This window comes from Photorhabdus noenieputensis (assembly GCF_018448935.1).
In the GTDB taxonomy this organism is placed as follows: Bacteria; Pseudomonadota; Gammaproteobacteria; order Enterobacterales; family Enterobacteriaceae; genus Photorhabdus; species Photorhabdus noenieputensis.
The window spans coordinates 1-57671 of the sequence record NZ_RCWC01000015.1 but is presented as its reverse complement, the minus strand read 5'-3'; the positions used below and the strand labels follow the sequence as shown (position 1 = coordinate 57671).

The window sequence follows — 57671 nt, the reverse complement described above, 5'->3', positions numbered from 1 at the left end:
CGCTTTTTATCACTTCGGAGGCTAGTGGATCATTTTGATTGGCGGCTTGGCAGATAGCTCTGATATTGCAATTATTCAATGTTAGCTGGCTTGGAAAACCTTGCTTTAATTGATGCTGAACTCGCGCTTCTATCGCTGAGTTAGCGGCGATAGTTTCCAGGCAGCCAAAATTGCCGCAGTGACAACGTTCACCGAGTGGATCAATTTGAATGTGACCAATTTCGCCTAAGTTTCCTCTATTATTGAGAAGTATCTGGTTGTTGATAATTACCCCGGCACCGGTACCTCGATGGATACGTACCAATATTGAGTCTTCACAATCACGGGTAGCGCCGAAATAGTGTTCAGCCAATGCCAAACTGCGAATATCATGACCAACAAAACAGGTAATGTTGAAATGCTTTTTCAAATTATCGACCAGAGTCCAGTGAGTCACTTTAATATGAGGCATATATCGGACGATGCCGGTATCTGGGTCAACTAATCCAGGCAGGATAACTGAAATGGCGATGAGTTCGCGTATCCTGCGTTGATTTTGTTGAATAAAGTTTTCTATTGCGTTGATGAGCCGGTTTTCAACTTTTTGTTGAGTCGCTTCAGGCAGTGGATAATGTTCTTCAACTAAGGCCCTGCCGCTCATATCATAAAGAGCGAGAGTAGCATCATGGCGGCCAAGGCGGACACCGATAGTGTGGAAGTGACGATTTTCTGTAACGATGGAAATGGCGCGGCGGCCTCCGGTAGAGGCTTGTTGATCGACTTCTTTAATCAAGCCCCGTTCGAGTAACTGACGAGTAATTTTAGTCACACTGGCTGGCGCAAGCTGACTTTGTTCAGCAATTTGAATGCGAGAGATTGGCCCTTGTTGATCAATCAGCCGATATACCACGGCTCCGTTAAGTTGCTTTACAAGGTCAATATTACCAATTTGTTTTTGTGTGTTGTTATAACTCATCAGCTATTTAGTCCGTCAAAGTTCAGTTTCTTTTCCGTTAACAATGGTCTTGCGGATTTTAAAGTCGTGACTGAAAACACTGAGGTTAGCGATTTTCCCGGTTTCAACGGTACCAAGATATTTATCAACGCCAATTGCGCGAGCAGGGTAGAGAGTTGCCATCCTCAGTGCTTCATCCAGTGCAATACCAACATGTTCAACACTATTTTTAACGGCATCTATCATAGTGAGAGAGGAGCCACTTAGAACGCCGTTTTGATCAACACATAATCCGTTGCGATAGTATATGGTCTTACCTGCGAAGGTGAAATGCTCCATTTCACAAGTGGCGGGATCAAGCCCAGCTGGAGCCGTCGCATCCGTTACCAAAATTAATTTATCATTTTTCAAACGTTTAGTATTACGAATATTTGGCCATGAAACGTGTAAGCCATCAGCGATGATTCCAGCATAGATTTCAGGTGTATCAAAGATAGCGCCAATCAAGCCAGGTTGACGGCCTGAAATAGCTGGCATGGCATTATAAAGATGGGTTGAGATAGTAATTCCGTTTTGGAATCCTTGCCGAGCTTCTTCATAACTAGCATTTGAATGACCGGCAGAAACAACAATACCGGCCTCTACCAACTGCTGAATATATTTTTGTTCAACCATTTCTGGTGCCAGGGTTAACTTAGTAATGACATCAGCGTTATCGCACAGGAAATTTATCATTTCAGATGTAGGCTTACGGATAAGCTCTGGATTATGAGTACCTTTCTTTACCGGATTGAGATAAGGCCCTTCCAGATGCAGTCCTAAAGCCTGATGCTGATTATGCTTAAGATAAGTGCGCATTACTTCAACAGAGGCCATCATCAATTCGTCTGTGCTGGTAATCAGAGTGGGTAAGTAACTGGTGCAGCCAGAGCGTTCATTGGTTCTTTGCATGATAGCCAGCGTTTTTTCTGAAATATTTTCCAACTGATCGCTGAACTGAACACCGCCACAGCCATTCACTTGTAGATCAATAAAGCCGGGGGAAAGAATTGCATCATTTAGATCACGTTTTTCAATCTGTTCGGGTAACTCTTGTGTTGGGCAAATTCGTTTAATTAAGCCGTCTGCAATGATAACGGCATGCTCATCTAGTCTGTTGTGACCGGTATATATAATGCAGTTGGTTAAAGCATACATCTTAGCCTCCTATGGGATCGGGAGATGATGATTGAAGATAATGACGGTAATCAGCCTGCGAGAGAGGCATCAGGCTGTGTAGATTCTTAATGTTTGCTGGCGAATTCGCCGATAATCTCTGCTTCCAGTTGGTAGAAGTATTTGACTGTTTTTACCTTCAATTCCATTGTTGCCGGTTCGTCACAAACAATGATGGATTTAGGATGCATTTGCAGACAGCTTATTGTCCACATATGGTTGACATTGCCTTCAATTGCCGCCTGAATGGCTTGGGCCTTATTTAGACCGGTTGCAAGGATCATAATTTCTTCTGCATCCATTAATGTGCCTACACCTACAGTTAGGGCGTATTTAGGCACCTGATTAATATCATTATCGAAGAAGCGGGAGTTAGCTGTGCGGGTTTCTACGGTCAGTGTTTTAATGCGTGTACGGGAAGTCAGAGATGATGCCGGTTCATTGAAAGCAATATGACCGTCGTTACCGACACCGCCCATAAATAGATGTATTTGACCGTAAGATTTAATTTTGTCTTCATAACGTTGACATTCCGCTTCGACATCAGAGGCATTACCATTGAGCAGATTGATGTTTTCTTTCGGAATATCAATATGATCAAAGAAATTTTGGTACATAAACCTATGGTAGCTTTGTGGATGATTTTCGGCGATACCGACATATTCGTCCATATTGAATGTCACGACATATTTAAAACTGACTTTCCCTGCTTTATGCAGAGCTATTAGTTCTTTATAAGTTGCCAGTGGTGTGCTGCCGGTTGGTAACCCCAAAATAAAAGGGTGCTCGGCGGTGGGGTTAAATGCATTGATTTTGCTAACGATATAGTGTGCGGACCATTTACCAACGTCACTTGCATTCGTTAGGGGGATCAGCCTCATAATTGCCTCTTAAAACAAGAAATTATAGCGGTTGGATAAATTAGCTGATTAACTAATCTTCTTATCGTGCGAATACTAAATCATTTGTATGGACAGAGATATGCTGTACCTCAAAGATATTTTTTATCTTAAAATAAGATGCAAAAAATAGCCAGAAAATTAATGGAAAAGTAATGTATTTTATGGTTTTTGTCACGTATTAAGTCATCTTATTTTTGCAAGAAAAATAAAAGGGAACGAGAGATGAGTTCCCTTTTAAGTTCAAAATGTTTTTAGCTATGAGCTTTTGTTTGGCTTGCTTGAAAGTAGTTGGGTGCGAATTTGCCCGGCAATGCTTTCTGCCTGGGGTCCCAATACAACTTGAACACTCTGTTTACCTATTTTCAGGACACCTTTTGCACCTAATTGTTTTAACCTGTGTTCATCCAATTGTGTATTGTCTTCAACGGTTAAGCGAAGACGGGTAATGCAGGCGTCTACTGTACGAATATTTTGTGCGCCACCAAGAGCGGTAATGTAATGTTGGATTGCTTCATTATCTTGGGTGGCGGAAGTCGCTTGAATTGTTTCTCCAATTTCGCGGCCTGGCGTACGTAAGTTAAAAATACGAATCATGAGGGTGAAACAGACAAAATACAGCACAAAGAACAAGGCGATTAATGGGATTAACAGCCACGGTTTGGTTGCCAGACCCCAGCTCAATACAAGGTCAATTAATCCGGCAGAGAATCCAAAGCCATGCAGAATACCCAATGAATTGACGATAACCATGCTAACTCCAGCCAATATTGCATGCAGAACATATAAAGCTGGTGCCAGGAATAAGAATGAGAATTCTATTGGTTCAGTTATACCGGTTAAGAATGTTGTCAAAGCGACGGAGAATAGCATCCCGCCAATCTGAGGACGACGTTCCTTTGGTGCAGCGAAATACATTGCCAGCGCTGCGCCGGGCAAACCGCCCATAAAGATGGGATAAGCCCAGGCCATGTAAACTCCGGCATGTGGATCACCGGCAAAGAAACGGTTCAAATCGCCGCGGCTCATCTCGGTGGCTATTTGGGTAATGGTTGAGCCATCAATACCTGGAACCGTTGCGCCAATGGTCAGAGAACGGACAACATCCGGTGCCAGGCAGATATTATGTACAGAACTGGCTAAATCATAAGTAATTTTCAGACAGTCACCCAGACTAAACCAGAAAACAGAGTGCAGAATATAGTGCAAACCAAATGGAATGAGAGAGCGGTTAAGTACACCATAAGTAAACCATCCGACCATGCCGCTCTTTGATACTAAAAGGCTAAAAGAATCAATACCGTGTTGGACATATGGCCAGACATAGCCGCATATCCATGCAATGAACAGACAAATAATGCCTGTCATGATGGGGACTAATCGCTTGCCTGCGAAGAAAGCAAGAAACTCTGGCAAGCGTGTATCTGAAAAACGGTTATAACAATGACCGGCAACAATACCGGCGATAATACCGGCGAAGAAAGACATATTGATAGTCGAGTCTATGACTGACGTGGCTTTAGTGAGTACTAAAAAGCCAACTACGCCTGCCAGTGCAGCAGCGCCAGCATTATCTTTTGCTAAGCCCACTGCGATACCTAATGCAAATAGCAGTGGCAGGTTTTCGAAAATACCACCGCCAGCACTGGCGATGAAAGGAATATTAAATACGTCGGGTTGGCCGAAACGTAGCAAAAGCGCCGCCACGGGAAGCGTGGCAATGGGAAGCATTAATGCTTTTCCCAATCGCTGCAAATAGTTGAATATACCCATAATGCTTACCTTAGTTGTAGGATGTTTTATTGAAAAAATAGCTCGCTATGAACAACAGCAATACAACTTATTTTTAGTTGAAAAATAATAAAAAGCTACACATAAATGAGTAATTGTGATCACTGTAGCGATATTGTTTAAAATTGCATAAATTAAGTCGTGTGTAGTAAACGGAGGCAAATTTTCAATTGAATTAACATAGTGATTTATTTGATTTTATGGCTTTTGGCTATCGAAATAGATTGAATGACATAAAACTTGATTATGAAGAACAGATAAATTAATAAGGGTTTTATGAATGGGCACCTGTATGTGCCCATTGATTTAGTGAATAGCTTAAGTGTTATGATAGATACTCAGAGATGGAATTCTGGTTTGCCAGATAACTTATTGAGATTTCTTCCCATGCCTTCCCCAAACTGTCTTCGAAGCATGTCTTTGAAATTAAAGAGCTTATGTGTTGTAACTGCTGACTAGTGGTAAATAGATTTTTTTCGTATATTGATATTATTTTCTCAGTAAGAGAACCTATATTATAGGTAAATTTATACTCTGAAGAAAAATAAGAAGCTGCTTCAATTAAATTTAAATTGGGTAAGATTGTACATACGCCATTTAATGCAGCTTCTAATGGTGTAATACCAAGGGTTTCATAGCGTGATGTACATACAAAAATAGATTTATTTTTTATTTTATTGAAAACGCTGAATAATTCCGTTTGGGATAACTTAGGTGATATAAGAAACTGTGACTGATATCTGGGAGGAACCATAGATATCAGTTTATTCCTTCTGGTATTTTTGTTCTCTTCATCACCTGCAACGAAAATTTTAATGGGAATACCTTTATCCAGTAAAGCAATTGCGGAATTGATTAATAATTCTATGTTTTTAAAATAATCTAATCTGGCTACCGCAGTAAACAATAATAATTCATCTTTATTAGTTTTGATAAAATTATTAATATATTTATTTTCTATGTTCAATTCAGTATTTTCTTCAAGGAAAATAGGTGGGCTAATATTTTTGATATTGTCTGGTTTTATGCCTTTTTTGAGTAGGAAATTACCTTGTAATTTTGAATGTTGGAAAACAAAATATTTTTTATCAATTAATATTTCAATCCCTTTAATTTGTTGAATATTAAGGTGTTGAGCCTTGTTTTTATTTTCAAAAGCATCATATGTCTTTTCCAGAGAATAGTGTTGCTGAAAGTCTTCTACGAAAGGGCCATGATGTGTTATACAACAAGGTATATGGGGAGGGTGATAGGATAATAGTGTATCTGTTTGATAATAAACTATTGCAGGAACTGTCTGATCATTTTTTATTGATAATATTGAAATACATTTTTCTAGCATATTTCTTATATCTGCAACTTTCATAGAGAAATTAAAAAAGATATTTATACATTTTATACCTTTAATTATACCTTCGTTTATTTTAGGTGAAATTAATGATTCATCTCTTTTGTAGAGTATAAAGCCAGAAAGTAAATTTCTTTTTATAAAATAATCAGCGACTTTTAGTGCGAATGATGTCGCTCCAACTTTAAAACCAGAACGATAATCATTTGATATGTAATTGCTATTAATGACTATTACTGCTGGCGCTATTTTTTTGTTTGATACTATATTTTTCATTTTTATTTCCCTTGGGATTTCTTCTTAAATAAGCGAAATTGTTGAGTATTATTTTCATATGTTGATTTTTAGTTTAATATTTATAATGATTAGAGTTGATTAAGTGTATCATGTTATACTTGGATAATTTTATTACAGATAAGATACCTGATAATACTATTACCTTAATAATAAATTGCAAAGTATTTTATTGTTTATTTACGACGATTTAAACATTAAAATGCGTGTGCGCAACGTAACCCTTTATTATGCTTTGGTTTATTTTGTTGGCCTGATGACAAATTTATTTTAAATAAATGCCCATTAGAATAGTGGTGTTATTTAGATGAAGTTATGGTGGTGAAATACCTGAATTATCATAATTGATTATGAGATTAACTCATTGTTATTTTAGAATTTTCATAGATAAAAATTTAACTTGTAATATCATTAATAGTATTTCAATCATAAATTTTATATGTGTAATTGTTTTTTATATTTACAGAGTAAAAATATCAATTAATAGGTGATTTAGGAATTTAAATTGTAGATTTGTTTTCGTTTTATCAAATAGTTATTAATGATGAATATAGTGTCAATTATTTATTCTTTAAAATTGGATGGTTGTTATTCAGAAATATTTGTTATGGTTAAATTAAATATTGAAAATGGTCTCACTGGTTATTTCATACCGTAAATTACTCAACTCTTTTTCGTTTTCACGGATAATTATAAATAAAGCGTACTGTATTGTTGATATGTAATACTGTTGAGTGTTTTTTAGACATTAATAAAGTTCTATTCGTAACTATTTGTTATATATAAGATAGTAGGAGCATGGATAAATGAGTTTGGATTGCTAAGTATCATGCTTATTTTTTAGTAAAAAATTATAAAAGCCATTCCTTTTCGACAGAGAGTCGTTTTTTCGTTCCGACTTTGCACTGAATCGCCATCTTTACCTCCAAAGGGTACTCCCGCCGACATCAGGCGGGAGGGGAATTGGGACGGGCTTGAAAAGCCCGTAGAATCATCAGCCACGCTGATGTTGAATGTCTTGTTTCACCACTTCCAGCGGTGCTCCACCGCATGAACCGGCAAAGTCGGAGCGAGCCCAGAGAACGGCCTTTCCGTATGCTCCGTGTCAGTCCAGAAACTCATGACGTAAGCGACGGGGCGCATGTTGCGGTCATACAGCCAAAGAGAACCGCCTGTTGCAGAGTCAATTTGTGTGCCAGGTGTGTGGATATACCGCGAACACAGATGTAAACGGCGCGCGTAACATTTTAGCGGCAGGGCATGCCGTGCTTGCCTGTGGAGGGACGGAGCAGTCAGGCCGCCCGTTGAAGCAGGAACCCGCCGCAGAGCGATCAGCCATCGCCCACTAACGGGAATCCCCCTCTTGAGTCACGAGGTGCTAAAGTGGGGGAGGATGTCAATTTACATGAACAAACGGTTGTTTCTCAGCACTTCTTATTGGATTATAGGCGGTTATATGACGTGTTTTTGCATTATTGAGGTATAAAAAATGAGTGAGGCAGACGCCCGCCCGACAAACTTTATTCGTCAGATAATTGACGAAGATTTGGCAACTGGTAAACATACATCGGTACATACTCGCTTTCCGCCTGAGCCCAATGGTTATCTACATATTGGTCATGCGAAATCTATCTGCCTGAATTTTGGTGTTGCGAAAGATTATCAGGGCCAGTGTAACCTGCGTTTTGATGATACCAACCCAGTTAAGGAAGATGTTGAATACGTCGATTCTATTAAAAATGACGTTCAGTGGTTAGGTTTTGAGTGGAGTGGCGATATTCGCTACTCTTCTAATTATTTCGATACGCTGTATCAATATGCTATTGAATTGATCAACAAAGGTCTGGCTTATGTTGATGAATTGAGTCCAGAAGAGATCCGTGAATATCGTGGCACGTTGAAAGAGCCGGGTAAAAACAGCCCATACCGTGGCCGTAGTATTGAAGAAAACTTGATGTTGTTCGAAAAAATGCGTGCCGGTGAATTTGACGAAGGTAAAGCTTGTCTGCGCGCCAAAATTGATATGGCATCACCTTTCATTGTGATGCGTGATCCAGTTTTGTACCGTATTAAATTTGCAGAACATCATCAGTGCGGTGACAAATGGTGCATCTACCCAATGTACGATTTTACTCACTGTATCTCTGATGCGCTTGAAGGTATTACCCATTCGCTGTGTACGCTGGAATTCCAGGATAACCGCCGTCTGTACGACTGGGTGCTGGAAAACATCACTATTGATTGTCATCCGCGTCAGTATGAATTCTCGCGCTTGAATCTTGAATACACGGTTATGTCTAAGCGTAAGCTGAATCTGCTGGTGGCGGATAAGATTGTTGAAGGTTGGGATGATCCTCGGATGCCAACGATCTCAGGCTTGCGTCGTCGTGGTTATACTGCCGCGTCTATTCGTGAATTCTGTCGTCGTATTGGTGTTACCAAGCAGGATAACAATGTGGAAATGGCGGCATTGGAATCTTGTATCCGTGATGATCTGAACGAAAATGCTCCTCGCGCAATGGCGGTTCTTGATCCGGTCAGATTGGTGATTGAAAACATGCCAGAAGGGGAACAGATTTTGAGTATGCCTAATCATCCGAACAAACCGGAGATGGGCAGTCGTGACGTACCATTTAGCCGGGAGATTTATATTGACCGGGCAGATTTCCGTGAAGAAGCAAACCGCCAATATAAGCGTCTGGTATTGGGTAAAGAAGTCCGTCTGCGTAACGCTTATATCATTAAAGCGGAGCGCGTTGAGAAAGATGCTGACGATAATATCACGACAATCTATTGCAGTTACGATGATCAAACGTTGAATAAAGATCCAGCGGATGGCCGGAAAGTGAAAGGTGTTATTCATTGGGTTAGCGCGGCTCATGCGGTTCCTGCGGAATTCCGTCTGTATGATCGTCTGTTCAGCGTACCAAACCCAGGTGCAGAAGATGATTTTCTGGCGACAATTAACCCAGAGTCGCTAGTGAGCCGTCAGGGCTTTGTTGAGCCAAGTTTAGCTGATGCTAAGTTAGAACAAACTTATCAGTTTGAACGTGAAGGTTATTTCTGCGCTGATAGTTGTCATTCTAGTGCAGAAAATTTGGTATTTAACCGTACCGTTGGTCTGCGTGATACCTGGGCAAAAATTTCTCAGGATTAATTAAGATCGTGAACTGTACCTCACAAGTTGGACACTTAAATCCAGCCGTTGAGGTACAGTTTTTTTGAGCCTAAATTTGTCATTGCTAAAGAAAGTTAAGTTATGGGTAAACCAGTTATCGGGATTACAGAATAAAATCAAAAATATCAATTCATTATGTAGTTATTATATATACCTTATAGATTTCAAGATGCTTCGCGACGGCAAGGGAGCGAATCCCCGGGAGCATAGCTAACTATGTGACCGGGTGAGCGAGTGCAGCCAACAAAGAGGCAACTTGAAAGATGACGGGTATAATCATTCTCATACATAAACACCTCTATAACTTGTTGATAAATATTTTATTTCTCTTTTGGGAATAAATTATCGGCCATGAAATCGACAAAAGCTCTGACTTTAGGTAATACCCAACGGTTAGATGGCCAGAGAACACGGAAGGTGCTTGAAGTACCCGCCCACTTGTCCAGGATGGTTAACAATGCACCGTTAGCCAAAGCTTGTTTAACGGTAAAATCAGGCAAGCAGGCGATGCCGTGACCTTGGATCGCCATGTGTAGCAGTGTTTCGACATGATTGCTGGTAATCTTTGCCTGAAGATGTATATCTATTTCAGATTTCCCCAAGCACAGTGGCCATTTCTCTAAAAGGCCGGTAGTTGGAAAACGATGCATCAAGCAGGCGTGGTGTAGTAACTCTCCGGGGTGTGATGGTTTACCGTGTTGTGCAAAGTAACTTGGAGCGCCAACATAGATAAAACGGCTAGACCCTATACGTTTATTCATGAGTCGTGAATCGTTGAGTTCTCCAGTGCGAACCACTGCGTCGAACCCTTCATCGATAACATCAACTAATCGATCACTAAAATCCAGTTCTAGCTCTATCTGTGGGTAACAAGTAGCAAAAGCGGATAAGACGGGTAGCATCAGATTACTGAGCGATGGCAAACTTACTCGCAGGCGGCCTTGAGGTGCAGAGATGGAGCTTAATAGTTCATTTTCCGCAGTGGAAATTTCGTCCAGGATACGTTTACAGCGTTCAAGGAACAGTGTGCCTTCAGCGGTTAAACTGACGCTACGGGTGCTACGTTGGAGCAGGCGGACACCTAATTTCTCTTCTAATCGGGATATGCTTTTGCTAACGGACGAAGGAGAGAGTCCAAGCAGCCGGGCTGCGGTTGCAAAACTACGAGCTTCTGCTACATGGATGAAGATCATGAATCCACTCAAATTATTCATTTAGGTCTCCTGGGCTTTTTTTAGGTCACTATTAGTGACAAGAAAGTCACTTCAGAAGTGATTTTAGGTCTATTTATCCACTATTAGCGAATCTGTAGTATGAAATAAAATTCATTTTGCTTTAGCTGTCATATAGCGATGAACCGCACATATTTAAGATTGAAAATCGAAATGGTCATGAAAACCAAAATGGATATGGGGTCGTGTGTAAATAAAGTTTCACTCGTCTTGTCTTATGGCTGCGGTCATCCCTTTGAATGATGGTGCGTGATGGAAGCACTGTAGAGCGGAGTTAGGCCATTAACATCTATACCCGTTATCTTTCAAGTTGCCTCTTTGTTGGCTGCACTCGCTCACCCGGTCACATAGTTAGCTATGCTCCCGGGGATTCTCTCCCTTGCCGTCGCGATGCATCTTGAAATCCATAGGGTATATATTCTTACCTACAGCATTACAACAATCTGTGCTAACAGGTTGATAGGATTGTATAAACATAGAACGACTATTTTTGGCTTGAGAAGAGTCTGTATATCATCTATTTCATCGGTTGAATGTTACTAAAAGGGTTTATTATGGAACTCGCTATCAACACACAAAACGAATTTAAAAAAGAAACTGGTTATTTTCTATCTCCACTATGGGAAGACGTTTTCTCTAAAGAGCTATTGGAAGAGCTTAATTCGAATATATTTCTGGTTGCTTGCCGCTCTGGAGAGGTGGACCAGAGTTTATTAAGAAAGTTTATGATCCAGCACCATTATTATTCACAATATTTTACCCGCTATCTCTGTTCATTGATGGGAGGCTTAGCAGACCAAAAAGATTTTGTGTTGCTTTCTCACAATTTATTGGAAGAGCTAACAGGAACCGATGCTGCAAAGATATCTCACGCAGAGTTATATAAAAAGGCGATGGCAGCTATTGATGCTGTTCCTAAAAGTGATCCGATTCTTAACAGCACTCAGCAACTGATTAATGCCATGTTTCGCCACTGCCGCAGTGATGATTCTCTAAGAGGGCTTGCGGCACTGTGTTTAGGTGCTGAGGCAATTGTACCCTTGATTTATGGCCCAATTTTGGATGCCTTACAATTCATGAAGGTACCTGATGATGCATTACATTTTTTTAGAATCCATGTTGAAGAAGATGAAGATCATGCCATTGCGATGAGAAAAATTATTGATCGAATGGTTGAAGAGAAACCTTACCGTAGAGTGGATGTTATTGCAGTTGGTGAAGAAATGGTGCGTTTTCGCATTGATATGCTTAATGAACTATATCAAAGCAATATCAGGGTAAATACAGATGTAACAACACTTTTATCCGAGTGTGATTGAGATACTTTGCACCATAATGACATTTACGGCAGAAGCACTTGATATTATTGCTAGTGATGACATATCAGCATAAGGTATTGATGGGTATATTTATGGAGAAAGAGGTGATATAAACATTCGTGATCATATATAACGTAATAATTATTGGGTTGAATTCATATGATATCAAAAATAAAAAAATGAAATTAGTAATTATCTATTCTATTGAATGGAAAGTTAACTTTAAATGTAAATGTTGTTGGACAACGAATTATTAAGCTAATATTGGAAAAGGATGAGAAGAAATACTATATTAAAGAATGTGTAGTTGTTGTGAATAGCTTTAACAAATTCCTATGAAGACGATAGGTAAAGTTCTGAAACGTAAGTTAAGGGGTGTTTCTGCTAAAGTTCTTGATAAATATGAAAGAAATAAAAAATTTATATAAGATTTTAAAAATCGTTAATTACATATCCAGTAATTAAAATTGATTATAAACAAGGTAACATACTGTTAATGGCGTTTCTCATGAAAATGCTGTTATCGAAGTTATAAAACAAAATTTGATTCTTGTTGAATCTCCCGATGTCTCTGAGTTTGAATGTATAAAGCGGTTCTTTAATATTTACAACATTTTCAGTCCACCGGTATTTTTACTAAGAATTTAAGATACCTCTTTTTGGGAATTAGGCTACAGCATAAGAGTTATTGTTGCCATGATAACATTAGAGGGATACTGTCCATTTGTTGCTGCCGATATTGAGGAAACGATGAATAATACCTTGGTTAGTATAATACGACATAGGATAAATAAATTCGTTTCTGTGGGAAATAGCAATATATTTGAAATATTAGGAAATGGTGGAGATTTTGATGATATTTTTTAAATTCTAATCTTCTATTTATTCTTGAAAGTGACTCTTTTCAAGAGGAAATTTATCATACGCTTAGTAATCCAGAATATATAACACATAAATGTTTCCTTAAGAAAGTAACAAAGTAAGTATCTCCATTCCTAAGGAAAGAGACTTGTGGGGGTAGCCGTTAGGGAAATGAAATAGTGTTTAATCAATGATTCATAGAGCATGATTATATACCCTACGGATTTCAAGATGCATCGCGACGGCAAGGGAGAGAATCCCCGGGAGCATAGATAACTATGTGGCCGGGGTGAACGAGTGCAGCCAACAAAGAGGCAACTTGAAAGATAACGGGTATAACTATTTTTTATATGAAGAGAGAAGATAAGGCGATAATTCACAGATATACAAAAATTTTTAACTGATATCTTTGGTCTGAAATGTTTATTGCCATAAATCATTATTAAGGAGAATATATTTTGACTTCGGAAAATATTTCTATATCACCCGTTGCTATTGTTGGTGGTGGACCTGTTGGTCTAATGTTAGCTTTATTCCTGGATTTATATGGTGTTCGCTCCGTTATCTTTAATTTGGAGGAGGATACCCGATGGCAGCCTAAAGGTAATACCCATAGTGCCCGTATTATGGAACATTATCGTCGTGTAGGTATATCTCAGCCTATTCGGTCATTAGGATTACCAAAAGAGTTCCCTTTGGATGTGTCATATTTTACCAAGCTTAATGGATGGGAGCTTGCACGAATCAAGTTTCCGTCGGAAATGCATAAAATGTCTATGTGCGAAAATACGGCTTCGACAGATCCTGTGCCAGAGCCAATCATTCGTATAAATCAGATGTATGTTGAAAGGTTTTTGCTACAACATGCAAGGAGTCGTCCAAATATCACAATGAGATATGGCTGGTGTGTTAAAGATTTTGTCCAGTATCAAGACAAAGTAAAACTTTATGCGGAGCATGTTGATGGAAAATATGCCGATGAAGTCTGGCAGGCGGCATATATGGTTGGGTGCGATGGCGGGCAGAGCTTTGTTCGATCTAAACTTGGTATAGCATACGAAGGAACCGTTGAAGCTAAGGCAGGTTTTCTAACGGGTGGAATGGTTTCCAGTTATATCCGTGTTCCTGGAATTCATCGAGGATTATTACGAGATAAAAAATCCTTTATGTACGGTATTGTCTCACCTAGGGAGCATATGTTATTTATCTGCCTGGACGGTGAAGATGATTTTTTATTTGTGACCCAAAGTAAAGATGGGAAAGTTATCGATGATTCGGAAGTCATTCGCATAGCGCAGGCAGGAATAGGTTCAGATGTTGAGGTATTAGTCCTTGGCAATACGATATGGAAAGGTGGTGTTGCTCTTGTTGCTGATAAATATTCTGAGGGTAGGGTATATTTAGCAGGAGATTCTATTCACTTATTTTCTCCTACCGGTGGTTTTGGCATGCATACGGGGATCGACGATGCTAGCAATTTAGCTTGGAAAATTGTTGCATCTATAAATGGTTGGGCAGGTAATACGCTAATGGATTCTTATGAAAGTGAGCGTCGTCCAATTGCATTGAGAAATACTGCCGCTGCACGCTCTTATACCCGGCAGACAGCCTCACTATATGTGCCTAAAAATCTGGAAGATGCAGATTCCGCGGGTAATTTGGCGCGTGAAAAGATTGGTATTGAGCTGAGTAATTTTCGCTGTCAATTTACTTCTATCGGTGTTGAACTTGGTGCCCGATATGATAACTCTCCTCATATTATTAATAGCGATCCGGTACCGGATGATGATTGGCTTAATTATAAACCGAGTAGTGTACCCGGAGGGAGATTGCCACACTTATGGCTTACCCCTATTCCTGGTACCAGGGTATCCCTGTTCGATATTTTAGGCACTGGATTTAGTTTGCTGCGGATAGGATCTCATTTTCCAGATATATCTGAATTATTAGCTCAGGCATATCAACGTAAAATTCCGGTCAAGATTGTTGATCTTCCCGGTCATGATGCTTGGCAATTATATCAAACCAGGCTCCTTTTAGTGCGCCCTGACCAATATATTGCTTGGAGAGGTGATAAGGTTCCTGACAACATAGGTTCAATATTGGATAAAATTGTCGGCAGGTAAATAAGAGATGATTTTTGGGGATGCTGGTGTTAGCGCATTAAGGGGGACGTCTGTGGAAAGGGTGGGGTATATATACCCTATGGATTTCAAGATGGATCGCGACGGCAAGGAAGTGAATCCCCGGGGTGAGCGAGTGCAGCCAACAAAGAGGCAACTTGAAAGATGACGGCTATAGACAGAAATGATGACTAAGGTATTTGTAAAATAAAGTATTTCGAGTGCTATTTCAGAATGAAAATTTTACAATAAATTACAATATTGGAGGTAATTATAGTGAAAAAAACATTTTTCTCATCTGGAGACTTTGGCAAAGTTCCCGGCGAATTAATTGAAGATAAGCCTGCTAAATTGATTCATGAAGATGTATTGAATTCTGAATTGAGTCAAGATTTGGATTTCTCAAATGAAAGACGTCATAAAGTGGCGATGGTTAATTTACCCAGTAAAGTTCTCAGTATGACTCTGGGAGGATTACAACCTGGACAATCAACCCGTAAACACAGACACAGTTATGAAACTATAATATATATCGTTAATGGCGAGGGGTATTCACTCATTGGTGAGCAACATGTTTCGTGGAAAGCCGGTGATGCGATATATGTACCTGTGTGGGCATGGCATCAACATGTTAATAATAGTGCTATTGATGAAGTATTCTATATTGCATGTGAGAATGCGCCAATGTTGCAAAACTTAGGTCTTGCTGTTCGTGAAGAGCTTTAAATTCAAGTAAATTTAGGTTGTGTAGATTGTATGTAAAAACAGAGAATGATTTAACCGGGGTAAAAGCTTATATAGCAATATCCCGGTATTTTATATATATGAATTATCTTAACCGAATCTTTAACGCTATTCCTAATGTTTTATGAAATATTTGTTGTCATGTGCTGAATGAGGATGATGGTAATTCATTTTGATTTAATTTCGGGAAAAATATACATTTCACCTCAAGTGCCACACTTTTAATTAAGTTAAGTTCTGATTATTTAATTATTTTCTATAATAAAGAATAAATTACTGTTGGTAGTTTATTTTTTTAAATATTATCATTGGTAAATAATTTTATATCTATTTTAGTTGGAAAATATTTGTATTAATTAATCTGTTTTTTAGTGCGTTTTTTATATTGTTAATCTTTCATTTTTTTATTATTTTTATTTTTATTTTTATATCAATGAAGTATATAACTGTTATTGTGTTTTTTGTAATGTGTTCTCTGTCATGTTTTACAAAAAATCCCTTTTTTCCCATTGATAATTCATGATGCGAAAAATAATCTTTATAGATGCTGATTAAGTGACTTTAATTTTCTTTCTTAATGTAAGGTTTTTTATTTTATAAATCGATTTACATTTTCGGCAATAATTTTATGGTTACATATGGCACAAGATTGGCATTTATTTTTCCAAAGTGAGAAAGAGATTAAATTCAACGTCATCATGTCAATTATGTCTTCTCATGGCTCGTTGTTACTCTTGGTGTTTCTGGGCAGCGGCTTACCTTACATAACTTTTGTGTTTGAAAGAGGTAATAATGAAGAAATTTAAATTGCATACATTAGCAGCACTGACTGCAACAGTTGGACTTATGGGCTCTGCCTATGCCTACCAAACAGCACAGCAAGTAGTTGATGCACTGAGTCAATTAAAAGTTAATTATAAAGTTATTGATAATCAGGCGGGAGATCATGGCGTTAACTGTGCGGTATTGGGGGCGGATTGGGCTAAATGTAATCGAGTGGATATTACTTTAACCAATGGTAATCAGGTGATTGACTCTTCTGACTGGGCGATTTATTTCCACAGTATTCGCCAAGTCCTGAGCGTGGATAATGAACAGTTCAAAATCACGCGTATCACGGGCGATTTACATAGACTGGAGCCAACCGAAAAATTCACCGGTATTAAAGCTAATGAGCAGATAAAATTGCCGTTTATTGGAGAATACTGGCAGATTTACAGCACTGATTTTCTACCCCGCTGGTATGCAACATCGGGTAATGCGAAACCTAAAGTGCTTGTTAGTACGGATACCGAAGATCTAAATCAATTTTTATCTGCTTTCACCGGTGATCAGTGGAAACGCACACAGACAGATAACAATATTCTGATGACGCCTGAAAATCGTTATATGAAGAATTTGCGGATCAAAAAGGTTGGATCAGAAAAGTTGCGTGGGCAAATTATCCCGACACCAAAAGAGGTTCAGATTTTTACCGAGGATGTTGATTTATCTGGCGGAGTAAGACTGGAATTAGGTGGTTTAAATGACGAGGCAGTTATTCTTGTCAGAAAACGTTTTACTGATCAAGGAATTAAATTAGAGAATAGTGGCTATCCCGTTGCGACCCAGATTGTCTCTTCTGATTTTACCGGTGATTGGAAGGTTAAAGGGGCTTACCGTCTGAATGTTACCCAGAATGGGGCACAAATTGTTGCTTTTGACCAATCCGGGGTGTTTTATGGTCTTCAATCTTTGTTGTCATTAATTCCTGTTGATGGCGATAGGAAGATTGCTACTTTGACAGCAAAAGATGCGCCCCGCTTTGAATATCGTGGGGTTCTCCTTGATATAGGGCGTAATTTCCACAGTAAACAGGCTGTTCTACGTTTGCTTGACCAAATGGCAAATTACAAGCTGAATAAATTCCATATTCATCTGACTGATGATGAAGGTTGGCGTTTGGAAATTCCTGGATTACCTGAGTTGACGGAAGTTGGCAGCCAGCGGTGTCATGATTTAAGTGAAACTCAATGTTTGTTGCCACAACTGGGTTCAGGCCCTGATAACAACAATATGGGCAGCGGGTATTTTAGCCGTCAAGACTATATTGATATTCTGAAATATGCCAAAGCGCGTTATATCGACGTTATTCCTGAAATTGATATGCCAGCCCATGCTCGTGCCGCCGTTGTTTCTATGGAAGCCCGCTATAATAAATTGATTGCTCAGGGGAATGTGAAAGGAGCGGATGAATATCGTTTGCTGGACCCAACGGATACCACCAGAGCGACATCTGTTCAGCTCTATGATCGTCGCAGTTATTTGAACCCATGTATGGACTCTTCAAAACGGTTTGTCGAGAAAGTCATAGGTGAAATTGCCGCTATGCATAAAGCCGCGGGCTCACCATTGGAGACTTGGCATTTCGGGGGAGATGAAGCGAAGAATATTCGTCTAGGAGACGGATTCCAGGATAAAAATGGTCCTATCGTACCGGGTAAAGGCATCATTGATAAAAGTGCGGAAGATAAGCCGTGGTCTAAATCTCAGGTTTGTCAGAAGTTGATAGAACAGGGTGTTGTGAAAAATATTGATCATATTGCCAGTTATTTCGCAATTGAAGTGAGCAAAATTGTGAATGCTAATGGTATTGAGAGGATGCAGGCATGGCAGGATGGTTTAAAACATGTTGGCAGTGCTAAAGATTTTGCCACCAAACGTGTTGGGGTGAATTTCTGGGACACTCTCTACGATGGCGGTTTTGATTCAGTCAATGATTGGGCGAATAAGGGCTATGAAGTGGTGATATCTAGCCCGGATTATATTTATCTGGATATGCCATATGAAGTTCATCCACAAGAGCGTGGCTATTATTGGGCGGCTCGTTTTAACGATGAAGCTAAGATCTTTAGTTTTGCGCCCAATAACATACCGCAAAATGCTGAAACTTCCGTTGACCGTGATGGTAATGCATTCCATGCGAAAAGTGATAAACCGTGGCCGGGCGCTTATGGGCTTTCAGGCCAAGGATGGAGTGAAACGGTTCGTACTGATGAGCAGATGGAATATATGATTTATCCGCGCTTGTTGCCGCTGGCAGAACGGGCATGGCACCGGGCTGGTTGGGAGCTGGATTATATTCCGGGCCAGGTATATAAGCGTGGAGAAACGTATAAAGTCGATATAGATGCGCTTAATCGTGACTGGACTCGATTCGCTAACCTGATAGGGCAACGTGAACTTAGTAAACTGGATAAAGCAGGCATTGCTTACCGTCTGCCGGTTCCGGGGGCTAAAGTAAAACGTGGCATTTTGCGGGCTAATGTTGCTTTGCCTGGGTTGGTAATTCAGTATTCGACTGACGGCGGTCGTAACTGGGAAGTTTATAACAACCATAAACGCCCAAGAGTGAGAGGTGATGTGTTGATCCGTTCTGTCAGCCCGGATGGTAAACGTTACAGCCGAATTGATAACGTAAAGGCATGATAATGTTGTAGCAAATGGGGAACCCTGATGGGTTCCTCAATGAGACTAATTTCTGAAAAACCTCGCCACTTCAAACATTACGTTGAGGTGATTGGTGGCAAGTTGCGTCTCGATATCGAGTTGCCCGACAGGCTCGTACTACAGATTCAGTCATATCTATGACGTTAGTTATGTAAAAATTTTTCAATAGATGAAACTCAATTACCTCTTCATGTATTGAGCGAAAGTTGATTATAGACATTCATTGAATTACAGTTGCATTACAATGTAATTCAATGAGAGATCTTATATGGCTACAAACCAATTAATACAAACCCGTATTGATGGAGAGATTAAGACAGAGGCGGCTGCCGTTCTGGCTGCTATGGGTTTGACTGTATCAGATGCCGTTCGCATGATGTTAACTCGGGTAGCAAGAGAAAAAGCGTTACCTTTTGAACCGTTGGTACCAAATGAGATAACAATAGCTGCAATGAGAGAAGCTCGCAAAGGTTGCGGTAAATCATTCTCCACTGTAAAAGATTTAATGGCCAATCTTAATGCGGACGATTGACTACGCAAGCCAATTCAAACGAGATTACAAAGAGAAAAGAGAGGTCGGCATCGTGAAGTTCTTGATGACGTACTGATGCTGGTGATTGAATTATTGGCTTCTGATAGCTTGCTAGAGCCGAAATATTGCGATCATGCTCTTTCTGGTGATTGGAAGGATTTTCGAGATTGTCATATCAAGCCTGACTTGATACTGATTTATCAGAAACCCGATGCGGACACATTGTGCCTTGTCCGTCTTGGCTCTCACTCAGAGCTTGGCTTATAGCTCATCTTTGACGGGCCTGAATCAACTTGAAATATAGTCCTTTTGGGGAACCCTGATGGGTTCCCCTCTCTAGGTAGATAAAAAATTAGAGGTTCAGGCGTGAATTACTTCTCGTCATGTGCACTACTGTCTTCGCGGCAATTACCGGCGGAGCAGTGACCATATAAATAAAGACTGTGGTTTGAAAGCTTAATCCCATAACGCTCAGCAATATTCTTCTGGCGTCTTTCAATATATTTGTCACTAAATTCAATGACTTTACCACAGTCCAGACAGATTAAATGGTCGTGGTGGTGTTGTTGAGTGAGTTCAAAAACCGATTTGCCACCCTCAAAGTTATGACGGGTGACAATACCGGCATCATCAAACTGATTCAACACGCGGTAGACAGTAGCAAGTCCAATCTCTTCACCGTTATCAATCAGTTTTTTGTAGAGATCTTCCGCACTGACATGGTGATATTCAGGCTCCTGTAACACTTCCAATATTTTCAAACGAGGAAGTGTAACTTTAAGTCCAGCATCTTTTAATGCCTTGTTGTTGTCGGTCATGCGGATTCAGTCCTGTTACTCAGTAAAGTGAGCTTAGCGATACTTCAAAAAGTACCAGTTAGTTATCAGATTATGATTATAGGCATGGCTAGTGAAAATGAAAACCACGTTAACCCGAACTTTCATTACACATTTTGCCAGAATAATCATTTATAAAACGCAGGAATAACCTTACTATTTATCGTGTTTAGGCTATCTTTTGCCATTCTTCGTAATAAAAAGCGGATTTAAGCAATGTTTTGATAAAAGCAATAGCCTTTGAACGCGATCCCACAGGGCGAATGAAGCGAGTCACTTCTCACCTACCGTGGGTTCACTATTGATAAGAAATGGCCTGCACCAATTACGCTTACTGGGATAGTCCGCTATCCTGCAAGAATTTCTGACAGACTCAGCTCTTCGTAAATCTGCTTGGTCCAGGCATTAACACGCTCTTCGGTTAATTCTGGTTGGCGGTCTTCGTCAATAGCAAGCCCGATAAAATGGCTATCATCAGCCAGACCTTTTGATTCTTCGAAATGATAGCCCTCAGTTGGCCAATGACCAACAATAATGGCACCGCGGGGTTCAATGATGTCACGGATAGTTCCCATCGCATCACAGAAATATTCCGCGTAATCTTCCTGATCGCCACAACCAAAAAGAGCGACCAACTTCCCTTCAAAATCGATCTCTTCCAAAGTAGGGAAGAAATCATCCCAGTCGCATTGTGCTTCGCCGTAGTACCAGGTAGGAATGCCGAGTAGCAGAATATCGAACTGTTCGATATCTTCTTTGCTGCTCTTGGCGATATCATGGACTTCTGCAATGTCGGAGCCCAGAATTTTTTGGATCTTTTTGGCAATATTTTCTGTGTTGCCGGTATCGCTGCCGAAAAATATACCTATAATTGCCATAGGATAATATAACCTCTTGTTTTATTTGTGTATTTCTGTATGAGATATACGTATAAAATGTTAAAAATCAGTGAAAAAGGTACTGATTGTATTAATAAAAAAACAAAATCCTATTTTGACTAAACAGTCAGGACAATTCTGTCAAGTTTGTGTGATTTCGTGCCTTCAATGCTATCAAGTCGTAACGTTACTTTCTGCTAACTGGGCCAGCAAAATTTGCTCGATGAGTTCACTGCGGCTGATGTTGCGTTGCTGTGCAAGAAAGTTAAGCGCATCTACTGCATCAGCATTTATTTTCAATTCCACACGACGCAGACCGCGCACCTTATCACGGCGAAGTTGGTTACGCTTGTTGACTCTGAGTTGTTCATCCCTGGAAAGTGGGTTGGTTTTTGGGCGCCCCGGTCTGCGTTCATTTGCGAACAAATCCAGAGTGGTGCGATCCATTTGTTCTTTTGCCATAAATTCAATTAGTAAAGGGCGTATACCATAAAATATAGCACGCCATGATACCCCAGCTTCTAGTGTATCGCTACTGCCTGACAAAGATAAAAGCAGCGTCACTGCTTATCCGTAAAGGATTGTGATTGAGTTTCCGTTTTAGCGGTGCTGGTATTTTCTGCGGTACTCTATTGGTGTTAACCCATTAAGTTTCTTGAATAACTCTCTGAAATAACGAGTATCTTCATAGCCAACTTCATGGCTGATTTCTTCTATGGTCTTATTCGATTTTTCTAACCGGCATTTCGCCAGAGATAATCGAATCTGTTGGATATATTGAATCGGTGTCTGGCCGGTTGCAGTTTTAAAGCGCCGTTTCATTTGTCTTTCACACAGATGAATTTTATCGGCCAAATTGCCAACCGATAATCGGTCTGATGGGGCAGAGTGCATCCAATCTTGTAGTTTGTGGATTAATGTATCTGAATGTTGGCGATAGGGGACAAAACTTGCCAGAGTATGCGAAGGAAGTCCTTCCATATCGCCAAATATAAGCTGACTACAGGTTTCCCTGGTATTTTGGCCATATATCTGTTCAACAATATGCATCATGACATCGTTATATTCATAGGTGCCAGAAGTACAAAAGATATTATTATCTCTGGTGACTTTTATTTCCGAGTGTAACTGTACTTGTGGAAACATATCCTTAAATAGGTTGGTAAACAGCCAGTGGGTGGTGGCTTTACGGTTATTGAGTAAATTAGCTTTAGCCAGGATGAATGAACCAGAGCAAATAGAGACGATAGGGATATTTTTTTGTTCCATCATTTGCAGCCAATCTAAGGTTTCTTGCGTGCAAGAATCGAGATCGTTGTAGGGGAGTCCGATTGCCCCCACCAAGACAATATCTGTTTGTTTAATCTCTCCTATGAGTTTATTGGGTTTTAGCCGAACACCGCCTAGCCCGATAACATCTTGATTATCTTGGGTAATGATATTGATTTCTGGTTCCGGCGCGCCGGCTAAGTGGGCGGCGGTGGTTAAAATTTCTATCGGGCCGGTAATAGAAGTTAGAGATCCTCCTGAAAATGCCAAAGCGCTTAACGAAACTGGATTCCTATCCATAAGAACTCTCCAACTTAAAAGTTAAGATGTATAAAGATATTTGATTTATATAACATATTAATAACTGAACGTTACAATTTAAATAATTTATTTACATTTTGTTAATTTATTAATCAAATAAATAAAAATAGATACAATTTGAGTCAAAATTTATGCTTCCTCTTCTTAAGAAATTAAGCTGAATGTCAATTCAGCTTTCACCAATTTGTTGATGCCATAAATGAGCGTATAAGCCGCCTTGTTGAAGTAGTTGATCATGTGAGTCAAATTCGACGATTTGTCCTTGATCTAATACGCAAATTTTGTCGGCATGACGAATCGTGTTGAGCCGGTGAGCAATGCTAATAACCGTTCTGTTACGGCATACTTCATCCATATTTGCCATGATTGCGGCTTCAGATTCATAATCTAATGCTGAGGTGGCTTCATCGAGGATCAGAATAGTCGGATTGACCAAGAGTGCTCTTGCTAATGCGATGCGCTGCCTTTGACCACCAGAGAGATTTGCCCCTTTCTCCCCGACCGGATGAGCAAAACCGTGAGGAAGCGATTGGATAAATTCAATGGCACCAGATAACTCAGCGGCGCGATAGACTTCTGCATCAGTGGCGTTGGGTTTACATAGTCGGATGTTATCAATGATGCTGCCGGAAAAGAGGATACTTTCCTGGAGCACAACACTCATATTGCGGCGTAAAGAGACGGGATCGGCAATAGCCAGATCCATACCATCAATTAGAACTTGCCCATGTTGAGGTACATATAGCCTTTGTAGTAAACGGGTGAGAGTACTTTTGCCGGAACCCGATGGTCCGGTTATCCCAATAAATTGACCAGATTTTATTGATAACGATAAATTTGCCAGAACTTCCGGTGTATCGTCATGATAGCGAAAACGAATGCTCCTGAATTCAATCTGACCTTCCAGCTCAGGTACAGAAGCCAATCCCTGTTTACTGTTCTCCATTGGCTCATCAAGAATATCTCCGACACGTTTCAGAGCGATTAACGTATGTTGAAAATCTTGCCAAACCTGTGCCAGCCGTAGGATAGGTTGGGTGACATGTCCGGCGAGCATATTAAAAGCGATAAGTTGTCCCGGCGTCAGTTCACCACGTAAAACCTCGGTCACTCCCCACCATAAAAGGATGGCGGCGGTAAATTTTTGGACAAAATCGATTCCTTGCCCGGCAATTAAACCGCTTTTCTGGGCCGCAAAACTTTTCGTCAATTGTTGGCTGAGAATGCGTTGCCACTGATGTAAAAAACGCTTTTCAGTCGCGGTGGTTTTGATGGTTTCAATGCCTGTTACGGTTTCGGTCAGAAAGCTCGTTGCATTCGCATCGGTTTCATATTCTGCTTCCACTTTGCGGCGAATAATTGGCCCGGCGATCAGCCAGAATACGAAATAAACAAAGAGTGAGCCAATAACGATCCAGGTCAATATCTTGGCATAGTAAAACATAACGCCAATGAACATGATGACGAAAATCAGATCTAACAGCAGCATCAAGGTAGAACCGGTCAAAAACTGACGGATTTGAGACATTTCTCTGACTCTGGCAATAATCTGCCCGGTTTGCCGTTGCTTAAAATATTGTAGCGGCAAGTTTGTTAGGTGGCGATACAGTCGCCCGGAAAGTTCAGAATTTATCTGGCTTGCCATGTGTCCAAACACGGTGTTGCGCATAAAGCTATACAAAGGTTCGGCAAGGGCGATAGCGAGCATAGCCATACCTAATACATGCAGGCTGGATAAACTCCGTCCTACCAATACTTTATCGATGATATTTTCAAACAGGATCGGGCTGACCAGCGCAAATAATTGCAGAACAATGGCAAATAAAAATAGATCTCTTATCTGACTTTTCTGGCGGAAAATAGAGGGGTAAAACCAGCCCAGACCGAATTTGACATGTTTTTTAGTTAATTCCTGATCGGCGATCAACAGGATCTTATAGGCATGCTCTTTATTATCAGCAAATAAAGAGAGTGACCGAGTTTGTTTAGTCGCAGGATCGAGAATAATAATATGGGTGTTACTGACCTCAATCAGTACCCACCATTGCTGTTCTAGTTCAATCAATGCCGGTAAGGGTAACATTGGCCTTGTATTGACAGTTAATTGCTCGATCTTACTGTGTAGCCCAATAGCGTCAGCGGCTTCGCGTAGTTGTAAATCATTCAGATGTAAAGAATCAAAACCCAGGCGGTGTTGAAGTTGATCAATAGTGGCCGACTTATGAAATTGTTTTCCCACATAGACAATGCAATCCAGTGCTTGATTATGAGGGTTGTTACCGGAATCGGCAGCAGAAGAAGGTAATATGTTCACGATTATTTCTCCCTCAAGGCTTCAGATTGATACTCTCTGATAGGGCTAAGGAGATAATCGATAACGCGGCGTTGATCAGTTTTGATTTCAGCGACAATTGACATACCTGGGGTAATGTCAACACGTGTGTTGTCTATGACGATATTATTACTCTTAAGGTTTATCTGAGCAGGGAAGACCAACCCTAACCGCTCATCGGTGGTTGAGTCTCTGGATATATTCAGCAGTTCGCCATCAATCGTGCCATAACGGGTATAGGGGAAAGCGTCTACCTTAACGGTGACTTGTTGCCCGGGATGAATAAATCCGGCATCTTTATTGAGAATTTGCACTTCTGCCACTTGCACATTGTCATCAGGGACGATCACCATTAAGTTTTGTGCTGGTTGCAAAACTGCGCCTAATGTATGCACACTGAGTTGTTGAACGGTCCCTGTAACAGGAGAGCGAATAATTTCAAGCTGTTCTCGCACTTGAGCTTTTGCCAGCTCTTGCTCTAAAACAACCAATTGAACTTCGGCCTGTTTTCTTTTATCAAACCATTCGCGCTCTTTTTGTGTTTTCAGGCTATTTAAGCGCTCTTCCAAGCTGATATATTGCGATTGCAGCACATTAAGTTCTGCATTTTGTTGAATAATCAGACGTTCTGTTTCCAGAAACTCTTTTTCCTGTTCAAGGTATTCAACTTTACTGATAACTTGTTTTTGACTTAAAGTCTGGCGTGCTTTTAAACGCTGGCTAATATTTTGCCGGAGCTTAGTGAGCGCATTGATATCGCTTTTCCGTGATTGTTGAGAAGAGAGGTTGACGTTCATCTCTGCTTTCAGATTTGTTACGCTCGCTTCATACTCTCTTTTCTCACGGGAATAGTTTTCAACAACTTGTGCTTGTTGAGATACCGGCAATGCTTGAAATAGTTCTTGTTCTTCTGGTGCCTGTTCCTCGGTTAAAGCCTGATAACGAATTTTTTCATGGGCTTGATATTCGATCTGCTTGAGTAACCGAGCGATATCTTGATTAACACCGAGTGTGTCCAATGTCAGAAGTGGGGTATCTTTCGTTACTCGCTGTCCGTTCTGAACATGGATAGCTGTCACCCGGCTCTGTTCATAAGCTTGAATTATCTGAGAGCGACCTGAGACGAGCAGACGTCCGGTGGCCGTAGCCTGAACATCCAACTTGCCCAAATAGGCCCAGAGCAAGGCTATGATGACACCGACACTGAGCGTTATCGCCGTGTAACGGGCGAACGGTGACGGTGGACGTTGTGATAACGTTAAATGTGTCGGTAAAAAATCATAATGTTGCGGACACGAGCGTAATCGTATTTTAATCTTATCCTTTAAAGTGTTAATCATGACAAGGCACCTCTTGTTTTAATTCTTGTTGTAACTGCCAGAGCTTTCGGTATTGCTTGCCGTAGTGAAGCAATTGAGCGTGAGAGCCTTGTTCGATAATTTCTCCCTGCTTAAGAACAATGATGCGATCACAATGACGTACAGTTGAAAGGCGGTGTGCGATGGTAATAACCGTCCTACCTTGGGCAATTTCCGCCATATTGGATTGAATAAGTGATTGAGATTCATCATCAAGAGCGCTGGTGGCTTCATCAAGAATAAGAATTTTGGGGTTAGCCAGGATGGTCCGGGCAATGGCAAGTCGCTGACGCTGACCACCGGATAAAGATTGCCCGCCTTCTGCGATAGTTGTGTCATATCCCATCGGGAGCTTGAGAATAAATTCATGGGCACCCGCCAGTTTAGCCGCTTTAATTACGGCTTCCAGATTGGCATCAGGTTTTGATTGGGCGATATTCTCATATACTGTTTTGTTAAATAAGAAATTTTCTTGCAGAACCACGCCGATTTGCTGCCTGAGTGTTTCAATATTTATATTTTGCAATGGAATCCCATCTAAGGTGATTGCGCCTGTTTCTGGGGTATAAAGGCGGAGTAATAAACGCGCTAACGTACTTTTCCCGGAACCAGAAGCACCCACAATACCGATGGTTTCTCCGGCTCTTATATGGAGAGTCAATCCCTTAATCGTCGGTGGAATATCAGGTTGATAGCGAAAGACAACATGGTTAAACGAGATCGCTCCTTGCAGCGTGATTTGTTGTTGACCGGATTGCTGTTCGGTTGGCAGGTTTAACATATCTCCTAATTTATCGACGGCTACCCGCGTTCTGATAAATTGTCCCCATAGCTCCACTAGTCGGGCTAAGGGTTGGGAGGTGTGATTTACCATCATGTTGAAGGCGATCAACTGACCAATGGTCATTTGCAGTGATAAAACTTCTGACGCGCCTAACCAGAGAATCGCTGCATTGGTGACTTTTTGCAGTAGCATCACAATATGATTTGAACGATTACTCAATTGTTGTACCGCATAACTGGTATCCACCATCTTTTCAGTCTGGCTATCCCAACGGCGAACGAATCTTGGCTCTACCGCCAGACTTTTTAAAGTTTCAGAACCGGAAACCGTTTCAGTCAGAAAAGAGGTGTTGATTGCCGCATGGGTGAACTGTTGTTCAACTGCTTTCTCCATGCGAGAAGTCAGCCACCATGCCAAAATGGCATAAAGAGGGAGAGTAGCGAGAAAAACCCAAGTCAGTGTGCTGGATAACAGCGTCATCACATAGATGAAAATAAACATAAACAGCAGATCGACAGATAAGGTAAACATTGAACCAGTCAGAAATTCTCTGACAGTATTCAGTTCACGCACCCGTGTGACAATTGCCCCTACCTGACGGGATTTAAAAAAGAGTAAAGGCAACCCGAACAGATGCTGGACCAGTTTTAATCCCAATTTGATATCAATGCGATTGGCGGTGTGAGCGTATTGGTATTCGCGCAATCCACGTAAAATCACCTCAATGATACCGGCAATAATTAAGCCAAAGACTAATACATCAAGTGTCGATAACGCTTGATGGATTAAGACCTTATCCATAACTACCTGAATAACTAGAGGTGAAATTAACGCAAGAATCTGTAACACAAAGGAAAATAGCAGTATTTCACCCAGATTTTTCTTTTGTGCCAGGAATTCTGGAATAAACCAACTGATGTTAAATTTGGCTTGTTTCTGTTTAATTTTAATCCATTTTCCATTCCACTCTTTTATTAGCCTCTCTTCTGACCATATTTCGGGATTTTCTTTATCGATCCTCTGAATTAATGAACTTTCTTTATTCGATTTGGCTAAAACAAAAGGTAGGCCATTATTATCAAACAAGATTGCGGGTAAGGGTATGTTATGGTGCTTTTTGCTTACGGAATTTTTATTTGAAAGAGATAAGTTAAATTTTTTCTCTATATCCTTTATATAGGAGTGGTAACAATCAGAGCTTTTTAAGTTATCAATATCATCAATATTTTCTTTTCCATTACATATCATCAATATTAATCTTAATGATGCTATGGTCAATTTCTCAATTTCATTCATGAAAAAACATCTTTAAAATTCACAAAAATATTAATTAAAACAAAATATTATGTTGATTTGTGTGGTATTTGAGTATTGCATTATTATCTTATATTTATTGCCAGTACCAGTGTGGGTAAATGGGACTATATATGGGGGGTAAAAGGACTTTTTGTATATAAATATTGATTTTGAGTTTTGTCTCTATATTATTCATTGATTCATTTACTCTTAATGTATTTATAGATATACAAACTCGGGATATCTCTGAATTGAATGCTCTCCTTGTTGTAAACATTGTATCGTCTCATTAAAAAATTGTTTATTTTTGGTAAATAAAAATATGTCTGAAAAATTCGTACAAACTATCTCTAGCGTTAATTATAACAAAGGTGTTTTTTCTCTTTATTTCGTTGGTCAAGAACCCAATCGTATGGCGAATGGGATAATGGCAGAAAATGATAATGTACTTGAATTAAAGCAAGTTATCCATATGCCAGCATCGGGATTTATGTATATGGTTTCGATGGTTAAAAATATGTTGGAAGATCCACGAATGGCGGCTGAATTTGACAAATTGGTTGCAGCAGGATTTTTACCTGCTCCACAAGTAGCCGAAGAACAAGAAGAACAAATTGCATCAGAATCTATAGCAGAAGAATCTGCTAATGTTAAAAAACGCCTGTCTAAAAATGCAAAATAAAATCTTATGGTTGATTAGCGCATGGCGATTATATATCAACCAGTAAAACTGAATAACGCAGAAATTCAAGCGATGATTGGCGGAGTCATGTTGCTGAGTCAGCATTCTCCTCTGCATCGGAGATACCTGGTGTCTGAGTGGCAACAGCGTATCTTGCCTGCATTTGAGCTGAATCAGTTTTGCTATTACGAAGATGAACACGGGTGCCCAATCGCCTTTTGTAATTGGGCTTTTTTATCTGAGCAGAATCGAGAGGAGCTTCTTTCGGGAGAAAGAGAGCTTACCCACACAGACTGGCGTTCAGGTCCACATATCTTTTTTCCCGAAATGATTGCGCCTTTTGGTCATGGGCGTGAAGTTGCCAGGGATTTGCGTCGCCGTGTCTTTTTGCCGTGGAAAGGTCAGAAAGCTTGTACCGTTCGCGGGAAACTTGATGTTCAAAACAACCGTTGTATTCGTCAGGTACAGTGGTTTTTTGTTTGATTTTTGTATGAGTTAAAGGGATTTTTGATGGGGAAATCATCAAATAGAAGTACAGAGTACTTCTTTACTGGAAAATACTACGACGATAATGATGGTAATAGTATTACTGCTATTGGTGTTGGTGGTGAAGTTTATGCTTATGGCGGCAATGATGATGTTACTGTTGGTTCACTTAAAGTCGATGTATACCATACAGATGGTGACCTTGCGGTAAAGGGAGCTTCAGGTTACGCCGGTATTAGTAAAACGGGAAATGGTAGTCTGTCATTTGCGGGTGCGGCCGGTGCGGCTTTTATTAATCACACAGGTAAAACGGGAAATTTAAATTATTCGGGTGCTGCCGGCTACAACAAACTGGTTCGTAAAGGTTTGTCTGGTGATACAAATTTTAAAGGAGCTGGTGGATACAATAAGTTATGGCATGAAACTAACCGGGGAAATTTAGATTTTGCCGGTGCAGGGGCATACAATGACATTGACCATACTTGGTTTAATCGTTATCAAGATTCACAGGGAAATGTGACTTTTAATGGCGCAGGCGCTGCAAACAGCATCAGCTCGCGAGTAGAGAGCGGTAACGTTACATTCAATGGGGCGGGTGCTGATAATCACATCATACGTAAAGGTAAACAAGGTAATATTATCTTACATGGTGCAGGGGCATCGAATCGCATTGAGCGTGTACGCAACAATAAAGACGAGTATGAACAGACCCGCGGTGATATTACTTTTGAAGGTGCGGGTGGTTATAACAAACTCTATTCTGATGTCGCGCATGGCAATATTAATTTCTCCGGTAGCGGTGCTTACAATGAAATTACCAGAATAGGCATCAATAGCGATTCCGATGGTGAGACACTGGAATTTGCTAAAGCTAAAGAAATCGTATTGACGACGGCAACGATGGGAGGAAGCTGGATTCAGGAGTCTCAGCAAGTTACAGGTATTAAATCAACCGTCGAACCGGATACCTATCTTTTTGCGTTTGCTGACAAAATGTACACTAAAATCAGCAAAGTCCAGCTCCAAAATAATCCCACCACAGGCAGACTCGGTTATCATGCCACTTCTTGGTATAAGGCAGGTAATCACCTTAAAAATCTTGCTGCGAAAGAAATTTCGTCAGGCAATGGATTTATCGCGGTAAACGCTAATGGCGCTTATCGTCTCTCCAGTTTGGTTTTTGAGCATCAGCAACCTATCGAGATTCATGCTATCGAGGAAAACCTATTGATAGATCGGTGGGTAACCTATGCGGGTGGCATGGTGATTAAAGCAGAGGATATCTCGCTAGGTGATGCCAAAATGGGGGGATATGCGATCTTCTCTGATGGCCGCAAAGTCGATGTTTCCGCAGTCAAATCGAACCGGCAGCCCAATACTTATGTGTATGCCAAAGTAATGGGGCGATATACCAAAATCGTTGAAGTCCAGTTGAAAAACGATCCTGATACAAGGCAACTGAAATACAAAGCAATAGCATGGTACAAAGCAGGTGATCATACGGGTAATTTGGCTAATGAAGTGCTTTCCTATGCTAACGGATATACCTCTATTGGTCCCGGTTATACGTTAAGCCAGCTTCAATACGACGTTAATACGGTGCGCCGTACCTTCCATCGATTAGTACATAGTGAAGAATATAGCCAGCAAAACCTTGTAAAGTCACCCACAAGCAGTGGTTACGTTAATTTTAACGGCGCGGGTGGTGGAAACGTTATTAAATCTAATGTCACGCAGGGAAATGTTAATTTTAAGGGCGCAGGGGTAGCGAATGTCATTTTGCATGGTTCAAAATTCGGTGATACCAATTTTGATGGTGCTGGCGCAGCTAACGTCATTGTAAAAAGTGGTGAAAAGGGCGATCTGACATTTCATGGCGCGGGTTTAGCCAATGTTCTGGTTCACCAAGGTCAGCGCGGGAAAATGGATGTTTACGCCGGTGGCGCGGTAAATGTTCTTGTGCGGGTTGGGGATGGACAATATCTGGCTCATCTTCTGTCCTATGGCAATATCTCGATCCACAAAGGCAGCGGTAGCAGCCGGGTACTGATGTTGGGCGGGTACAACACGCATACCCAAATTGGTAATGGCAATGGAAACTGGTCCGGTGCGGGCGGTTTTAACGTCATCACTCAGGCGGGAACAGGGAATACCTCTTCCATACTTTTAGGCGGTGCTAACGTACTGACTAAACTCGGTGCGGGAGATCTGGTTACCGGTCTGTTCGGCGGTGCCAATATTATCACTCATCTCAGTGATGAGAGCGAAACTGCCAACACTACCGCCATTGCGCTGGGCGGCACCAACATCGTTACCAAGAAAGGGCAAGGCCATGCGCTGGCGGTCATGGGCGGCGGTGCGAATATCCTTACGCATATCGGTGACGGCAATACCACGGGCGTTATGCTCGGGGGTGCTAATATCTTGACCAAAGTCGGACAGGGTGACACGACCGGCATCATGTTCGGCGTCGGCAACGTGCTGACCCATGTCGGCGACGGTTTGACACTGGGCGTGATGGCCGCGGCAGGCAATATCTTCACCAAAGTCGGGGAGGGGACAGCGATTGCGGCTATGATTGGCGCGGGCAACCTGTTTACCCAGGTCGGCAAAGGGGATGCCTGGGCATTAATGGGCGGTGCAGTGAACGTCTTTACCAAAGTGGGTGACGGTGACGCGCTGGCCTTGATGGTAGCCGCAGGCAATGTGTTTACTCATATTGGGGATGGCGCAAGTGTTGCGCTGATGCTGGCAAAGGGCAATCTCGCTACGAAAGTGGGTAATGGCATGACGCTGGCGGCGATGATTGGCAAAGCCAATATCTTTACCCATGTCGGGAATGGCAATACCTTTGCCGCCATGATTGGCGGTGCCAATGTGCTGACCAAAGTTGGTAATGACCTGACCGCCGCCTTAATGATAGGGAAAGCCAATATCTATTCCCATGTGGGTAATGGCACCAGTATCGGTTTGTTTGCCGGTGAACTAAACGTGATGACCAAAGTCGGTGAGGGGACAACCCTGGCAGCCATGTTTGGTAAAGCCAATATGATGACCCATGTGGGGGATGGCTTAACCGGCGTGTTAGCTCTGGGTGAGGCCAATATCGTTACCAAAGTGGGTAATGATTTTATGGGGGTGGTTGCGGCGGCGAAAGCGAATGTGATTACGCACGTGGGCAACTCAACGACCGCCGGTATTTTGTCTGGTAAAGGCAATATTCTGACCAAAGTGGGCGACGGTACCACAGTCGGTCTGCTTATTTCCGATGTGGGTAACGTGATGACTCATGTCGGCGAGGGCACGACAGTGGGTTTCGCCAAAGGAAAAGCCAATATCATCACGAAGGTGGGTAATGGTACTGGCGTCAATGCGGTTTGGGGTGAGGCCAATATCCTGACGCAAGTAGGAAATGGCGACCGTTACAACTTCGCGAAAGGTCAGGCTAACCTCATCACTAAAGTAGGGAATGGACAAGAACTCACGGTAGTTCAGGGGAATGCCAACATTATCACCCATGTGGGTAACGGTAATGATTACACCGGCGCTTGGGGACAAGCCAACATCATCACGAAGGTAGGAGATGGACGTAATGTGGTGCTGGCTAAAGGTAAGGCGAACCTTGTCACTCAGGTAGGTAAGGGAGACAGCTTTAACGCCTTATGGAGTGAAGGCAATGTCGTCACCAAAGTGGGTGACGGTATACAGGTGACGGCGGCAAAAGGGAAAGCTAATATCACCACCACGGTGGGAAATGGCTTAAATGTAACCGCCGCTCATGGTGACGCTAACATTAACACCCATGTCGGTAATGGTGTTTCGGTTAACGTGGCGTGGGGGAAATATAACGTCAATACCCAAGTTGGGGATGGCCTTAATATTGCGGTCATGAAGGGTAAAGGCAATGCCAATATTCATGTTGGTGATGGTCTGGGTATCAATGCCTCTTATGCGCGCAACAACGTGGCGATTAAGATTGGTGATGGTGATTTTTACAGCCTGGCTGTGGCATCGAGTAATACAGAGAGCAACAAACTTGCCTCTTTCTTCGACAATATTAAACAAACTGTACTCGGTGTGGGTGGCAGTCAGGCGATTAACTATCTGGTGCATGGGGATGAAGCTAACACGTCGGGCACTCATAAGGGCAGAGGTGCGATTAATTTAGTGGAAGTCTCTGCCATTGATGGTTTTCAGATGGATGAAATTGATCAAGTTGGTTCAGATTTAAACGGTCGGCTGAGTGGTTCTGTAACAACGGCAGAAACGCCTGATATTAATGCAATAGAAAGTTCTTTAGCCGGTTCGTTAAATCGAAAAACGCGATCGGTATCAGATCGGAACGAAAATCTGATCGTCAATGGTGACTTTGAACAAGGTAATCAAGGTTGGCAATCAACTAATGGTGTTGAGGCATATAATGCGGCGAGTGCTTACGGCCTTAATAATGCCGGTCATGGAAAGCGAGTCAGTGAACTTGATGTGGATGTCAATACCACCATTTACCAGGATCTGAAAAACCGGTTTGAAGGTGAAGTGGTTTCACTGAGCTTTGACTTTGCTAAACGTTCAGATCTTGCTTTAGGCGAAGGTATGGAGGTGCTATGGAATGGTAAAAGTATCTTCGCAACCTCTGGTAACGAAGTTGAATGGCAAAACAAGGCGCTGCAATTAACCGCACAAGAAGGTACTAACCGAATTGAGTTTAAAGGTACGGGCCAGAATGATGGGCTAGGCTATATCTTGGACAACGTTGTTGCAAAATCTGTAGGTACATTGCCAGCCAATAGTGTTACTGAACATGCCAGGCAGGACCAGGCGGCCAAAAATGCGTTAAGTGATAAAGAAAAAGCCGAAAAAGATCGTCAGCTTCTGGAACAAGAAAAAGAGAAACAACTGGCAGCGATTGAAAAATCGAAATCCCAATTGGCATCAACGGATCAGGAAGCGCTTAACCGGAATGGGCAAGTGCAGAGTGATGCGATAAAAGAAGAAGCTCAGGCAGTTACAGAAGAGCTGACTTTAATAGCTGACAAATTTAAACAACTTAAAGATGAAACTGATGATAGTCGTGAGTTAGACAGCCATTATCTCGACTATGCGGGTGGAATCTCTGAGGAGATCCAGAAGCGGTTGGATGATATCAAGCCGACATTAGAAAAACGACTGATGGATATACATCGGGATACTTTTAATACACAGCAAAAAGTAAAAGATGCCGTGGTGCTATCAGAATCAGGCACCGAAAAAGGTAAACAAAATCGTGATAAGGCGATGCTTGATGGTGTAGACGCGCAATCCAAGGCAGATCAGAGAAAAGAAGAAGCACTTTCACAGCAGCAGCAGGCAGAAAAGGCGAAGGATAACGCTAATATTGCGTATCAGAATGCAGAAAGCCGTGGTAAGCGTGATATTGCGTCGGCGGAAAGTAAAGCGACTCAGACCCAAGCTGATGCTAAAGGGGCGAAACTGAGTGACTCCAGACCTGCTCGCACTGGCGCAAGTGGCAGCGGATTGTCAGGAGAAAAAGCCTATGAGTCAACGGGGGCGGGAGAAACCGGCAGCCATATTGATCCTGCATCGATGCCAGAAACGAGAAACAGATATTACCAAGGGCTGACCGAAGAAGAGTTGCAGGCGTTGAAGAGTGCCAGACAAGCTGTTAGCCGGTTGCAGATCAACGCGGGAATTCGTGCAAAAAATACCGGTGTTTCGCTTATTCCTCGGTCTGTTGAAACACAATCTGACAACATTGTAGTTTCTCCTTCACATGAGACGAGTGAGCGTATTAGAAAAGCGCCGATAATTTCTGGTATTAATCTGGAAGGATTGGGTAGCAGTAAAAAGAGGGCGGTAGATTCTTCCATACTCAGTCGTGCACAAAAAGTCGCCCACATCTACCGTTGGCTTGATAATGGTAACAATAATGCATCGGACGAATATATTCCTGTTCCCGGCTTTAAGCGTGTTAATGCAGAGATTTCTGGTAATACCAGGCAGAATATGGTGGCTTTTGTTGAACGGCATCTCAGAAATCCCAAGGTCAAACACAAAGTACCTGAGAATGAAATCGCGTCTTTAGCGAAACTGTTTGTTGACGCTACTCTGGATTACGATTGGGATAAACGAGTTGAGTTTATTACAAAACTAGACAGCTATGGCTATAGCTTTGATCCTGCTCGCGATGACAAAAGCATTGTTTCATTCTGGTCCGGGAAGAGTTTTAGAAGGCATCGAGATGTTCTTGAGGCTGCACAACCGGATGGTAAGAAAATTGTTTACGATGTTGATGTGCCGGGAAATGCTTTTGCGATTCAGCTCAATCAGCACCTCATGAAATGGAAAATTACATACCTCTCCGATAATGAAAATGATAGACATAAAGCGCTAAGAGCGGCCATTGATGCTGCTACGTATAGCAACACTGGTTTCTGGAGTTCCGTCTATGCCGCAGGATCACGTGGTGATGTTTATTTGATCTCTGAGGGGGGCTTACGTCTTGGCAACTATTTCTGGAATGTTGAATTACCTGTATTGCGTAAACTGCAACGTGAAGGATTAGTGGGTAAAATTCTATTGTTGGATAAACCGGCAAGTGAATATAAAGGGTTGCCTACAGCCTCGATTGGCCGCAGATTAACAGAGGCAGGTATTACTGTGCGGGCGCGGTTTGATGCTTTGACTATTGAAGAGCAAGAAAAACGGTTGGCGGTTAACCCTGATGGCTATAAAGACGATACCATTATTGATCTCGATATTAAGCTCAGTGCTGTCGATACTATGCTGAATCAAGCATTGCCGTTTTATGGATTACGTACAGAACGTAACTTATTAGTGCAAAAGAGTAACGAAGGATTTGAAGTGCGTTCATGGCCCGGTAATGGCAATGAATTTAAGCGAATTATTGTAAAAAATACGACCAGTAATAATCTGCTTAAAGCAGTTGAACGTTTTATTCTTGCTAATTACAACAATTATGCGCAGCTACCTGATGAGTTATATTTCATTGAAGATCAGGTTATATCTCATCATCAGGGACATACCCGAATTTTTACTGAGAAAGTGAATGGCATCTGGAAGCCCATACCAAAATTGATGTCGGTGAGTGAGCTACAGGAAGCCGCATCTGTTGCAGGTAAAATTCGTGGTGACAGTTACCAAAAAGTCATTGATGCATTAGAGAGTTATCACCATGTTTGGCAAGGAAGAAAAGACTATGAACTGGATGTGATAGGAAAATTATCCGATTTGCGCCAACAGGTTGAAGGATATCTCTTAGGTCATCCAGACTCAGGTCGTGTACCCGCAATGAAGGCTTTGTTGTCTCAAATTGACACGCGCTTTGAAGAGTCGATGGTGTTTGCCGAATCCACGGTGAGAATCCCAGAGCAAGGCGATTTCAGTAGTCTGTATGATAAGCTTAGCAGTGCCAATCTTAAGGATTCGAAACATCTTTATGTTGATGAAAATGGTGATTTTGTCACTCGGGGGAAGGCAAATATTCAGATTAACCAGAAAGCGGAAAATTCTGATAAAGCGATTGAACAAATCAAAGCGGCGGTTATTAAAGAATATGGTCAAGATGTTTCAGATGCCGTTTTCTCGAATCTGAAAGCCAGTGATTTATCGAACAATGGTAAAGGTATTGATATCTCTGGTTTAAGAAAGATCCATCAGGCGATTGAGAATATGTCGGCACCTTCTGGTTCTCAGAGCAAAGATCATAATGTGGAAAAGAAAAGTTTATTTCAGGAAGTGGGTTATACCATTTTTGACATTAAAGCGGATGGAAAACAATTGGCTGATTACTCATTCCACTTTAGTCAGAATGAAGATTTATTGGGAGAGCTTAAGAAGCTTGTTCCAGAAATTGGTCATGTGCTGGTGACCAATGGTAATGACGTTCAGTCCAAAGAGTTTCTGGAAGGAATATGCTTTGCTCTGTCTTCCCGCTATATGATGGAAGAACGTGTGAATGGCATAGGAGGCGGAAAAGCTTATATAGAGTGGTTGAAGGATGTAGCTAAAGCCTACAACGACAACTCCGTGAATAAAAAAACTGATATTAACTCTATTGAATCCTCTTTGCTTAACCGATATCGCCGTCAGAAAGTCGGCCCGGCTATTGAAGAGTTGTTGTCAATACAACATTTTCAACATCTTGATGCCGGTAGTTTGATCGAGAAAGCGAAGGGGAATATTGATTATAGTGCAAGGCTAAAAGCAAATGGGTTAACCGGGGCGAGGATCGGTGATCCGCTGAATTATGAGGTTGATGGCTATGAATCTGTTATGGAACAACTGCGCAATGTGAAGCAATCGACTTATATGATGTTTATGTCTGAAGATCACGCCATGTCAGTTGTTGTACATAAGGGTGAAGCTCAAACAATTTGGTCATTCTTTGATCCTAACTTTGGCGCTAAATCATTTGATAACTATGATAATTTTCACCGTTTTATGGATTCTTTCCATAAGGGCGTGATCACGGGTTATCGATCTCCTATAGGTTATAAATATGCTTCTGCCAGCCCTGAGAACAGTGCAAAATCGAGCTTCAATATTAACTATAATACATTTGAAGATAGCGCTATTACGGGTTATGACAATACTTGGAAACAGGCGCGTGAGGGTGAACAAAGTCATGTATTGCACGCGCTGAAAGAGCAGGAAATAATGTTTTCGCTGGATTCAGGTATCGAAGGGTGGATTGCGGATTACCGTGAAGATGTCATCACTCTGGAAGTCATGGATAAGAAAGGCCAAAAGGTTTTTGTTGAAGTTGAAAGCAACAACTTTAAACAAGCAGCCAGTTCCGTACAGTTGAATATTGATAAGATATTTGCTGACCCAACCGTCAGTAAATTGACACTGAAAGGCTCGAAGAATGGTGATGCTACGGTATCTGTGCTGGAAAAATTATCATCGGACGCTGTGCTAAAAAACAAAAATGTCGAATCTTGGGAGCGCATTTCAGTCACATCACAAACTGACGGCCGAGAAACCCGCTTTGATGGTCAAATCATTATCCAGATGGAGGATGATCCTGTCGCCGCCAAAGCAGCGGCGAATTTGGCGGGTAAACACCCAGATTCCAGCGTAGTTGTTCAGCTTGATTCTGAGGGTAAATACCGTGTTGTCTATGGTGATGCCTCTCAATTTAAACCATCAGGCAAGTTACGCTGGCAGATTGTCGGGCATGGTCGTAGCGAATCAGAGCAGAATAACACTCGTCTGAGTGGTTACAGTGCCGATGAGTTGGCAACAAAACTCAAACAATTTATTCAGAACTTTAGCCAAGTGGGTAAACCAGACCACATTAGCATCGTGGGTTGCTCGCTGATTAATGATGACAAACGAGATGGCTTTGCTCGTCACTTTATCACCGCCTTAAAAGGGCAAGATATTCACACAACTGTTTCCGCTCGTCGTAGTGAAGTTGCCGTTGATGTGACTGGCCGTAAATTTACCCAGAATGAAAATAACCAATGGATCAATAACCTGACTGATAACAAAGTCGTCTTAAGTTGGAATGAAAAAGGCGAACTTGAAACTCATTCAGAGCGAGTGCGTCGCAATATTGCTGAAAGCGATATCAATCTTTCTCGTGTCGGTATAGCGGATGCCGATACGCTAGCCAAAGGTGCGATTGTGGATAATGCAGATATTTTCACCGCACCAGAGAAGCGCAAAAATAAAATTGAAACCGATTCAAATCATATATCGAATAGCCAACTGAGTTACTCGGGTAATATTCAGGTAGATGTGGGGAATGGTGAATTTACGGCGCTCAATTGGGGAACATCGAACGTTGGCATCAAAGTAGGTACTGGTGGCTTTAAGTCATTGGTCTTCGGAGATAATAATGTGATGGCGCACATCGGCAATGGTGACAGTAAACACAGCTTCGATATTGCAGGTTATCAGGCGCTTGAAGGTGCGCAAATGTTTATTGGCAATCGTAACGTCAGCTTCAACCAAGGCCGTAGTAATGACTTGATTGTGATGATGGATAAATCCTTGCCAACACCACCGTTGGTTAATCCATTTGATGGCGCAGCCCGTATTTCCGGTGTATTGCAAAGCATTGCCCATGCTGGTGAAGAGCAGGAGTGGCTAGCAGCACAAGATCAGCAATGGACAATCACTGGTGCGAAAAAATTTGTTCAGGATATGTCTGGTTTGGACCAAACCAGCAGCGTTGACTATAAGACTCTAGTTGATTTGGGTTCTCAGTATGAGCGTAGTAGCCGTGGTCTGAGAAGTGATACGGAAGCTGCGTTGAATAAGAAATTCAATCAGTGGCTAAGCAATAATGGCAACAGTGTTGATATGGGCAAAATGAGCCGTGCAGATAAATTCCGTCAGGCCAATGAAAAACTGGCATTCAACTTTGCAGTAGGGGGCCAAGGGGCGGATATTCAAGTGACCACGGGCAACTGGAACTTTATGTTCGGTGATAATATCCAGTCGATTCTGGACACTAACCTGGGGTCGTTGTTTAGTTTAATGACTCAGCAATACTCGACAACCGGCATAGCGAAAACAACGTTTACCTATAATCCGCAGGATTTGCCTCGTCAGCTTAAGAATAAATTGCTTGGCCGGTTAGCCAGTGTGAATGCAGATACCACGTTAGCGGATATCTTTGGTGTGGATTACACTGCGGATGGTCGCATTGTTTCCCGTGGAGACGAGTCGGTGGATGGTGTGGCTATTTTAAAAGAGATGATTGAAGTCATTGGAAAATTCGGTGGTGAGCAACTGAAAATTTTCACTGATCCAGATAAATTGCTCGACGGCCTGAAATCTCACCTCAATATGGGGACGGATGGTATTAAATCCTTTGCTGAGAGTCATGGCCTGAAACAGAAAGAACCTGATGAAAATGAGAAAGCGCAGAGCAGCACGCCAGCGACTGTGGAGACGGAGAGCGCCAAACCAGAGCGTGCATCGGGCTTTAATTCGCTGAATTTGCCTAACTTGTTTGCGACGATGTTCAGCGAAGATAAACAACAAGAGATGAAGTCATTAGTGACCAATCTGAAAGAAAATCTAACCGCAGATTTGCTCAATATGGAGCAGAAAACGTTTGATTTCTTGCGTAACAGCGGTCATCTGCAAGGGGATGGCGATATCCATGTATCGTTGGGGAACTACAACTTCAACTGGGGCGGTGATGGTAAAGATCTGGGTGCCTATTTGGGAGATAACAACAACTTCTGGGGTGGTCGCGGAGATGATGTTTATTATTCAATCGGTACTTCCAACATCTTTGCGGGCGGTACAGGTAATGATCTGGGCGTCCTGATGGGACGTGAGAACTGGATGTTTGGCGGTAATGGCGATGACACCGCAGTGGTAGCTGGTCGCATTAACCATGTGTTCATGGGGGAAGGTAATGACCAGACGTTTGTTTTTGGCGAAGGTGGTTTAATTAATACCGATAAGGGCCAGGATTACGTTGTCACCTCAGGCAACTACAACCGGGTAGATACCGGGGAAGATCAAGATTATGCCGTGACCATTGGTAATAACAACCGAGTTGAGTTAGGTGAAGGCCATGACTTTGCCAGAGTATTCGGTAATGACAACCAAATTGACGGCAACGCCGGTAACGATGTGATTAAACTGATGGGTTACCATGCGGTGATTAATGGTGGAGAAGGTGATGACCATTTGATAGCGGCCACTATTTCGAAGTTCAGCCAGTTTAATGGCGGTGATGGTCAGGATCTACTGGTATTAGGGGGTTATCAGAACCGCTTCCAAGGTGGTACCGGCGTAGACAGCTTTGTGGTCAACGGTAAGGTGATTGACAGCCAGATTGATGATATCAATGCAGAAGATATGATTGTCTTTGATAGTCTTGATTGGCAAAACCTGTGGTTTCAGCGTAGCGGATATGATCTGGTGTTATCAGTAAACCGCCATACCGAAGATAAAACCGCTCAGGGGGTATTTGAATCAATAGGTTCAGTCACTTTTAGCAATTACTTTAATGGTAATCGTGCCAAACTGGTGGCGCAGATGGGGGATAAGAATGCATCGGGGGAGCGTGAGTTTACGGCGCTATCGGATAATGCGGTTGATACCTTAATCCAATCAATGAGCAGTTTTGCGCCGACAGCGGGCGATAATGGTTTTATTGAAAATTTGGATAGTAAGGCGAAAATTGCCATTACAACAGCGTGGTCAGATACGACTATTGGTAAGGCGCAATTTGCGTAATGTAATTCGCTAGAATGAAAGGAAAATGAGTAATAAAAGTGGCTTACAGAATTGATAAGCCATTTTTACTGCTGAATAATGAATGTTCATTATATTATCGGTTATTCACTGATTAATGGTTATTTTTATTAATGAATTTCATTTATCATTATTATTTCCTGACTGAAAAAGTAGGATATTATTATCTCATTTACTTATATTGCTTTAATCGTTATAATCCGTGTGGTTATTTATGCAAATGGAATAAAATAATTGATCGTAATTGATGAAATGTTATATCTTAGTTTAGTCGTTACTTTATTATCTTCCCTGTATTTTCAATATTATCGTGGAAAAAAACGTCTGCGTTAACGATTTTTTTGAATTTTTTATTTATCTCTTTCAATGGATTTGTTTTAAGGTGTTTATAAATGCATCAAATTGAAACTTTTCTGAACTCGGTGCTTTTCTTGTTATATCCGTTTTATTAACAAATTACTTTTGGAAAAAAGTATGTCTGATCAATTCATGTAAACAATATCTGATGTTAATTTTAATAGCGTTTTTTCTCTATTTAATTTTTTGCTATTAAAAAGTCAGAAGATTTTACTGTTTCGTGAGAATTTTAATATTCAAAATAACTGCCCTCTTCGTTAGGTGCAGTGGTTTTCTGTTTAACCTCAATAATAAATTAAAGGACTATTGATGGGGAAATCATCAAATAGAAGTACAGAGTACTTCTTTACTGGGAAATATTACGACGATAATGGCGGTAACAATATTACTGCTATTGGTGTTGGTGGTGAAGTTTATGCTTATGGTGGCGATGATGATGTTACTGTTGGTTCATTAAAGGTCGATGTATACCATACCAATGGTGAACTTTCGATAAAGGGAGCTTCAGGTTATACCGGTATTCGTAAAACGGGAAATGGCGGCCTGTCATTTTCCGGTGCATCTGGTACGGCTTTTATTGATCACATCGGTGAAACAGGAAATTTATATTATTCGGGTGCTGCTGGTTATAACAAACTGACTCGGAAAGGTTTATCTGGAGATACAAATTTTAAAGGGGCTGGTGGATACAATAAATTATGGCATGAAACAGATCAGGGAAATGTCTATTTTGCCGGTGCGGGAGCGGCTAATGAAATTGACCGTACTTGGTATAATCATTATGAGGGTACTCAAGGAGATGTGACATTTAACGGCGCAGGTGCTGCAAACAGTATCGATTCGCGGATAGAAAGCGGTGACGTCATTTTGAATGGTGTTGGTGCTGATAATCATATCGTACGTAAAGGTAGAGAAGGTAACATTATCTTAAGTGGCGCGGGAGCAGCGAATCGCATTGAGCGTATACGCCACAGCGAAGATGAATATGGACAGACACAGGGCGATATTACTTTTGAAGGCGCGGGTGGTTATAACAAACTCTATTCTGATGTCGCCCACGGTAATATTCATTTTACTGGTGCAGGGACTTATAACGAAATTACCCGAGCAGGTGCGAGAAATGAAATAGAATTTGCTCAGGCTAAAGATATTGTTATGATATCAGCAACAATGGAGGGGCGCTGGATTCAACAATCTCAGCAAGTTAAAGCAATTAAATCCGCTGTAGAGCCTGATACTTACCTCTTTGCTATTGCCAATAATGTTAATACTAAAGTTGTCGCTGTACGGCTACAGAATAATCCTGATACCGGTAAGCTCCGTTATTATGCCACTTCTTGGTATAAGGAAGGTAATCATCTTAAGGATATTGCCAAAGAAAATATCAATGTAAATAATGGATTTATCCCTGTTAAAGGGGAAGGCGCTATTACGCTTGGCGATATTAATTTTATATATCGACAAGAAACCACGATACAAGGTGTTGAGGAGGCATTATTAAACGATAAATGGGTAAATTATTCTGTCGGTGCCAACGTTAAGGCGGAAGATGTCACCCTAGGTAGCGCCAAAATAGGAGGATATGCGATCTCTTCTAATGGCCTGAAAATTGATGTCTCTCCGGTAAAATCAAACGAACAACCGAATACTTATGTATATGCAATATTTCTGGCTCCTTATACCAAAGTGGTTGAAGTTAAGTTGGCGAATGATTATGAAACAGGGAAGCTGAAATATATTGCAAAATCCTGGTATAAAACAGGTGACCATACTCACCGTTTAGCGGATGAAAGTTTTTCCTATCCTAGCGGTTATCGATCAATAGGAGCTGGTTATACGTTAAGTCAACTTCACTATGATTTAAATGTAATAGATGATATTGCTGATAGTTTAACTGATCTTGAAGGTTATTCAGAGCAAGATCTTATCAAATCATCAAAGAATGGCGGTGATAGTTCAGGTAATATTTATTTCATCGGTGCAGGTGGTGGAAACGTTATTACATCTAATGTGACGAACGGTAATATTAATTTCACAGGCGCGGGAGCGGCTAACATTATTCTGCATGGCTCAAAATTCGGTGATACCAATTTTGATGGTGCTGGTGCAGCTAACGTCATTGTAAAAAGTGGTGAAAAGGGCGATCTGACATTTCATGGCGCGGGTTTAGCCAATGTTTTGGTTCACCAAGGCCAGCGCGGGAAAATGGAGGTTTACGCCGGTGGCGCGGTAAATGTTCTTGTGCGGGTTGGGGATGGACAATATCTGGCTCATCTTCTGTCCTATGGCAATATCTCGATCCACAAAGGCAGCGGTAACAGCCGGGTACTGATGTTGGGCGGGTACAACACGCATACCCAAATTGGTAATGGCAATGGGAACTGGTCCGGTGCGGGCGGTTTTAACGTCATCACTCAGGCGGGAACAGGGGATATCTCCGCCGTATTTTTGGGCGGAGCTAACGTACTGACTAAGCTCGGTGCGGGAGATCTGGTTTCCGGTATGTTCGGTGGTGCCAATCTTATCACCCATCTCAGTGATGAGACTGAAACGGCCAACACCACTGCTATTGCGTTGGGCGGCACCAACATCTTCACCAAGAAAGGGCAAGGCCATGCGCTGGCGGTCATGGGCGGCGGTGCGAATATCCTTACGCATATCGGTGACGGCAATACCACGGGCGTTATGCTGGGCGGCGCGAATGTCTTGACCAAAGTCGGACAGGGTGACACGACCGGCATCATGTTCGGCGTCGGCAACGTGCTGACCCATGTCGGCGACGGTTTGACACTGGGCGTGATGGCCGCGGCAGGCAATATCTTCACCAAAGTCGGGGATGGTACAGCGATTGCGGCCATGATTGGCGCGGGCAACCTGTTTACCCAGGTCGGCAAAGGGGATGCCTGGGCATTAATGGGCGGTGCAGTGAACGTCTTTACCAAAGTGGGTGACGGTGACGCGCTGGCCTTGATGGTAGCCGCAGGCAATGTGTTTACTCATATTGGGGATGGCGCAAGTGTTGCGCTGATGCTGGCAAAGGGCAATCTCGCCACGAAAGTGGGTAATGGCATGACTTTGGCGGCGATGATCGGTAAAGCCAATATCTTTACCCATGTCGGGAATGGCAATACCTTTGCCGCCATGATTGGCGGTGCCAATGTGTTGACCAAAGTTGGTAATGACCTGACCGCCGCCTTAATGATAGGGAAAGCCAATATCTATTCCCATGTGGGTAATGGCACCAGTATCGGTTTGTTTGCCGGTGAACTAAACGTGATGACCAAAGTCGGTGAGGGGACAACCCTGGCAGCCATGTTTGGTAAAGCCAATATGATGACCCATGTGGGGGATGGCTTAACAGGGGTGTTAGCTCTGGGTGAGGCCAATATCGTTACCAAAGTGGGTAATGATTTTATGGGGGTGGTTGCGGCGGCGAAAGCGAACGTGATTACGCACGTGGGCAACTCAACGACCGCCGGTATTTTGTCTGGTAAAGGCAATATTCTGACCAAAGTGGGCGACGGTACCACAGTCGGTCTGCTTATTTCCGATGTGGGTAACGTGATGACTCATGTCGGTGAGGGCACGACAGTGGGTTTCGCCAAAGGAAAAGCCAATATCATCACGAAGGTGGGTAATGGTACTGGCGTCAATGCGGTTTGGGGTGAGGCCAATATCCTGACGCAAGTGGGAAATGGCGACCGTTACAACTTCGCAAAAGGTCAGGCTAACCTCATCACTAAAGTAGGGAATGGACAAGAACTCACGGTAGTTCAGGGGAATGCCAACATTATCACCCATGTGGGTAACGGTAATGATTACACCGGCGCTTGGGGACAAGCCAACATCATCACGAAGGTAGGAGATGGACGTAATGTGGTGCTGGCTAAAGGTAAGGCGAACCTTGTCACTCAGGTAGGTAAGGGAGACAGCTTTAATGCCTTATGGAGTGAAGGCAATGTCGTCACCAAAGTGGGTGACGGTGTGCAGGTGACGGCGGCAAAAGGGAAAGCTAATATCACCACCACGGTGGGAAATGGCTTAAATGTAACCGCCGCTCATGGTGACGCTAACATTAACACCCATGTCGGTAATGGTGTTTCGGTTAACGTGGCGTGGGGGAAATATAACGTCAATACCCAAGTTGGGGATGGCCTTAATATTGCGGTCATGAAGGGTAAAGGCAATGCCAATATTCATGTTGGTGATGGTCTGGGTATCAATGCCTCTTATGCGCGTAATAACGTGGTGGTTAAGATTGGTAATGGTGATTTCTACAGCTTCTCTGCTACAGAAAGCGACAAACTCGCCTCCCTCTTTGAGCATATCAAACAGACAACATTAGGTGTGGGAGGCAGTCAGGCGATCAATTATCTGGTGCATGGGGATGAAGCTAACACCTCTGGTACCCATAAAGGCAGGGGTGCGATCAATTTAGCGGAAATCTCTGCCATTGATGGTTTTCAGATGGATGAAATTACGCCGATAAGTTCAGATTTAAACCATTGTTTCAATGGTGCGATAACAGCCGTGGAGACGCCTGACGTCAGTTCAATAGAAGGTGCTTTGAGTCAAAAAACGCTATCGGTACCAGATCAGCTAGATCAGAATGAAAATCTGATCGTTAATGGTGACTTTGAACAAGGTAATCAAGGTTGGCAGTCAACCAATGATATAGAGGCATACCTCCCAGCGAGTGCTTACGGTCTTGATAATACCGGTGATGGTGAACGGGTCAGTAAATTTGATGTTGATAAAAACACCGTAATTTGGCAGGAATTACAAAATTTGTCTGAAGGCGAAGTGGTTTCACTGACTTTTGATTTTATGAGTCATTTTGAGATGGTGGAGCGTGATTTGAGTGACAGCGGAATAGTGGTGCTGTGGAATGGTGAATCTGTATTCTCAGCGTCTGGACCGCGAGCTATACGGCGCACTCAAAAACTTGATTTAATGGCAAAAGCGGGTACTAACCGGATTGAATTTAAAGGCACAGGCCAGGATGATGGATTTAGTTATATCTTAGACAATATCGTTGTGAAATCTGATACGTCACTGGTTGTCAATAATGACTTTGAGCAAAGTAAGTTGGATTGGCAATCAACCAATGATATTGCGGCATATCGCCCAGTGGGTGCTGAGGGGCCTAATAATACTCGTTATGGCGAACGAGTCAGTGAACTTGATGTTGATAAAAACACCACTATTTACCAAGACCTGCAAAACCGTTCTGAGGGAGAAATCATTTCTCTGAGCTTTGATTTTGCCAATCGTCCCGATGCTTATTCAGCCGACAATGGCATGGATGTTTTCTGGAATGGCAAACTTGTATTCTCGACTTTTGGCGACGCTGCAAAATGGCAAAATAAGACACTAGAACTGATAGCGAAAGCGGGCAGTAATCGAATTGAATTTAAAGGGACAGGTTTGAATGACGGCGTAGGCTATATTCTGGATAACGTCATTGCAAAATCTGAGAGCCCACGACAAGCCAATATTATTACCGAACATGTGAAACAGGATAAAGCGGCACAAAATGCATTAAACGATAAAGAAAAAGCCGAAAAAGATCGTCAGCTTCTGGAACAAGAAAAAGAGAAACAACAGGCGGCGATTGCGAAATCACAATCCCAATTAGAATTAACGGATCAGGCAGCACTTGGCCAAAATGGGCTGACACAGCGTAATGCGATAGAAGCAGAAGCGCAGGCGGAGACTGACGAACTGGTTTCCATGACGCAAGGTTTGGAGGTGTTTGATGACTATGCCGATTACAGCGGCCAATCAGGTGATCAATGGCGCAACCAGTTTGCTTCCCAATTTTTGAACCGTGCACAGGATCAGTTGAATTACACCAAATTTATTACCCAGAAAAAATTAGCTAATGCTCAACAGTCTATTACGGATAACCAACAACAAGTAAAAGAAGCGGTTAAGAAATCCGAGGTTGGTGTAGCACAGAGTGAGCAGCACCATGCCAGTGCAAAACAAGATATTGCAGAGGCTCAGAAGAAAGCAGAGTTAAGAAAAGAAGAAGCATTATTGCAGCAACAGCGGGCCAATGAAGCGGAAAATGACGCAAATATCGCCTATCAAGGGGCGGAATGTCGGGGTAAACGTGATATTGCTGTGGCTGAAAATAAAATTGCCCAAGTACAAGAAAATGTTAGAGGGGCAAAACAGAGCGATTCCAAACCTGATCGTACCGGTGCCGGTGGTAGTGGTTTGTCGGGCAATGCCTACCAATCGACAGGAGCAGGGGAAACCGGTAGCCATATTGATCCCGAATTAATACCGGAAGTTGAAAAAAGATTCTACAAGGGATTGACCGAAGAAGAATTACAAGCGCTGGAGAGTGCTAAACAAGCGGTTGATCGTTTACAGATAAATGCCAGTATTCGCGCGGAAAATACCGGCGTTTTAACTACTTCAAAGTTTGTCAAAGTACAATTTGACAATATGGTGATGCCAACGTCGAGCAGTTTAGATAAGTTTGTCAGAAAATTACCACGTATTTCAGGCATTAATCTGGAATCGTTGGGGAATGATGCCAAAGTAGAGCAGAAAAATTCCGCTATATTTGACAGTGCGAAATTTAATTTATTGAAAGAGGGGAATAAGTTATTTATTAAATCTAATGTACGAACATTAGGGCGGCAAAGGCAGCTTAGTAAAGCGCTGGTTGCAGTACGTGATATTTTCTATAAAACGATGAGCCATTTCGATGAAGAGCATGTGTTGCAGTTTGAGCAGGCACTTTCTCATTGGCAACAGCGTAGCCCAAAGGAATTCTCGCTGCGTATCAGTCAAGTGAACTTAATACGTTTTAAGATGGGACGGATGATGGAGCACTTGCAGGCCCATCGAGCCGAATCCGCAGGTATCCTTGGGATCGCCGTAGCGCCTCAACATGCTGAACATCTTAAGCAGCGAGCCATATTTGATGGAACCGGACGTATTATCGGTTTGAAAAGTAATATCACCCAAGACGAAATTAACCAACTTATTAAATGGAAAATTACACCTTTAACTCGAAAGAACTCAACGGCTGAACGGGAGGCACCTAAAACCGAAAGTGAAAGCCTCATTGTTTTCATGAGCCGATTGGAAGCCGCGAATATCCCGGAAGCGGGGCCTTTGATTAAACGGGCCAGGGAACTCTGGCTCACCGGACAAGTCACATCTAGAGAAATAATCCGATTGTTTAATGATGCGATCAGCCAGTTACATGCATACCCTGAGTTACATGGTTTGGTATTGTCATTACAGGCCGATGCTCACAGAGAAAAGTTGACCACTCAATATATTGACAACTTATTTGGCCGTCGTTTTGATTCTGAGCTGGCGCATACATTAGTGAAAACCGTCTCCCCGGATGTGATAGCCACCTCCAGGCAAATAGGGCAGTTTCTGGTGCAGGAGTTTGAGCTGTATATGCAAAGCACTGTTGGCTCCACTGTCCGCGACGGACAGATTGCTATCAGGATGCAAGCTTTTGCCGAAAAAATTAAAAAGGATATTCGCCCTTGGTTTAGTCGGGTACCTGAACTGACCACATTCCTGCAAAAACCGACCTTTGATAACTTTAAGATCATGATGACCAAAGTGGATAACGGTTTTGAAATGATCAAAATTCCGTTTCTGGCGGTAAAAATGTCGAACACTGATGGTATGGGGTTACATTTATCTCAATGGAAAGCAGAAGCGGACATTTTCTATCGGGAGCAGATCTATAAGGCACGTTCCACCAGTAGTAAGTTAACGAATATGGCGGATGTTACCTATAAGGTGAAGTTAACTGAACAACAAACCAATGATTATGGTATTGCACTGCCCTACCAGCCATCCGGTGATCAATATGAAGATTTCCTGTATGGCAGAAAAGTGGCGGCGGGCAGAGTACTGACGCCTGGACAGGAAACAACGCTTGAGCGTAACGCCCTGACACAAGGGCATTCCGTGGTGACAGGGGCATCTGGATCGACCAATATCATGGTTCATCTCAATAACTATATTGCCAGTCAAGATCCCACTTTTTCGCAGGAGCAGGCATATCTTAATACTTTGGTGTTCTTGGTATTTGATGGGGGTCATTCGGTTAATGAAAGTTTGGTGGTTTACAAAGCGTTGCAGAAGAACGGTGATGAGCGCAGGCAGGTACTGCAAAACTACACCGCCAGTTATATGGATCTGATGGATATCGCGGGAGATAAAGGAGAACTGTGGATAAATCAGGCATTAAATAATGCCTTTGAGAAAACCCAACACCTTTATCGAGAAAATACCCCTGAGAGAGAACAGAGCGACTCTCCGGTGGAAGCATTACAGGCGTTATCGGGCAAAAATGGAGCGTCAGAATCGGTATTAATTGAGGATGATGGGACTGCGCCACGGGATACGGACTCTTTAAACCCATTGACCCGATTCTTTAACAACGAATTGTATGGTTTTAAAGAAGATCGCCGCTATATCAGTGATGAGACGCAGACCATGCTTAATGATGCGGTTGCTAATGGCAAATCAAGCAAAATCACCCTAAAAGGCGAAGGGGGACGTTTAACGGGGTATTATCATCAGGGTGACATAAAACCCGATGACACCTCGACAGCAGCAGAGAAAAAAGTCGTGCTTTTCCTTCATGGTTCAGGTTTATCTGCGGAAGAGCAAACTCATGATATCCAAAGCCACTATCAAAATCAGGGCATTGATATGCTTGCTATCAACATGCGCGGCTATGGTGGTAGTGACGGTAGTCCAGATGAGCAAGGATTCTATCAGGATGCCCGGACGATGTTTCGCTATTTGGTGCAAGATCGCGGTATTAATCCGGGTAATATTATCATTCATGGCTATTCCGTCGGTGGTCCGGTGGCGGCTGATCTTGCTCGATATGCGGCACAAAATAATCAAGCCGTGTCAGGTCTGTTACTCGACAGGCCAATATCGAGTATGACCAAAACCATAACCGCCCATGACGTACCAAACCCCGGCGGTATGGTTGGGGCATTGGCAAAAGCGATAAACGGACAATTTTCAGTAGAAAAAAACCTAAAAGGTCTGCCGATCAATACGCCTATCATGTTATTAACTGATAATCAAAGTTTGGGGCATGAGGGGGAAAAGCTGCGTGCAAGATTGACCGCTTCTGGTTATCGCGTATCGGGTGAACAAACCTTTTATGGTCATGTCGAGAGCGGTGCTTTAATGAACCAATATGCTGATAGGATTGTATCGACGTTCTCCGATTTTCAAAATAGAAATCGGGATGTGGTGAATAGCTCGCTGCAAAAGAGCGACAATCGTGGGACACGTTTTGGTAGTCAGATCATTATTCAAATGGAAAATGACCCGACTGTAGCGAAAGCAGCGATCAATCTGGCGAGTAAACACCCAGCATCCAGCGTAGTGGTTAAACTTGATGCTGATGGTAAATATCATGTCATTTATGGTGATCTGGCCAGATTATCAGGCAAATTACGTTGGCAGATTGTTGGTCATGGCCGTAACGGGTCTGCACAAAATAACACTCGTTTGAGTGGTTACAGTGCTGATGAATTAGCGAGAAAACTAAAACAGTTCAGCCAAAACTTTAACCAGGCGGGTAAACCTGATCGTATCAGCATCGTGGGTTGTTCACTGATTAGTGATGATAAACGGAATGGTTTTGCCTATCGTTTTATTACCGCCTTAGATAAACAGGGCATCCGTAGTGATGTTTCAGTGCGTCGTAGTGAAGTGGCGGTTGATGCAACAGGTCGTAAATTTACTCGCGATAAAAATAATCAGTGGGTTAACAAATTGGACGATAACAAACTGGTGTTACGTTGGAATGAACAGGGTGAGCTAACAACGACAACAGAAAAATTGCGTCGAGGCGTGGCTGAAAGCGATATTAACCTTGCCAAAGTGGGGTACACCGAAGCTGATTCCGTAACCAGAGGGGCAATTGCGGATAACCATGATGTTTTCATCGCGCCAGGGAGACGCAAAAACAGGGTAGAGCTTGGTTCAAATCCTCAATCGGAGCCACTGAGTTACGCCGGGAATATACAGGTAAACGTGGGCGACGGTGAATTTACCTCGATCAATTGGGGAACATCGAACGTAGGTATTAAAGTGGGTACGGGCGGCTTTAAATCACTGGCCTTTGGCGACAACAATGTGATGGTTCACATCGGCGATGGCGACAGTAAGTACAGCGTTAACCTGAGTGGTTATCAAGCATTTGAAGGAGCCCAGATGTTTATTGGCAACCGTAACGTCAGCTTCAACCAAGGTCGCAGTAATGACTTGATTGTCATGATGGATAAATCCATCCCTACGCCACCGTTAGTTAATCCATTTGATGGCGCTGCTCGTATTGCCGGTGTACTGAAATCTATTGCTCATTCTGGCGAAGAGCGGAACTGGTTGGCGGCGCAAAATCAGCAGTGGACACTATCTGGTGCGACAAAATTTGTGCAGGACATGTCTGGTTTAGACCAAACCAGTAGTGTGGATTACAAGACATTGGTTGATCTGGATTCGCAGATTGAGCGCAGTAGCCGTGGTTTGAAAAGTGACACAGAAGCGGCGCTGAACAAGAAATACCACCAATGGTTAAGTGGTCACGGCAACAATATTGATACCAAGAAAATGAGTCGCGCGGATAAATTCCGTCAAGCCAATGAGAAACTGGCTTTCAATTTTGCAGTAGGTGGTCAAGGGGCGGATATTCAGGTCACAACCGGTAGCTGGAACTTTATGTTCGGTGACCATATTCAATCGATTCTGGATACCAACTTAGGTTCTCTGTTTGGCCTGATGACGCAGCAATATTCAACAACGGGTCTGGCGAAGACAACATTTACTTACAATCTACAGGACTTACCGCGCCAGCTTAAAAACAAACTCATTGGTCGGTTAGCCAGCGTGAATGCAGATACCACTTTAGCGGATATTTTTGGTGTGGATTACACCTCGGAGGGGCATATTGCGGCCCGTACTGGTGAGCCGGTTGATGGCAAGGATATTTTGCGAGAGATGCTGGAAGTGATTAAGCAGTTTGGTGGTGATCAACTACGTATCTTCACTGATCCGGATAAATTGATTGATGGTTTGAAACAGAACGCCGATATGAGTGCTGATGGTATTGAATCATTTCTTGTCAGTCATGGGCTGAAAGAGAAAGCGCCTGATGAAAATCAGGAAAAGAGTGTCCCGGGCGCTATTAACAGTGAGAATATTCAGGCTAATAACAAACCAGATCGTGCATTGGGCTTTAATTCGCTGAACTTACCTAACCTGTTTGCGACGATATTCAGCCAAGATAAACAACAAGAGATGAAATCGTTAGTGACCAACCTGAAAGAGAATCTAACCGCAGATTTGCTCAACATGGAGCAGAGAACGTTTGATTTCTTGCGTAACAGCGGTCATTTGCAAGGGGATAGCGATATCCATATATCGTTGGGGAACTACAACTTCAACTGGGGCGGTGACGGTAAAGATCTCGGTGCTTATCTGGGAGATAACAACAACTTTTGGGGGGGACGCGGAGATGATGTTTATTACTCAATCGGCACCTCCAACATCTTTACCGGTGGAGAAGGTGATGATCTAGGCGTTCTGATGGGACGTGAAAACTGGATGTTTGGCGGTAATGGCGATGATACCGCAGTGGTAGCCGGACGCATTAACCATGTGTTCATGGGTGAGGGGGATGATCAGACATTTGTTTTTGGTGAAGGTGGCGTTATTGATGCCGGTAACGGGCATGACTACGTTGTCACTTCTGGTAACTACAACCAAGTGGATACTGGGGAAGATCAGGATTATGCGGTGACTATCGGTAATAACAACCGGGTTGAGCTAGGTGAAGGCAATGACTTTGGCAGGGTATTTGGTAATGACAACCGAATTGATGGCAACATAGGTGACGATGTAATTAAACTGATGGGCTATCATGCGGTCATTAATGGTGGAGAAGGTGATGACCACCTGATCGCGGCCACAATTTCGAAATTCAGCCAGTTTGACGGCGGTGATGGTCAAGATCTACTGGTTTTGGGGGGATACCAGAACCACTTCCAGGGTGGTGCGGGGGTAGACAGCTTTGTGGTCAGTAGTAAGGTGATTGACAGTCAGATTGATGATATCAATGCAGAAGATATGATTGTCTTTAACGACATTGACTGGCAAAACCTGTGGTTCCAACGCAGTGGATACGATCTTGTGTTATCAGTGAATCGCCGTACTCAGGATAAAACTGCTCAGAGCCTGTTTGAATCGGTGGGTTCAGTCACCTTTAGTCATTACTTTAATGGTAACCGCGCCAAAATAGTAACGCAGATGGGGCGTAAGGATGTATCAGGAGAACGTGAATTTACGGCACTTTCAGACAATGCGGTTGACACCTTGATTCAGGCAATGAGCAATTTTGCTCCTACAGCCGGTGATAACGGTTTTATCGAAGGGCTGGATAGCAGGGAGAAAATGGCTATTACCACGGCCTGGGCAGATACCACAATTGGCAAGGGGAAATTTGCCTGATTAACTTGCTAAACGCTAATTGATAATAGTAAAAATGGCTCACCTAAATAGGTGGGCCATCGTAATCCCCCATTCGTCCACGCTTAAGAATCAAGTAGAGATTAAATAGTCTTAGCCCAGTAAAATACAGGACTCAGACCTTAATGAAGACATGATTTAAATTGCCTGATTTTTGTAAATAATTCACAAGGCCGGGGTGGTTTTGACTATAATATTTTTGGAATAAATATTAATTACAAAAAACTTACCTATTATTATTGAATGTTATTTGCAAAATAGTTTAATTTTACCCATTACTTTATAAATGTTCTTTTAACTCGAATAGATATAATAAAATAAGGTACCCATATACATGCATAAAACACAGTTTTAAAAAGTAAGAAGAGATAACTATAATCCAGTTTTATTTCATATATACCCAATGGATTTCAAGATGCATCGCGACGGCAAGGGAGTGAATCCCCGGGAGCATAGATAACTATGTGACCGGGGTGAGCGAGCGCAGCCAACAAAGAGGCAACTTGAAAGATGACGGGTATACATAATGAGCCAATGCTAAATCGGTTATTACACATAATGAAGTAAAAACCAAAAGGATAATATAATATAAAATAAAGGTAAAACAAATAAATTAAAATCCTATAAGGATATGTAATTCACCTAGAAAATCATAACCAGCGATCAAAATTGTCATTGTTTTATATGATCTAAATAAATAGCTTAATATTACGAAGATAATGTTTATTGCCGGAAAATAGAGAAGCCCGCCAATTCCATTCAGTTATTTCGCTTCACATGCTGCACAAAAATCTGATTCATGTAATGCTCGGTTTTCACATTTGATACACTTCATAAAATTTCTCAAAATAGTAACTTCAATCCAAGGATTAATTATTAATTTACGTAAATCATACCAGTGATAGTATATAAACCAATATCTTATTAGTCTGATACCTCTCCTATCTTTAATAACTTTATTTACATCTCCAAGTGAAAAAAGAAATATTCCATCTATAAAAAATGACGCAACTATTTGATAATAAGGAAATAGTTTGGCTAATAAAAATATAACCAATATCCATATGATATTTTTAATAAAGAAAAACTTTACCCAATCACTCTTTTAACCATCACATTTTACATAGCTTGAGCCAGTCCAATGCACAAAAACGACATCATTGTAAATCAATACTACCATTAGAAATATATTAAATACCTGTATTAGCTCATGTATCAATCAAACTGGTCGCTAGTGCGTTATTATCCACGTCTTATTTTACAACATCTCGTGATAAGAATAGACCAGTATAAGGTTCGAAAAATATTCTTCTTCCATAAAAATCAACAACAAAATATTGTCCTTCAACAATATTCAACCCTTCGTATGGGTAACTTGTTTGACCTTCATTTTGTAAATCCTAAGGTTCTATTTGCCAAAGAAACTCTCTATTCTTTGTATAAGAAAATAAATTATTTAGTCCATCACCTCCTATAGGAATATCAATTGAGACAAGAACAAAACCATTATCAAATGCTATCGCTTTAATTATTTTCTGATTAAATATAATTAAGTATCTATTGATATCAATCTTGTTATTGTTAAATAAAATAGCCATTTTAATCTCCTATTTTTTTGAATATCCCGTTCATTAGTAAATGTACCTATCCTTTGCCTCATAAGATTAAATTGAGTTCCTCCTCCTTTATAACCAAACAGACTTTCCATTAAGTGCATTATTGTCTACAACAATTACGTAGAAAAAAACAAATAAAGCCAAACAATATAAAATAACCATAATAACGTATTTTGAAGACTTATTTCCATTTAAAAAAACAAACTCTTTTATGAATTCAATATTATCTCTATGTGCAAATTTTCTTTTTGAGAAAAATCCGCAATGAATAAGAAAAACAAGAATTGAAAATGCTCCAATAAAATAACCAGCAAAGGAAATTAAATTTCCATTTTTAATAAATTTAAACAAAATTACAGACATATAAATAACAAATAATATTATCATGGAAAAATTAGCAAGTTTGTTTTTATTAAAAAATAAAAATCAAAAAAGAGCAATGGAGATTTTACACTTCTTAGTGAAACTTTTTTGTTCAAGCAAAAATAGATGAAGCAGGTAAGAAATCGAGGGCGTTCAGAATTCTGTGTCACGTTAATTTAGCGGTTACAACGTTATCACATTATCCAAATGCCCTTCAAAGTAAATATAGAGTTGCGACAGCGTTAGATTCCAGCTCTGTATTGGCATTGTCCATTTTTCCTGTGCATTGAGAAGCCCCAGATAAAGCAGTTTCATCAGACTGTTTTCGTTCGGGAA

The 57671-nt window shown here is 41.8% G+C and carries 28 protein-coding genes and 3 pseudogenes (1 of these 31 running past the window's edge); 13 read left to right on the top strand and 18 right to left on the bottom strand.

The window, feature by feature from the left end; genetic code table 11:
• From nagC to EAE91_RS11940, 6 genes and pseudogenes are all read right to left on the bottom strand, one after another.
• A protein-coding gene (gene nagC / locus EAE91_RS11965; RefSeq protein WP_214088699.1) for a DNA-binding transcriptional regulator NagC crosses the window boundary here: on the bottom strand, positions 1-955 show its 5' portion. It extends 269 nt beyond the left edge of the window; 955 of the gene's 1224 nt are visible here — the first part of the coding sequence; it begins with the start codon at positions 953-955; its stop codon lies beyond the left edge, outside the window.
• A 15-nt stretch (positions 956-970) separates the two neighbouring features.
• A complete protein-coding gene (gene nagA, locus EAE91_RS11960; protein WP_214088698.1) occupies positions 971-2131 on the bottom strand; it encodes an N-acetylglucosamine-6-phosphate deacetylase in 1161 nt (386 codons plus the stop codon).
• Between the two features lie 86 nt (positions 2132-2217).
• Positions 2218-3030 (bottom strand): glucosamine-6-phosphate deaminase, encoded by an 813-nt coding sequence (gene nagB / locus EAE91_RS11955; protein ID WP_214088697.1) that lies wholly within the window; start codon positions 3028-3030, stop codon positions 2218-2220.
• Between the two features lie 276 nt (positions 3031-3306).
• Positions 3307-4821, bottom strand: a complete 1515-nt coding sequence (gene nagE, locus EAE91_RS11950) for an N-acetylglucosamine-specific PTS transporter subunit IIBC (protein WP_214088696.1) — start codon at positions 4819-4821, stop codon at positions 3307-3309.
• A 343-nt stretch (positions 4822-5164) separates the two neighbouring features.
• Positions 5165-6463: a glycosyltransferase gene (locus EAE91_RS11945; RefSeq protein ID WP_214088695.1), complete on the bottom strand. Its 1299-nt coding sequence runs from the start codon at positions 6461-6463 to the stop codon at positions 5165-5167.
• Between the two features lie 1012 nt (positions 6464-7475).
• Positions 7476-7616 (bottom strand): annotated as a pseudogene (locus tag EAE91_RS11940) (IS200/IS605 family transposase); the annotation flags it as partial.
• Here EAE91_RS11940 and EAE91_RS11935 point away from each other — a divergent pair.
• Together EAE91_RS11935 and glnS are read left to right on the top strand one after the other, a co-directional pair.
• Positions 7612-7830 (top strand): annotated as a pseudogene (locus tag EAE91_RS11935) (zinc ribbon domain-containing protein); the annotation flags it as partial. The pseudogenes EAE91_RS11940 and EAE91_RS11935 overlap by 5 nt on opposite strands.
• A gap of 140 nt (positions 7831-7970) precedes the next feature.
• On the top strand, positions 7971-9638 hold the full coding sequence (gene glnS / locus EAE91_RS11930; RefSeq protein ID WP_214088694.1) for a glutamine--tRNA ligase: 1668 nt from the start codon (positions 7971-7973) through the stop codon (positions 9636-9638).
• Positions 9639-9979: 341 nt separating this feature from the next.
• Here the strand turns inward: glnS and EAE91_RS11925 are convergent, their stop codons facing one another.
• Positions 9980-10873, bottom strand: coding sequence for a LysR family transcriptional regulator (locus tag EAE91_RS11925; protein WP_214088693.1), 894 nt, complete (start codon positions 10871-10873; stop codon positions 9980-9982).
• A gap of 572 nt (positions 10874-11445) precedes the next feature.
• Between EAE91_RS11925 and EAE91_RS11920 the strand changes: the two genes are divergently transcribed.
• From EAE91_RS11920 to EAE91_RS11890, 7 genes are all read left to right on the top strand, one after another.
• Positions 11446-12210 (top strand): iron-containing redox enzyme family protein, encoded by a 765-nt coding sequence (locus EAE91_RS11920; protein ID WP_214088692.1) that lies wholly within the window; start codon positions 11446-11448, stop codon positions 12208-12210.
• Between the two features lie 696 nt (positions 12211-12906).
• Entirely contained in the window at positions 12907-13077 is a 171-nt protein-coding gene (locus tag EAE91_RS11915) for a hypothetical protein (protein WP_214088691.1), read from the top strand.
• A gap of 452 nt (positions 13078-13529) precedes the next feature.
• A complete protein-coding gene (locus EAE91_RS11910) occupies positions 13530-15197 on the top strand; it encodes an FAD-dependent oxidoreductase (RefSeq protein ID WP_214088690.1) in 1668 nt (555 codons plus the stop codon).
• Positions 15198-15470: 273 nt separating this feature from the next.
• On the top strand, positions 15471-15920 hold the full coding sequence (locus tag EAE91_RS24215; protein ID WP_214088689.1) for a cupin domain-containing protein: 450 nt from the start codon (positions 15471-15473) through the stop codon (positions 15918-15920).
• A gap of 810 nt (positions 15921-16730) precedes the next feature.
• Positions 16731-19406, top strand: coding sequence for a beta-N-acetylhexosaminidase (locus tag EAE91_RS11900; RefSeq protein ID WP_214088688.1), 2676 nt, complete (start codon positions 16731-16733; stop codon positions 19404-19406).
• A gap of 289 nt (positions 19407-19695) precedes the next feature.
• Positions 19696-19959, top strand: a complete 264-nt coding sequence (locus EAE91_RS11895) for a type II toxin-antitoxin system RelB/DinJ family antitoxin (protein WP_214088687.1) — start codon at positions 19696-19698, stop codon at positions 19957-19959.
• Between the two features lie 75 nt (positions 19960-20034).
• A complete protein-coding gene (locus EAE91_RS11890) occupies positions 20035-20226 on the top strand; it encodes a type II toxin-antitoxin system YafQ family toxin (RefSeq protein ID WP_280520281.1) in 192 nt (63 codons plus the stop codon).
• Between the two features lie 104 nt (positions 20227-20330).
• On the opposite strand, the gene fur is transcribed toward EAE91_RS11890, so the two are convergent.
• From fur to EAE91_RS11855, 7 genes are all read right to left on the bottom strand, one after another.
• A complete protein-coding gene (fur, locus tag EAE91_RS11885; RefSeq protein ID WP_036776678.1) occupies positions 20331-20777 on the bottom strand; it encodes a ferric iron uptake transcriptional regulator in 447 nt (148 codons plus the stop codon).
• 365 nt (positions 20778-21142) lie between these two features.
• Positions 21143-21673: a flavodoxin FldA gene (gene fldA / locus EAE91_RS11880; RefSeq protein WP_011145651.1), complete on the bottom strand. Its 531-nt coding sequence runs from the start codon at positions 21671-21673 to the stop codon at positions 21143-21145.
• Between the two features lie 174 nt (positions 21674-21847).
• Positions 21848-22135 carry a LexA regulated protein gene (ybfE, locus tag EAE91_RS11875; RefSeq protein ID WP_214088729.1) on the bottom strand — a complete coding sequence of 96 codons (288 nt, stop codon included), beginning with the start codon at positions 22133-22135 and terminating at the stop codon, positions 21848-21850.
• Between the two features lie 138 nt (positions 22136-22273).
• On the bottom strand, positions 22274-23242 hold the full coding sequence (locus EAE91_RS11870; RefSeq protein WP_214088686.1) for a GlxA family transcriptional regulator: 969 nt from the start codon (positions 23240-23242) through the stop codon (positions 22274-22276).
• Positions 23243-23432: 190 nt separating this feature from the next.
• Positions 23433-25577, bottom strand: coding sequence for a type I secretion system permease/ATPase (locus EAE91_RS11865; protein WP_214088685.1), 2145 nt, complete (start codon positions 25575-25577; stop codon positions 23433-23435).
• Positions 25578-25579: 2 nt separating this feature from the next.
• Positions 25580-26935 (bottom strand): HlyD family type I secretion periplasmic adaptor subunit, encoded by a 1356-nt coding sequence (locus tag EAE91_RS11860; RefSeq protein ID WP_214088684.1) that lies wholly within the window; start codon positions 26933-26935, stop codon positions 25580-25582.
• Entirely contained in the window at positions 26928-29033 is a 2106-nt protein-coding gene (locus EAE91_RS11855; protein ID WP_214088683.1) for a peptidase domain-containing ABC transporter, read from the bottom strand. The genes EAE91_RS11860 and EAE91_RS11855 overlap by 8 nt, the downstream gene beginning before the upstream one ends.
• 322 nt (positions 29034-29355) lie before the next feature.
• Between EAE91_RS11855 and rtxH the strand changes: the two genes are divergently transcribed.
• The 4 genes from rtxH (at position 29356) to rtxA (EAE91_RS11825) (ending at position 55338) form a co-directional block, all read left to right on the top strand.
• The gene (rtxH, locus tag EAE91_RS11850; protein ID WP_214088682.1) at positions 29356-29715 is read left to right on the top strand and encodes a protein RtxH; all 360 of its coding nucleotides are present in this window, start codon (positions 29356-29358) and stop codon (positions 29713-29715) included.
• A 21-nt stretch (positions 29716-29736) separates the two neighbouring features.
• On the top strand, positions 29737-30198 hold the full coding sequence (rtxC, locus tag EAE91_RS11845; RefSeq protein WP_214088681.1) for an RTX toxin-activating lysine-acyltransferase RtxC: 462 nt from the start codon (positions 29737-29739) through the stop codon (positions 30196-30198).
• 27 nt (positions 30199-30225) lie between these two features.
• Positions 30226-42432 carry an MARTX multifunctional-autoprocessing repeats-in-toxin holotoxin RtxA gene (gene rtxA, locus EAE91_RS24210; protein WP_244868808.1) on the top strand — a complete coding sequence of 4069 codons (12207 nt, stop codon included), beginning with the start codon at positions 30226-30228 and terminating at the stop codon, positions 42430-42432.
• A 684-nt stretch (positions 42433-43116) separates the two neighbouring features.
• Positions 43117-55338, top strand: coding sequence for an MARTX multifunctional-autoprocessing repeats-in-toxin holotoxin RtxA (gene rtxA, locus EAE91_RS11825; RefSeq protein ID WP_214088680.1), 12222 nt, complete (start codon positions 43117-43119; stop codon positions 55336-55338).
• A gap of 293 nt (positions 55339-55631) precedes the next feature.
• Here rtxA (EAE91_RS11825) and EAE91_RS24990 read toward each other — a convergent pair whose 3' ends face one another.
• The 4 genes and pseudogenes from EAE91_RS24990 to EAE91_RS11805 form a co-directional block, all read right to left on the bottom strand.
• On the bottom strand, positions 55632-55703 hold the full coding sequence (locus EAE91_RS24990; RefSeq protein ID WP_376744745.1) for a DUF2569 family protein: 72 nt from the start codon (positions 55701-55703) through the stop codon (positions 55632-55634).
• Between the two features lie 1053 nt (positions 55704-56756).
• Positions 56757-56954: a hypothetical protein gene (locus tag EAE91_RS24205; RefSeq protein ID WP_244868807.1), complete on the bottom strand. Its 198-nt coding sequence runs from the start codon at positions 56952-56954 to the stop codon at positions 56757-56759.
• An 87-nt stretch (positions 56955-57041) separates the two neighbouring features.
• Positions 57042-57335: a hypothetical protein gene (locus tag EAE91_RS11810; protein WP_214088678.1), complete on the bottom strand. Its 294-nt coding sequence runs from the start codon at positions 57333-57335 to the stop codon at positions 57042-57044.
• Between the two features lie 183 nt (positions 57336-57518).
• A pseudogene (locus tag EAE91_RS11805) lies at positions 57519-57671 on the bottom strand (IS256 family transposase); the annotation flags it as partial.

Excerpts from the sequence above, each read along its gene's own strand:
- nagA (WP_214088698.1), bottom strand. The coding sequence starts at position 2,131 with ATGTATGCTTTAACCAACTGCATTATATATACCGGTCACAACAGACTA.
- nagB (WP_214088697.1), bottom strand. The coding sequence starts at position 3,030 with ATGAGGCTGATCCCCCTAACGAATGCAAGTGACGTTGGTAAATGGTCC.
- nagE (WP_214088696.1), bottom strand. The coding sequence starts at position 4,821 with ATGGGTATATTCAACTATTTGCAGCGATTGGGAAAAGCATTAATGCTT.
- EAE91_RS11945 (WP_214088695.1), bottom strand. The coding sequence starts at position 6,463 with ATGAAAAATATAGTATCAAACAAAAAAATAGCGCCAGCAGTAATAGTC.
- glnS (WP_214088694.1), top strand. The coding sequence starts at position 7,971 with ATGAGTGAGGCAGACGCCCGCCCGACAAACTTTATTCGTCAGATAATT.
- EAE91_RS11925 (WP_214088693.1), bottom strand. The coding sequence starts at position 10,873 with ATGAATAATTTGAGTGGATTCATGATCTTCATCCATGTAGCAGAAGCT.
- EAE91_RS11920 (WP_214088692.1), top strand. The coding sequence starts at position 11,446 with ATGGAACTCGCTATCAACACACAAAACGAATTTAAAAAAGAAACTGGT.
- EAE91_RS11915 (WP_214088691.1), top strand. The coding sequence starts at position 12,907 with ATGATAACATTAGAGGGATACTGTCCATTTGTTGCTGCCGATATTGAG.
- EAE91_RS11900 (WP_214088688.1), top strand. The coding sequence starts at position 16,731 with ATGAAGAAATTTAAATTGCATACATTAGCAGCACTGACTGCAACAGTT.
- EAE91_RS11895 (WP_214088687.1), top strand. The coding sequence starts at position 19,696 with ATGGCTACAAACCAATTAATACAAACCCGTATTGATGGAGAGATTAAG.
- EAE91_RS11890 (WP_280520281.1), top strand. The coding sequence starts at position 20,035 with ATGCTGGTGATTGAATTATTGGCTTCTGATAGCTTGCTAGAGCCGAAA.
- fur (WP_036776678.1), bottom strand. The coding sequence starts at position 20,777 with ATGACCGACAACAACAAGGCATTAAAAGATGCTGGACTTAAAGTTACA.
- fldA (WP_011145651.1), bottom strand. The coding sequence starts at position 21,673 with ATGGCAATTATAGGTATATTTTTCGGCAGCGATACCGGCAACACAGAA.
- ybfE (WP_214088729.1), bottom strand. The coding sequence starts at position 22,135 with ATGGCAAAAGAACAAATGGATCGCACCACTCTGGATTTGTTCGCAAAT.
- EAE91_RS11870 (WP_214088686.1), bottom strand. The coding sequence starts at position 23,242 with ATGGATAGGAATCCAGTTTCGTTAAGCGCTTTGGCATTTTCAGGAGGA.
- EAE91_RS11860 (WP_214088684.1), bottom strand. The coding sequence starts at position 26,935 with ATGATTAACACTTTAAAGGATAAGATTAAAATACGATTACGCTCGTGT.
- EAE91_RS11855 (WP_214088683.1), bottom strand. The coding sequence starts at position 29,033 with ATGAATGAAATTGAGAAATTGACCATAGCATCATTAAGATTAATATTG.
- rtxH (WP_214088682.1), top strand. The coding sequence starts at position 29,356 with ATGTCTGAAAAATTCGTACAAACTATCTCTAGCGTTAATTATAACAAA.
- rtxC (WP_214088681.1), top strand. The coding sequence starts at position 29,737 with ATGGCGATTATATATCAACCAGTAAAACTGAATAACGCAGAAATTCAA.
- rtxA (WP_244868808.1), top strand. The coding sequence starts at position 30,226 with ATGGGGAAATCATCAAATAGAAGTACAGAGTACTTCTTTACTGGAAAA.
- rtxA (WP_214088680.1), top strand. The coding sequence starts at position 43,117 with ATGGGGAAATCATCAAATAGAAGTACAGAGTACTTCTTTACTGGGAAA.
- EAE91_RS24205 (WP_244868807.1), bottom strand. The coding sequence starts at position 56,954 with ATGGCTATTTTATTTAACAATAACAAGATTGATATCAATAGATACTTA.
- EAE91_RS11810 (WP_214088678.1), bottom strand. The coding sequence starts at position 57,335 with ATGTCTGTAATTTTGTTTAAATTTATTAAAAATGGAAATTTAATTTCC.